This window comes from Pseudomonas sp. DWP3-1-3b3 (assembly GCF_049896305.1).
GTDB classification, from domain to species: domain Bacteria; phylum Pseudomonadota; class Gammaproteobacteria; order Pseudomonadales; family Pseudomonadaceae; genus Aquipseudomonas; species Aquipseudomonas azotoformans_A.
In genome coordinates this window covers 1-56536 of the sequence record NZ_JAFCUA010000014.1, presented here as the reverse complement: position 1 = coordinate 56536, position 56536 = coordinate 1, and the positions used below count along the sequence as shown (strand labels likewise).

Here is a 56536-nt window from a genome sequence, read left to right as displayed (position 1 = left end):
CCGATTTCCCTCGGAGTGAAACCCACCTGCTGGCACGCCTGGATCAACCGATCATTGAGCACAAAGCTGCGCTGGTACATCAGGAACGGCGTATCCGCCAGTTCCTCCAGGCGCACCTGGGCGTTCTGCGCCAGCGGGTGATCCATCGGCAGCAGGGCGTCGAGCGGCTCATCGCAGAAGGCCTGCCGGGCGAAGGCTGGATCACTGGAATTCAGGCAGCCACCCACATCCAGTTCACCATTGAGAATGGCCTGTTCGATCGTGCGGCTGCCGCCTTCCAGCAGTTGGATGGTGACCTTCGGGTAGCGCCTGCGGTACTCGGCAAACAGTCCCGCAAACAACGTATCCCCCGCCAATAGCGGCAGGCCCAGGCGCAACTCGCCGCGGGCCAGTTGCTGCATGTCATCCAGCTCACTCAGCAATTCCGTCTGCAAGCGCAGCATGGCTTCAGCCCGTTGCAACACCACTTCGCCGGCAGCGGTCAGGCGGACGTGTGAACCGGTACGTTCCAGCAGCGGGGTGCCCAGGCTTTGTTCCAGTTGCGCCACCTGTTTACTGACGGCGGATTGACTGATGTGCAGGGTTTTCCCCGCTTGGGTAAAACCGCCTCGGTGGATCACTTCGACAAAGCTGCGCAGCTGTTTGAATTCCATGATCAGGATTCCCATTTGGAATAGTTGGCAGTCTAACAATTCGCTGTGGGGATGGGGTGCGCGTCTCTAAAATGGAGGCCTGCGAGGAACCAAAGCCCATGAAACGTTTCACCCGTCTGTTGATTGAATTGATCGTGCTGTTGGCCATTTACCTGCTCGGTTGCCAATTGGCCGTGTGGTTGGCGTGGCCGATCCCTGGCGGCGTGGTGGGGCTGGGCCTGCTGCTGGCAACCTTCGCCAGCGGCCTGGTCAAGCCGGCGGCCCTGCAATTGGGCGCCGGTGTGTTGATGGCTGAAATGTTGCTGTTCTTCATTCCTGCGCTGATGAGCCTGCTGGACTACGGCGGCCTGTTGCGCAATGACGGCTGGCGCATCCTGCTGGTGATTGGCTTCAGCACGCTTGCGGTGATGTTGGTGACCGCGTTCACCGTCGAACTGGTGTGCCGCTGGAGGCTGCGCCATGAAGCTTGAACTGATGCCGGTGTTCTGGCTCGCCTTGACCTTGGGAGCGTACATTTTCAGCCGCTGGATCTACCGTCGCACCGGGCGTTACCTGTTGTCGCCGCTGATCCTGGTGCCGGTACTCTTGCTGGCCGTGGCGGTGCCGATGAACACCGCCTACGCGGAATACTCCGCTGACACCCATTGGTTGATGCTGGTGCTGGGCCCTGTGACCGTGGCCTTCGCGGTGCCGATCTGGCAGCAGCGCACGTTGCTGGCGCGTTACTGGTCGGCCTTGTTGTTGGGCATGATCGCCGGCAGCGTAGCCTCCATCGCCACCTCATTCGGCTTGGCCAAAGCCCTGGCGTTGGACACCTCGGTGACGATGTCCCTGGTGCCGCGCTCCATCACCACACCGTTCGCCATGCCCGTCTCGTCCGACCTCGGTGGTGTGCCGGAACTGACGGCCGTGTTCGTGATGTTCACTGGCGTGTTCGGCGCCATGCTCGGCGGCGTGCTGCTCAAGTGGTTGCCATTGCGCACCCCCTTGGCCCGCGGTGCATTGTTTGGGGTGGGTGCCCACGGTGCGGGCGTGAGTCGGGCCCATGAAGTGGGCGGTGAAGAGGGCTCCGTCGCGGGCTTGGTGATGGTGCTGACGGGGCTGCTCAACCTGTTCGCCGCGCCTTTATTGGCGGCACTTCTCTGACGTCGCTTGGATGGATTTCAACTATTCTCAACGCTGACTCGTACGGTCATCAAGCTGGCTGCCAAGGCAACTACGGCGGCCACGACGTCTGACTAGACTGGCCCATCACTCAAAAAAACAATAAGAAAATGCGCCAAGGAGGTCGTTGCCGTGAGCCTAGCCCCCGTTCTATCGCCACAGAATGTCAAAGATCAGGTCAGCGCTGCCGAATGGCAGACCCGTGTCGACCTGGCTGCCTGCTATCGCCTGGTGGCGATGCATGGTTGGGATGACCTGATCTTCACCCACATCTCGGCCAAGGTGCCGGGCACTGATGATTTCCTGATCAACCCCTATGGGCTGATGTTCCATGAGATCACCGCGTCGAGCCTGGTCAAGGTTGATCAGGCCGGCAACAAGCTGATGGACAGCCCCTACGAGATCAATCCGGCGGGCTACACCATCCACAGCGCCATCCACGAAGTGCGCCACGACGTAACCTGCGTGCTGCACACCCACACCGCTGCCGGTGTTGCGGTGGCGGCGCAGAAGCAAGGCGTGTTGCCGATCAGCCAGCAGTCGATATTCGTGCTGTCGAGCCTGGCCTATCACGCCTACGAAGGTGTGGCACTGAATCACGAAGAGAAGGCCCGCCTGCAGGCCGATCTGGGCGACAACAATTTCCTCATGCTGCACAACCACGGCCTGCTGACCTGCGGCAGCACCATCGCCGACACCTTCCTGATGATGTTCACGTTCCAGCGCGCCTGCGACATCCAGGTGCTGGCGCAAAACGGTGGTGCAGAATTGATCAACATCGGCCCACAGATTCTCGCTGGCGCCAAGGCAATGGTGGCGGCTGTCACAAAGAGCACAAAAGGTATGGGGGGCGCGCTGGCCTGGCCGGCGTTGCTGCGCAAGCTGGACACTCAAGACCCTGGGTATAGAAGCTGATGCCACTCGCCGAGATCCCGCTGAGAGCCTGGCGCAAACGCAGCCAGACGTTCGACTTCCACGGCCGCACCATCCGTTATTGGGTGGCGGGGCAGGGCGAACCGTTGCTGCTGATCCATGGCTTTCCCACCGCCAGCTGGGACTGGCACTACCTGTGGCAGCCCCTGGCCCAGCGCAACCTGGTGATTGCCTGCGACATGCTCGGTTTTGGTGACTCGGCCAAGCCACTCGATCACGGATACTGCCTGCTGGAGCAGGCGGATTTGCAACAAGCCCTGCTGGAACATCTGCGTGTGGAGCAGCCGGTGCATGTGCTGGCCCACGACTACGGTGACAGTGTCGCCCAGGAACTGCTGGCCCGGCACTACGAGAGTCGCTTTCAGATGGCCAGCTGCGTGTTTCTCAACGGCGGCTTGTTTCCCGAAACCCATCGCCCGGCATTGGTGCAAAAACTCTTGCTAAGCCCGCTGGGCTGGATGATCGGCCGTGCCTTTGGGCGCAATGCCCTGGCGAACAGTTTCAGCCAGATCTTCGGCCCCAACACTCGTCCCAGCGAAAGCGCCCTGGATGATTTCTGGAGTTTGATCGACTGCCATGAAGGCACGCGCATCCTGCACAAACTCATTGCCTACATCCCTCAACGCAGGCGTATGCGTGAGCGTTGGGTGGCGGCGATGCAACAGGATGAAGTGCCACTGCGGGTGATCGATGGCGAGATCGACCCGATCTCCGGCGCTCATATGGTGGAGCGTTACCGCGAGTTGGTGCCCCACGCCGACACGGTGCTGCTGGCCAATATCGGCCACTACCCGCAGATCGAGGCGCCGGTTCAGGTGCTCAAGCACTACCTGGCGTTCCGTGATCGGATTGGGCAACCGGCACCCCGATTGGCCTATTCCTGAGCTGACGATTATCCCCCAGCCTTATCGAGCACCATTCAGCCCTGGCCGGCTTTATTGTGACCAAAGCCCCCGTGCCTGACACTCGACCCATTCCCATTGTCGCCTTTGGAGTTCGGTATGAGTCAGTCAGTGCAGTTCCAGGATAAGGTCGTGATCGTCACCGGTGCCGGCGGCGGGTTGGGCCGGGCGCATGCGCTGCTGTTCGCCAAACATGGCGCCAAGGTGCTGGTCAACGATCTGGGCGGTTCCACCCAGGGCGAAGGCGCCAATGCTTCGGCTGCCGACCGTGTGGTGGCGCAGATCCGCGAAGCCGGTGGTATCGCCGAAGCCAACCATGACTCTGTCACCGACGGTGACAAGATCGTGCAGAACGCCCTCGACGCCTTTGGCCGTATCGACGTGGTGGTCAACAACGCCGGCATCTTGCGCGACAAGACCTTCCATAAAATGGACGACAGCGACTGGGACCTGGTTTACCGGGTGCATGTCGAAGGCGCCTACAAAGTCACCCGCGCCGCCTGGCCCCATCTGCGCGAGCAAGGTTATGGCCGGGTGATCTTCACTGCATCCACCTCGGGCATCTACGGCAACTTCGGCCAGTCCAACTACGGCATGGCCAAGCTGGGCTTGTATGGACTGACGCGCACCCTGGCACTGGAGGGCCGCAAGAACAACATCCTGGTCAACGCCATCGCCCCAACCGGTGGCACGCGCATGACCGAAGGCTTGATCCCGCCGCAGGTGTTCGAGCGCCTCAAGCCGGAGTTGGTCAGCCCGTTGGTGGTGTACCTGGGCAGCGAGGCCTGTGAGGAAACCTCGGGGCTGTTTGAAGTGGGCGGCGGCTGGATCGGCAAGACCCGCTGGGAGCGTAGCCTGGGCGTGGGCTTTGATCCGCAAGCGGGCTTCTCGCCCGATGACGTGGCGGCGCATTGGCAGCAGATTTGCGACTTCGAAGGAGCGGCTCACCCCAAGGACAACATCGAGGCGTTGAAGGAGATGATGGCCAATTTGCAGAAATTCAGCCTGTGATCGTTGCTTGAAAAAGCTTGAATGCTACGGGGCGCTGAGGGCGCCCCGTTTTATTCCAGGCATAAAAAAGGCCGCTGCATAGGCAGCGGCCGAAGTAAGACGTTGGATCAAGGAGCGACAAATCAACGTCAGTGAACACCGGTAACAGACTGAAAACAGGCATCAATCCATTTGAATCTGGCTTTTCTTCCGGTTGTGGAAGCGGGCCGTTTGCCCTGAAAGCCCGGTAAGAATAGCCGCTTGTAACAAAATGAGTAATGCCGATTCGTGACAAGGACTGTTGCGCAATCAGCAACAGTTGCGCGGTCCTCCATACATTCCCCTGATAACCCACCATCCACCCAATGCATGCCTGTGCCCGAAGCCCAGGCCAGAGCGCCCTGTCATCCTTTCGAGCGACAACACGAATCCCTCCTTGGTGCGCTTATCGCTCCTGATGGGCGGCAGTAGGGTGGGGCCTTCTGTCACTCACCGGGGAAGACGCATGACAAGAACAACAATGCGCGCCATCTTCAGGCCACAGGCGCTGGCCGCTGCGGTTGCGTTGGGGTGCTGTGCCCAGGCACAGGCTGTTTCATTCAACATTGGCGAGATCGAAGGGCAATTCGATTCCTCGCTGTCGGTGGGCGCGAGCTGGGGCATGCGCGACGCCGATAAAAAGCTGGTGGGCACCGTCAATGGCGGCACTGGCCAGGCGTCTACCGGGGATGACGGGCGCTTGAATTTCAAGAAGGGCGAGACCTTCTCCAAGATCTTCAAAGGTATTCACGACCTGGAACTCAAGTACGGCGACAGCGGCGTGTTCGTGCGTGGCAAGTACTGGTACGACTTCGAGTTGCAGGATGAAGATCGCGAATTCAAACAGATCAGCAATCACCACCGCGATGAGGGCGCACGTTCCTCCGGCTACGAATTGCTCGATGCCTTCGTCTATCACAACTATTCGATTGGCGACCAACCGGGCAACGTGCGCCTCGGCAAGCAAGTGGTCAGCTGGGGCGAAAGTACCTTCATCGGTAACTCCATCAACAGCATCAACCCCATCGACGTCTCAGCCTTCCGCCGCCCCGGTGCGGAGATCAAGGAAGGGCTGATTCCGGTGAACATGCTGTTCGCCTCCCAGAGCTTGACCAACCAACTGACAGTGGAAGGTTTTTACCAACTGAACTGGGAAAATACCGTACTGGATAACTGCGGCACATTTTTTGGTGGGGATGTAGCGGCGCATGGCTGTAATGACAACTACACGGTGGGTAACCCGGCGATTGCGCCGTTGCAGCCGGTGGCCGCCGCGTTTGGGCAGGGCTTTCAAGTGACCCGTGAAGGTGTGATCGTGCAGCGTGCACGGGATCGTGATGCCCGTGACAGTGGTCAGTTCGGTACGGCGTTGCGTTGGTTGGGGGATGACACCGAATACGGCCTGTACTTCATGAACTACCACAGCCGCACCCCGACGGTGGGCACCATCACCAACAATACAAGCCTGGCCAGGCTCGGTGCGATCTCCGGTGCAGCCAATGGTATCGCGCCCGGCTCGGGTGCAGGGCTGGTCCAGAGCCTGATGCTCGGTCGTGGCCAGTATTACCTCGACTACCCGGAAGACATCCGCCTCTTCGGTGCGAGCTTCTCCACCACCTTGCCCACCGGCACGGCGTGGACCGGCGAGATCAGCTACCGCCCCAATGCCCCGGTGCAACTCAATACCACCGACCTGACCCTGGCCCTGATCAACCCGGTTGCAGGCCAACTGGCCTCGCCGATCCGCAGCAACTTCGGCGACGACAACAAAGGCTATCGCCGCAAGGAAATCACCCAGATCCAAAGCACCATGACCCAGTTCTTCGACCAGGTGCTGGGCGCCGAACGCCTGACGCTGGTAGGCGAGGCTGCGTACGTGCATGTCGGTGGCCTGGAAGACAAATCCAAACTGCGCTACGGCCGCGACTCGGTCTACGGTGCCTATGGTTTCCAAGGTGACACCGATGGTTTCGTCACCGCCAATTCCTGGGGTTACCGCGCGCGGGCGATCCTTGACTACAACAACGCGATTTTCGGGGTGAACCTCAAGCCCAACCTGTCCTGGTCCCATGACGTGGCCGGCTACGGGCCCAACGGCCTGTTCAACAAAGGTGCCAAGGCAATCAGCATCGGTGTGGACGCGGACTACCGCAGCACCTACACCGCCAGCCTGAGCTACACCGACTTTTTCGGCGGCGACTACAACACCCTGACCGACCGCGACTTCCTCGCCCTCAGCTTCGGCGCGAACTTCTGACCTGGCTTAAAGAAGGACAAGCATTTATGCGTAAGACAATTGCAGTGTTGGCCCTCAGCCTGTTGGCCGCCAACGTGATGGCAGCGGTGTCGCCGGAAGAGGCGGCCAAGCTCGGCACCACCCTGACCCCGGTGGGCGCCGAAAAAGCCGGCAACGCCGACGGCTCGATCCCGGCCTGGACCGGTGGCATCCCGAAAAATGCCGGCGCCGTGGACAGCAAGGGCTTCCTGGCCGACCCATTCGCCAGTGAGAAACCGCTGTTCGTGATCACCGCGGCCACCGTCGACAAATACAAGGACAAACTCTCCGACGGCCAGGTGGCGATGTTCAAACGTTACCCCGAGACCTACAAGATCCCGGTGTACCCAACCCACCGTACGGTCAACCTGCCACCGGAGATCTACGAATCGATCAAGCGCAGCGCGCTGAACGTCAAGCCGATCAACGACGGCAATGGACTGGAAGGATTCACCGGTAACCGCTACTACGCGTTCCCGATTCCGAAGAATGGCGTGGAAGTGCTGTGGAACCACATCACCCGTTACCACGGTGGCAACCTGCGCCGCATCATCACCCAGGCCACGCCGCAGACCAACGGCAGCTACACGCCGATCCGCTTCGAAGAGGAAGTGGCGGTGCCGCAATTGATCCCGGACATGGACCCGGCCAAGGCGGCCAACGTGCTGACCTTCTTCAAGCAGTCGGTGACGGCCCCGGCGCGCCTGGCGGGCAATGTGCTGCTGGTGCACGAAACCCTCGACCAGGTGAAGGAGCCGCGCCTGGCGTGGATCTACAACGCCGGCCAGCGTCGCGTGCGCCGTGCGCCGCAAGTGGCATATGACGGGCCGGGCACCGCCTCCGACGGCCTGCGCACCTCGGACAACTTCGACATGTTCTCCGGCGCCCCGGACCGCTACGACTGGAAGCTGGTGGGCAAGAAAGAGATGTACATCCCCTACAACAGCTACAAGCTCGACCAGCCGACCCTCAAGTACGACGACATCATCAAGGCCGGCCACATCAACCAGGACCTGACCCGCTATGAGCTGCACCGCGTGTGGGAAGTGGTCGGCACGGTCAAGCCGAGTGAGCGGCACATCTACGCCAAGCGCCACATGTACATCGATGAAGACAGCTGGCAGGTGGCACTGGTGGATCACTACGACGGCCGTGGCCAACTGTGGCGTGTCGCGGAAGGTCATGCGCAGTTCTATTACGACCACCAGACCCCGGCCTACACCGTGGAAACTCTCTACGACATCATTGCCGGGCGCTACATCGCGTTGGGCATGAAAAACGAGGAGAAGAGCAGCTTTGTGTTCGGTTTCGCGGCCAAGGCGGCCGATTACACCCCGGCAGCGTTGAGGGCCGAAGGGGTTCGCTGATCACCCTTTGATCTGGCCGGGACCCTTTAGGCTCCCGGCTTTTTTATGCCCGCCAATCACCCCGCTGAATACTTCTTCAACAACCGCCGACCACAGGACTAGGGTAGGCGCCACGTGGCATAACAATAAAAAAGCAGGATGCAGCAATGACCGCCATGACACGCTGCCTGGACCGTCCTGGATTCATGCCTCGGCTGTCCGCCCATCATTTGTTGCGCCCACGTTTGGCCGAGCCTTTGCTGGTGGCGCAGGTCAGGGTCAAGTTGCTGTGCGCGCCCGGCGGCAGTGGCAAGAGCGCGCTGCTCGCCGAGTGCGCGTTGCAGGCACCCAAGGAGTGCCCGGTGTACTGGTTGCCGCTCAATGGTGTTGCCCTGAGCCCCGTTGATCTTTGCCAGCGCCTGGCGCAGAACCTGGGTTTGCCGTTCACCGATGAGGCGACCCTGCTGTCGGACCTTGCGCGTTGGCAGGCTCCGGCCTGGCTGTTCCTCGATGACTTCTGCCGCTTGCCCGCGCCGGACACCGACGCCTTGCTGGATCGCCTGCTCACTGCCAGCAGCCCGGCCCTGACCTGGTGGCTGGGCGCGCGGCGTCGCCCGCTGTGCAATTGGCCGAGGTTGCTGCTGGACGATGAGCTGCTGGAGTTTGGCGCAGACTTGGCGTTCAGCCCTGCCGAGGTCCAGCAATTGCTCATTCATGCGCCGGGGCAGTCCGTCGACAGCGTGTTGCAGTTCAGTGCCGGCTGGTGTGCCGGTACGCGCATCGCCTTGCTGGGGGACGGTCATCCGGAAAAGACCTTGCTCGATTACCTGCAACACGAGCTGTTCAGCACCTTGCCAGCCGAACTGGCCGAAGCCTGGCGCGTGCTGGCTCATCTGCCGCGCTTCAACGCGGGGTTGTGCGAGCACCTGTTCGGCTTTGGCGACGGTGATCAGTACCTGCACGATCTGCAGGCCCTCGGCGCGTTTATCCAGCCTTGGGAAGACACCGAGTGGCTGCAGGTCTTTCCACCCCTCGCCGATTTGCTGCGTGACGAGCCCTGGCCAGCCAAGCGTTCATGGCACCGCCGCGCCTGCCAATGGTTCACCGCCGAACAGGACTGGCAGGCCGCGTTTGAACACGCCTTGCTCGCCGAAGAATACGAAGTGGCGGTGAGCCTGTTGCAGCACTTCAGTTTTGAAGACTTGTTCCGCCAGCAGAACGCGATGCTGCTGTTGCGCCTGCATGAACAGCAGGGCGATGAGCTGATGCTCGGCTCGGCGCAATTGGTCGGGCTGCTGACGGCGGCGTTACTGTTCGCCGGACGCTTCGAGCAAGCCGCGCAATGCATCCATCAACTGGCACGCTTCGCGCCGCAACCGACGGCGGCGCAACAGCGCTACCTGCTGGCGCGCTGGCAGGCGCAGTGGGGCTGGTTGCTGCATCTGGGCGGTGATGCCGAGCGCTCTCGCGAGCATTTTCTGGAAGCGCTGCAAGCCTTGCCCGACAGCGCCTGGACGTCGCGGTTGATGTGCCTTTCGGGCCTGACCCAGCAAGCCTTGCTGCGCGGTGAGCTGGATGTCGCCCAAGCCCTGAGTCGCGAAGCCTTGTGCCTGGCCCGTGCCCACGGCTCGTTGCTGCTCGAAGCCTTGTTGGAGCTGGATCACGCGCAACTGCTGGAGCAGCGTGGCGCCCCTTATCGGGCGCAAAGCCTGCTGGAAAATGTGCAGGCGATGTTGCTCAAACAGCGCCTCAAGGCCGGGCCCTTGGTCGGGCGCATTGCCCTGCGGCGCGGGCACCTGGCGTTGCGTCAGGGGCAGGACAGCCTGGCTGCCGAGTGTTTCGAGGCGGGCTTGAAGATGTGCCTGCACAGCCAGGACAAACGCGTGCTCTACGGATTCCTCGGCCTGGCCCTGCTGGCCGCCAACCGTGGCGATTACGCCCAGGCCTTTGTGCAACTGCGCGATGCCGAGCGGCTGATGCAGCAACGTCAGGTGCCCGACACGGTATACCGCGCGGTGTTGCTGCTGGTCAGCGGGCATTTCTGGTTGCAGCAGGGGCGTGCCGAATTGACGGTGGAAGCGGTGCGCCGTGTGCTTCGCCACTTCCGTGGGCCTCAGGCCCGGCAGGCGCCACCGGCCACGTTGGAGTTGGTGCCACGCCTGGAGTACCTGCTGGTGCTGGCGGAAGTGAATCTGGGTTGTGCCGATCAGCCGGTGGCGCGGCTCACGGCTTTGTTGGAAACCACCCATCAGCGCGGCATGCTTTGCCTGGAAACCGAACTGCACCTGGTGCTGGGGGAGGTGGCCTGGAAAATCGGTGATTCCACGCTAGCGCGCCGCTCGCTGCAAACCGGGCTGGAGCTGGCGGCACGCTGCCAGGTGCAGCAGGCGATTCGTGAACTGCGCTTGCGCTCGCCGGGGTTGTTGAGTGAGCTGGGCATGGAGCCGCAAACGCCAACGTCGGGAGTGGTAGAGAGCCCACTCAGCCAGCGCGAGTTGGAAGTCCTGCAGTTGATCGCCCTGGGCAATTCCAACCTGGAAATCGCCGACCGGCTGTTCATCTCCCTGCATACGGTCAAGACCCACGCGCGGCGTATCCATAGCAAGCTCGGCGTGGAGCGGCGCACGCAAGCAGTGGCCAAGGCCAAGACGTTGGGCTTGATGACCTAGGCGCAGAACGCCTGGCGGTATTCGCCGGGCGTGGCGCCCATGGCCTGGCGGAAGCGATGGGTGAAGTGGCTGGCGCTGGAGAAACCGCACATCAAGGCGATTTCACTCAAGGGCAGGGCGCCACTGCGCAACAGGGCCTGGGCGCGGGTCAGTCGGCGGGCCAACACGTACTGATGGGGCGGCAGGCCGAAGCTTTGTCGGAACATCCGCGCGAAGTGGTATTCCGACAGCGCACACATCCCGGCCAGTTGGCCCAGGCTGATCGGGTCTTCCAGGTGCTGGTCGATGTACTCAACCAACAGCCGTCGCTGATGCGCCGCGAGCCCGCCTTTCAACCGCAGCCCCTCGCGGGCGCCGACCTGGCTGAGCAGGGTGTGGCTGAGCATTTCGTGGGCCAGGCTGCTGGTCAGCAGGCGCTCGGCGGGTTCGTGCCAGTTCAGTGCGATCAACTGGTGAAAGCGCCGGGCCTGGCTGGCGTCTTCCAAAAAGGTGCTCTCGCGCAATTGCAGGGTGCGCGGTTCGCGGTCGAGCAGGGTGACGCAGCCGAGGGCGAATTGCTCCGGGCTGAAGTACACGTGGGCCAGGCGGATTTCGCCGTTGATCACCCAGGCCGACTGATGCTCGGCGGGCAGGATGCACAGCTTGTCGGGCCCGCCCTTGGTGCCGGGCTGGTCGCGCCGAAAGGTGCCGGTGCCGCCGCCGATGTAGCAGGACAATGTGTGATGGCTGGGCGCCTGGTAATCCTGGGCATCGTGATGGTTGCTCCACAAGGCTGCAGACAAGCCGTCACCGAGCTCGGCGCACGCTTCGAGGCGTGCATTGGGCGAGCGGTTAAGGGCTTGAAAGACTTGCAGGGATTCCAGATCAGGCATGGTTCGTACTCTCCGACGCCTTGCATCCTACTCCGCGCGGCGCGTGCTGTGCGCCCACCGCCCGACAAAAGCGCAAGATTGTGCAAGAGCGCGCCATGGATCGCGGGCCACACTGTGGCTCAATCGATGGAGCCCGCTATGAACCTTTCCCTGTATTTACTCACCGTGCTGATCTGGGGCACCACCTGGATCGCCCTCAAATGGCAACTGGGCGTGGTGGCGATTCCCGTGTCCATCGTCTATCGCTTCGGCCTGGCGGCGCTGGTGCTGTTTGCGCTGTTGTTGCTGAGCCGCAAGTTGCAGGTGATGAACCGGCGCGGGCATTTGATCTGCCTGGCCCAGGGGCTGTGCCTGTTTTGCGTGAACTTTATGTGTTTCCTGACGGCCAGCCAATGGATCCCGAGTGGGTTGGTGGCGGTGGTGTTTTCTACGGCCACGCTGTGGAATGCGCTGAACGCGCGGGTGTTTTTCGGCCAACGGGTGGCGCGCAATGTGCTGATGGGCGGCGGGCTAGGGTTGATGGGCTTGGGTCTGCTGTTCTGGCCGGAGCTGGTGGGGCATACCGCCAGTCCGCAGACCTTGCTCGGATTGGGGTTGGCGTTGCTGGGGACCATGTGTTTCTCGGCGGGCAATATGCTGTCGAGTCTGCAACAGAAGGCCGGTCTGAGACCGCTGACCACAAATGCCTGGGGCATGCTGTATGGGTCGTTGATGCTGGCGACCTATTGCATGGTGCGCGGGATTCCGTTTGAGATGGACTGGAGCGCGCGCTACATCGGCGCCCTGTGGTACCTGGTGATCCCAGGTTCGGTGATCGGCTTTACTGCCTACCTGACTTTGGTCGGACGCATGGGGCCGGAGCGCGCGGCGTATTGCACGGTGCTGTTCCCGGTGGTGGCACTAAACGTGTCGGCGTTTGCCGAGGGCTACCAATGGACCGCGCCGGCATTGGCGGGGTTGGTGCTGGTGATGCTGGGCAATGTGTTGGTGTTTCGTAAGCCCAAGCCAGCCCCTGTCCCCACCGAGAAAGCCTTACTTCAGCCCTAGGCGCTTGGCCATCCGTCCGAGGTTGGCGCGGTCCAGGCCGAGTTCGCGGGCGGCGCTGGCCCAGTTGTGCTGGTGGCGTTCCAGGCAGGCGCTGATGACCTGGCGTTGATAGTGCTCGGTGGCTTGGCGCAGGTCGCCGGTCACAACGGGCATCACCTCGGTGTGTGCTTCGATCACGGGTGCGCTGACATCGGGCAGGTCCAGGTCCTGGGCATTCAAGCTGAGAATCTTCGGACGCTCGCGACAGTTTCCCAGGGCTTTCAGTGCGCTACGTCCGATCAGATGCTCCAGCTCTCGTACATTCCCCGGCCAGTTATAGGCCAGCAGCGCCGCCTGGGCGTCGCTGGTCAGGCGCAGGCTGCCCAGGCCCATGCGTGAGCGGTTCTGTTCGAGGAAGAAACCGGCCAGCAGCAACACATCGCGCCCGCGTTCGCGCAGCGCCGGCACTTGCAGCGGATAGACGCTGAGGCGGTGATAGAAGTCGGCGCGGTAGCGGCCATTGCGTACTTCGTCAGCGAGGTCGCGGTTGGTGGCGGCGATCAGGCGCACATCCACCTGGTGTTCCTTGTCCGAGCCCAGGCGTTGCAACTGACCGCTTTGCAGCACCCGCAGCAGCTTGGCTTGCACGGTCAGTGACAGTTCGCCCACTTCATCCAGGAACAGCGTGCCGCCGTTGGCCAGTTCGAACTTGCCACGGCGTTCGTTCAAGGCGCCAGTGAAGGCGCCGCGCACATGACCGAACAACTCGCTCTCCACCAGGGTTTCCGGCAGGGCGGCGCAGTTGAGGCTGATCAGCGGTTTATCTGCGCGCGTCGAAGCGGCGTGGATGGCCTGGGCCACCAATTCCTTGCCCACCCCGGTTTCGCCGGTGATCAGCACGGTGAGGTCACTGCCGCCCACCAGCTTGATCTCTTCCACCAGGCGCTTGTGGGGTTTGCTCTGGCCGATCATTTCCTTGTGCTGCTGGCCGCTGGCCTCGCGGTAGATTTCGGCGCGCAGGGTCAGGCGTTCAATGCGTTCGGCCACGTTGACGGTAGCCGCGGCGAGGCTGGCGAAGGCTTGCAGGGCATCCAGTTCCACGCGCTCGAAGCGCTCGGTGTCGAGGGCGTCCAGGGTCAGCAGGCCCCAGGGCTGATCGTCGACGAACAGCGGGCAGCCCATGCAATCGTGGACTTCCAGGTGCCCGTGCAACCCATCCACCAATCCGTCATAGGGGTCGGGCAATTCGCTGTCACTGTCGAAACGTGTAGGGCCGGGGCTGCTCAGCAGCACGGCGAAACGTGGGTGGTCGCTGACCTTGAAGCGCCGGCCCAGGGTGTCGGCGCTCAGGCCGTCGACGGCCAGCGGCACCAGCCATTCGCCGTCCAGGCGCAACAGCGCGGCGGCGTCACAGGGCAGCAGGGCGCGCATGGCTTGTAACAGGCGGCGGTAACGCTCGCCTTCGGGCAGTTCGCGGGACAGGTCAGCGACCAGGGGCAGCAGGGTAGTGAGCAGCGATTGCGCAGTCATAATGACTCCTTGTAGTCCTTATGACTATACGTTGTAGGAAGTCATACTGACTACATATTAAATAACTCATTGAAATATATAGGTTTATTAGTTGGCACGAATACTGAGTAAGTAGAGGCAATCAGTAAAGAAGCCCAGGAGGCTCCCATGCTTAGTGCCCAAGACCGTGCCATCGTCAAATCCACCGTGCCCCTGCTGGAAAGCGGCGGCGAAGCGCTGATCACCCATTTCTACCGCATGATGCTTTCCGAGTACCCGCAAGTTCGCCCGCTGTTCAACCAGGCCCACCAGGCCAGCGGCGACCAACCCCGCGCCTTGGCCAATGGCGTGTTGATGTATGCGCGGCATATCGACCAGTTGGACCAACTGGGTGACCTGGTGGCCAAGATCATCAACAAACATGTGGCCTTGCAGATCCTGCCGGAGCATTACCCGATCGTCGGCGCCTGCCTGCTGCGCGCGATTTCCGAGGTGCTGGGTAGCGAGATTGCGACCCCTGAAGTGATGAGTGCCTGGGGCGCGGCCTACGGCCAATTGGCGGATATCCTGATCGGCGCCGAAGCGGCGATCTATGACGAGAAAGCCCAGGCGCCCGGTGGCTGGCGCGGCGCGCGGCCGTTCATCGTGGTCAAGCGCGTGGTGGAGAGTGACGAAATCATCTCCTTCTACTTTGCCCCGGTAGATAACGGCCCGATTCTCGCGGCCGCGCCAGGCCAATACATCGGCATGAAATTGGTGCTGGAGGGTGAGGAAGTACGCCGCAACTATTCGCTGTCGGCCCTGACCGATTCGGGCCTGTACCGCATCAGCGTCAAGCGCGAAGCGGGCGGGCGGGTGTCCAACTACCTGCACGACCAACTGCATGTCGGCGCGACCATCGATCTGTTCACGCCTTCGGGTGAGTTCACCCTGGCAGCCAGCGATAAACCGCTGGTGCTGATCAGTGGCGGGGTCGGCATTACGCCAACCTTGCCGATGCTCGAAGCCGCCCTGGCTACCCAGCGTCCGGTGCACTTCATCCACTGCGCGCGTAACGGTGGGGTGCATGCGTTCCGTGATTGGGTCGATGCGTTGGCAGCACAGCATCCGCAGCTCAAGCGCTTCTATTGCTACTCCGAAGATGATGGCGTGAGCCCGGCGGCGGACAAGGTGGGTTTGCTCAGCCAGGAACAGCTTGCGGCGTGGTTGCCTGAACAGCGCGATATCGACGCCTACTTCCTTGGCCCTAAAGGCTTCATGGGCGCGATCAAGCGTCACCTCAAGGCCTTGGGCGTGCCAGAGAAGCAAAGCCGCTACGAGTTCTTCGGCCCGGCTGCGGCGCTGGAATAAGGTTTGGCGTAAAACCGAGTCGGCGCCATCGCGGGCAAGCCCGGCTCCCACATTCGATCGCGGTCGATGTGGGAGCCGGGCTTGCCCGCGATGGCGTCCGTACAGTCACAACATTTCCCAAGATTAATCCCCCGTTAACCCCCCTCTGTTTAAACCACTCCCTGTGTGTAAACTTGCGGCCATTGGCACAACCAAACAAAGGGAAACGGTGATGAGTGACGAATTGCGTTTAGGCAGGGAGCGGCGCTTTCTGGTGTTGCTGGGCATCATCTGCCTGGCGCTGATCGGCGGTGCGCTGTATATGCAGGTGGTACTGGGCGAGGCACCGTGCCCGCTGTGCATCCTGCAACGCTACGCCTTGCTGTTGATCGCGATCTTCGCGTTCATCGGCGCAGCCATGCGCACCAAAGGGGCGCTCACGTTTTTCGAAGGGCTGGTGATCCTCAGCGCCCTCGGTGGTGTGGCCGCAGCCGGTCACCACGTGTACACCCAGTTCTTCCCCCAAGTCAGCTGCGGCATCGATGTGCTGCAACCGATCGTCGATGACCTGCCACTGGCCAAGGTGTTCCCCTTGGGCTTCCAGGTCGATGGCTTCTGCAGCACCCCGTATCCGCCCGTGCTGGGCCTGTCCCTGGCGCAGTGGGCGCTGGTCGCGTTCGTGCTGACGGTGATCCTGGTGCCGTTGGGCATTTACCGGAATCGCCAGCGCAAAGCCTGAGCCCATCGCTGAACGCCCCGGTCCTTCTTGAGGGAAGGCCGGGGCGTTTTTGTGTGTAGGGATTTGTGAATAGAACGTGACGTCGGACAACTTTGGGTGTGCGCAGTGTGCGACATGTTGTCACACGGAAGCTGCCGCAGGACGTTTCTGACCCGCCGAACGGCCGCTTAAATTTGCATAAAACGGCCAAGATGTGCTGTCAGTTCATGGTTCTGACGCGGCCACGGACCTAGCGCCGCACCAGCAATTAGGTGATGTCCGAATGCCTTGTTTTATGGGGGCTTGCATCGGTTTGGCATGCCCTTACAGCGCGTAAGGACTGTGGCGGCTTGCGCTATAACACGGCAATTTTTGTGGTTTTTGTTGAGAATCGAACGCGATAAGATCGCGAACCTTTGCAATATTGGTGAAGGATTATTGCTGTAATCGATAAAAATTATTTCTTTATAAGACATGGTTTATACATCGCTAGCTAACTACAATCGCCCGCACTGAATGTCCGGTGCTGTTCACTATTTGAGCACTGGAGCGGTCGAGGGGCAGATGGACGGCTCTGTGCGACCCCAAGGTTCCGACAGCCTTTCAACTATCCGCACCAAATGGAATTGGTCTGTAACAAGGCCTTTAACCACGAAATCGAATAAGAACTCACCGCAGGTCCGTGAAACGCCACAGATGGCGCGATGGGCAGGCTCTTATTCAATCGAAGAGAAATGCCAACCCTTGGCAGGGTGAAGTGTTGGCGATCAAAACCCAACTGCATTGCGCAAGCTGCTTTAGAGGTCGTGAGATGAGTAAAAACAGGTACCCCCGATTACTAGGCTTTTTGCCGCTGCTGGGCATGATGTTAATGCTGGGAGGCTGCAAGTGGACCTTGATGGACCCAAAAGGACAGATCGGTCTGGATCAACGAAACCTGATCATCACCGCCACCCTGCTGATGTTGTTGGTTGTGGTGCCTGTGATCATCATGACCTTCGCCTTCGCCTGGAAATACCGCGCGTCGAACACCAGCGCGACCTACGCGCCGAAGTGGTCGCACTCCACCAAGATTGAAATCGCAGTGTGGCTGGTGCCGATCCTCATCATCATCGCCCTGGGTTACATCACCTATAAGTCGACCCACGAGCTGGACCCGTACCGTCCGCTGGAGTCCGACGTCAAGCCGATCAACATCGAAGTGGTCGCGCTGGACTGGAAGTGGCTGTTCATCTACCCGGACCTGGGTATCGCCACGGTCAACGAAATCCAGTTCCCGGAGAACACTCCGCTGAACTTCCGGATCACCTCCGACGCCGTGATGAACTCGTTCTTCATCCCAGCCCTGGGCGGTCAGATCTACGCGATGGCAGGCATGCAGACTCGCCTGCACCTGATCGCCAACGAAAAAGCTGAAATGGAAGGCATCTCCGCAAACTACAGCGGCGCTGGCTTCACCGGCATGAAATTCAAAGCGATCTCGACGAGCCAGGAAGGTTTCAACGCCTGGGTAGCCGAAGTCAAGGCCGCACCTAAACAGCTTGATCAAGCTGAATACGACGCCCTGTCCAAACCAAGCCAGAACAACCCAGTCGCTCTGTACTCCGCGTATGAGCCGGACCTGTTTCAGAAAATCGTCGACAAGTACGAAGGTATGAAGCCAGGCAAGCCGGTCAAGCACGAGAAGAAAGAAGTGGCCGCGGTTGAAGGTTCTGACACGGGCTCGCATTCAACTGCTGGGGCAGAGGAGTAAACGATGTTTGGTAAATTAAGTTGGGATGCGGTCCCGTTCCACGAGCCGATCGTAATGGTGACTATCGCCATGATCGCGCTGGGTGGTCTGGCACTGTTTGCAGGTATCACGTACTTCAAGAAGTGGACCTACCTGTGGACCGAGTGGCTGACTTCGGTCGACCACAAGAAAATCGGCGTCATGTACGTCATCGTTGCCATGGTCATGCTGCTGCGTGGTTTTGCCGACGCCATCATGATGCGTACCCAGTTGGCCATGGCCACCGAGGGTTCGCCTGGCTACCTGCCACCTGAACACTATGACCAGATCTTCACCGCTCACGGTGTGATCATGATCATCTTCATGGCGATGCCATTCTTCACCGGCCTGATGAACCTGGCCTTGCCGCTGCAGATTGGCGCCCGTGACGTTGCCTACCCGTTCCTGAACTCCCTGAGCTTCTGGCTGCTGGTTTCCGGCGTAGTGCTGATCAACGTGTCCCTGGGCGTCGGCGAATTCGCCAAGACCGGTTGGGTTGCGTATCCGCCATTGTCGGGCCTGCAATACAGCCCTGGCGTAGGTGTGGACTACTACATCTGGGCGCTACAGTTATCAGGACTCGGGACGACATTGACGGGGGTCAACTTCCTGGCCACCGTCCTGAAAATGCGCGCCCCTGGCATGAAACTGATGGACATGCCGATCTTCACCTGGACCTGCACCTGGGCCAACGTCCTGATCGTGGCTTCGTTCCCGATCCTGGCCGCTACCATGGCGCTGCTGTCGCTTGACCGTTACCTGGATTTCCACATTTTCACCAATGAACTTGGTGGCAATCCAATGATGTACGTGAACCTGTTCTGGGCATGGGGTCACCCTGAGGTGTACATCCTGATCCTGCCAGCGTTCGGTATCTTCTCCGAAGTGATCTCGACCTTTACCGGCAAGCGCCTGTTCGGTCACCACTCGATGGTTTACGCATCGGGCGCAATCTCTGTACTGGGCTTCATGGTGTGGCTGCACCACTTCTTCACCATGGGTTCGGGGGCCAGCGTCAACGCCTTCTTCGGCCTGGCGACGATGCTGATTTCCATCCCGACGGGGGTGAAGCTATTCAACTGGCTGTTCACCATCTACCACGGTCGTCTGCGCATGACCAGCCAGGTCCTGTGGACCCTGGGCTTCATGGTGACCTTCGCCATCGGCGGCATGACCGGCGTACTGCTGGCCATCCCGGGTGCTGACTTCGTCCTGCACAACAGCCTGTTCGTGATCGCTCACTTCCACAACGTGATCATCGGTGGTGCGGTATTCGGTTACATCGCTGGTTTCAGCTTCTACTTCCCGAAAGCGTTCGGCTTCAAGCTGCACGAAGGTTGGGGCAAGGCTGCATTCTGGTTCTGGATCTCGGGCTTCTTCGTCGCGTTCATGCCGCTCTATGCACTGGGCTTCATGGGCATGACCCGTCGTCTGAACGCCACCACCAACCCTGAGTGGGTGCCGTACCTGTACGTTGCCATGTTCGGTGCAATCATGATCGCTGTAGGTATCGCCTGCCAGTTGATCCAACTGTACGTGAGCATCCGTGACCGTAAGCAGAACGCTTGCGACTCCGGTGACCCATGGAATGGCCACACCCTGGAATGGTCGACTTCGTCGCCACCACCGTTCTACAACTTCGCCGTGATCCCGACTGCGAACACCATTGATGCGTTCACCGAAGCCAAGGAAGACGGTACTGCGTACCAGCGTCCTAAGCACTACGAGCCGATCCACATGCCAAACAACACCGCCACTGGCGTGGTGATGGGTGCCCTGTTGACCGTGTTCGGTTTCGCGATGATCTGGCACATCTGGTGGCTGGCAATCGTGGGCCTGGTTGGCACTATCGGTTACTTCATCGTTCACGCCGCGCGTGACGATCAAGGCTACATGGTGCCGGTCGAGACGATCGAACGCATCGAAGCCGAGCAACACGCTCGCCTGGTTGCCGAGAAGAAGATCCCGGCCAACCGTGTAGAAACCTCGTTGGAACAGGCTTAAACCATGTCGAACTTAGTGACCAATGCTGGACACGCCCATGTCGATGACCATGGGCACGATGACCATCACCACGACTCGGGGCCGATGACCGTTTTCGGTTTCTGGCTCTACCTGATGACCGACTGCATCTTGTTTGCGTCGATCTTCGCGGTGTACGCGGTACTGGTAAACAACGTAGCGGGTGGCCCGTCGGGCCACGACATCTTCGAACTGCCTTACGTGCTCGGCGAAACCGCCTTGCTGTTGTTCAGTTCGATCACCTACGGCTTCGCCATGTTGGCCTTCTACAAGGGCAACAAGAAAGGCGTACTGAGCTGGTTGGCACTGACCTTCCTGTTCGGCCTGGGCTTCATCGGCATGGAGATCAACGAGTTCCACCTGCTGATCTCCGAAGGCTACGGCCCGCACCGTTCCGGCTTCCTGTCCGCGTTCTTCACGCTGGTAGGTACCCACGGTCTGCACGTAACGGCTGGCCTGCTGTGGATGGCGGTGATGATGTATCAGGTCAATAAACACGGCCTGACCAACACCAACAAGACTCGCCTGAGCTGCCTGAGCCTGTTCTGGCACTTCCTGGACGTGGTCTGGATCTGCGTCTTCACCGTTGTTTACCTGATGGGGACTCTGTAATGGCTAATGCACACTCCCATGACCATGACAGCCATGATGCAAGCCACGGCAGCGTCAAGTCGTACGCCATCGGCTTCATCCTGTCGGTAATCCTGACGCTCATCCCGTTCGGTCTGGTGATGTACCCGACCCTGCCTAAGTCGATCACCTTGATGATCGTGCTGGCATTCGCGGTGATCCAGGTTCTGGTTCACCTGGTGTACTTCCTGCACCTGGACCGTTCCAAAGAGCAACGCGATAACGTGATTGCGTTCGTGTTCGCAGGGTTGGTAATCCTGCTGCTGGTTGGCCTGTCGATATGGATCATGTTCAGCATCCATACGTTCATGATGGCGAAGTGAGGTAAGACCCGATGTCGCTTAAGCACTTTATCCAAATCACCAAACCGGGGATCATTTTCGGTAACGTGCTTTCTGTGGCGGGCGGTTTCTTCCTGGCCTCCAAGGGACATGTCGATCTGGCCATCTTCCTGGCTGCAATGATCGGCACTTCCCTGGTGGTAGCTTCCGGATGCGTGTTCAACAACTGCATCGACCGTGACATCGATATCAAGATGGAGCGCACCAAGAATCGTGTGCTGGTGCAGGGCCTTATCTCCCTGAAGCTGGCACTGATCTACGCGACCGTCCTGGGTGTTGCCGGTGTGGCGTTGTTGTACAAGGTGGCCAATCCGCTGGCGGCGCTGTTTGCCGTGATCGGTTTTGTCATCTACGTCGGCCTCTACAGCCTGTACCTCAAGCGCAAGTCGGTTCACGGCACGCTGGTGGGCAGTCTGTCGGGGGCGATGCCGCCGGTGATTGGTTATGTGGCTGTAACCAATAGCTTCGACATGGCCGCGCTGACGCTACTGGTGATGTTCAGCCTGTGGCAGATGCCGCATTCCTACGCCATCGCGATTTTCCGCTTCAATGACTACCTGGCTGCGTCGATTCCGGTTCTTCCGGTTAAACGTGGCATCCAGGTCGCCAAGAAACACATCCTGCTGTACATCCTGGCCTTCCTCGTGGCGACCTTGATGTTGACCTTCAGTGGCTACGCCGGCATGAGCTACCTTGCCGTCGCCGCCGCCATGGGCATGTACTGGTTGTACATGGCCTGGACCGGCTACAAGGCGGTGGATGACACCGTCTGGGCACGCAAGCTGTTCGTGTTCTCGATCTTCACCATCACCGCGCTCAGCGTGATGATGTCCCTGGATTTCCAAGTGCCGAAAGAGCTTTTGCTGACCTACGCTCACTGAGTGGTCCCGCAGTGAAAAAGCCCCGCCTTCGAGAGAAACGCGGGGCTTTTTCTTGGGCGATGGTTTAAATCCCTGGGTATTTTTATCGTCATACCCTTCAATGCGTGCTGTGCGAATCCATCATCCGCCTACAAGGAGTAGTCATATGGTCAGCGTGAGTCGTCGGTCCCTTCTCGCTGTAAGTGCTGCCCTGCCATTGCTGGGGCGGCTGGATTGGGCGATGGCAGCGCCGCCGCCAGCAAAGTCTGACAAGGTACGCCTCAACTACAACGAAAGCCCCTACGGCCCCTCAGGCGCTGCGCGTGAAGCGATGCAGCGAGGCATCGCCACCTCCGGACGCTACCCTTACGGGCATATGTACAGGTTGGCCGGGCTGTTTGCCCAGCAGCAGGGTATTGCCGAAGAACAGGTGGCAGTGTTTGCAGGCTCCATGGCCGCGTTGCGTTATGCCGTACTCGCCTTCACCACCGAAACCCGCGGCCTGGTGATGGCCACACCGTCTTATGAAGTGCCGCGCCAGGCTGCCGAGTCGAACAAGGCGCCGGTGAAGGAAGTCAGCCTGGATGCCGAGCATGCCCACGACATCCCGGGCATGCTCGCCGCCGATGCGCAGGCTGGCATGCTCTACCTGTGCAACCCCAACAACCCCACTGGCACCATTACACCGACCGAGGCCATTCGCCACGCGTTGGCGAACAAGCCCAAAGGCAGCGTGCTGGTGGTGGACGAGGCTTACATCGACTTCGCCGACGTACCCAGTGTTGTCAGTTGGACCAAGGACCACGACGACCTGCTGGTGCTGCGCACCTTCTCGAAAATCTACGGCATGGCCGGCGCCCGCCTGGGCTTGGCCATCGGGCATCCAGCGTTGCTGGAGCGACTGGCCGTGTTTGGCGGCGACAACGTACCGGCCGGCACCACCCTGCTCGGTGGCCTGGCCAGCCTGGAGGACGTGAAGCTGTTGCCACAACGCAAGGCGCTCAACAATCAACTGCGTGATGAAACCGTAGCCTGGTTGAAGGGGCGTGGATTCACCTGCACCGCCTCCCAGGCCAATTGCTTCATGATCGACGTGAAGCAACCGGCGGAGCAGGTGATCGAGAAGCTGGCGGCGCAGGGCGTGCTGATCGGACGAGTGTTTAAAGGCTGGCCGCAGTGGGTGCGCGTGACGGTGGGTAACCAGCAGGAAATGCAGCGTTTTCGCGAGGTGTTCGCGCAGCAGATCGTGAGCATTTAAGCCCCTGAGGCCTGTTTCATTCTCGTCCTTTACAGCGTATTTTTTACGCGATGAGTCGACGTTGTCTCAAGCGCTTCGGGATAGAAGCCTTCAGCTCAGGTCGCCGGGCTCATTCCGTAGTCAACGATCAAGGACGATACCTATGCGACGCGATGCCCAACCCAACGATGCGCCCGAATCCGTGCGGCAATTACTCGACGTTGAACTGAGCCGGCGCGGGCTGGGACATTTCGAGGTCTACCAGTGCGGGCCGACGCTGGATGAAGCAGAGATCATTTCCAACTACCCCGAAGCCTTGGAGCAGTCCGACACCGCCGATGATTTTTATCGGCGCGACCGGCTGGTCTCCCTCACCCGCAAACGCATCAAGCCGTTTTTCTGGAGTGACGAAAACCTGCTCAAACCTGCCGCCGACGCGGTGCCTGTGCCGGGCCCGTGCAAGCCGGTGGGCGAAGGCGCCAGTTTTATCGTGCATGGCAATCAGGGGTTCTACTCGGTGCTTAACCTTTGCAGCTTTGGTGAAGGCCAGCAGTTTCGCGAGACAGTGCTGGCGAACCAGAGTGAGCTGCAGATGTTGTTGGTGTCGGTCTATGACGAGGCCCTGGAACACCGCCTGCCCGTCGAGCGGCCTAACGTGCTGACTCCCCGGGAGACTGAAGTGTTGTCCTGGTCGAGCCTGGGCAAGACCTACAACGAGGTGGCGCTCCTGACCAGCATGACGTCCCATACGGTCAAATTCCACATGACCAACATCTTCGCCAAGTTGGACGTCACCAACGGCAAGTCAGCGGTTCGCAGGGCCTTGGAACTGGGTTACATACGTTCGCCGTCATAAGCCCCGAACGGATCTGGGGCCGCTGTCTACCTGTCCATATGGGCAGCTTGTTGGCCGGCCAGAGGTGCATTACGTTTCCCCCGCTATTGAGTCCGATGCCGGATGAGCCGGCATCGTCATGGCGAGGGAGCGGTTCAATGAAACGTTGCGAAACCGATTGCAGGGTGTCCCGATGATGGGCACTTACCGAGCCTTGCGCAGCCTGAATGCTCGGTTGCAGTCACTGTTCATGATCACCCTGGTGTTCCGTATGGGGACCCTCGCGTTTCCCTTCTATGCGGCGTACCTGATCCAGCAACACGCCGTATCGTCGGGCACTGCGGGGCTGTTGGTGGGGTTGTACGGTGCCGGAGCGTTGTGCACCGACCTGGTCATCGGCGCGGTCATCAAGCGTTTCTCGGCGCATCAAGTGATCCTGGCTTCACTGCTGTTCAATGCGTTGCTGCTGCTGATCATCCCTTCGGTGGACAACACACTTGCACTCTTGCTGCTGTCTTTTCTCTGGGGCGCCTGCTACGAAGCGTTCACGCCCGCGACTTACTCCGAGACGGTTGCTCACAGTTCGCTGGATGCTCGCAAAGTGGCGTTTTCCTGTAACCGCCTGGCAATCAATATCGGGATGGCCATCGGGCCCTTGCTGGGAAGCCTGGTGTTCCTGCGCAATGCGGATGCGGTGTTCTACATCAACGCGGCCCTGTCGCTGTTGGCCTTCGGTGCGTGCCTGGTGTTCGGACGACCAGCACCCACGACGTCGGGCTTGCCTGTCGCCGGCAAAGGTGAGGGGTTGCCCGAAGTGGCGGCCCATGAACGCTCGCGCCTGCTGGTGATATTGCTGGCGGCACTGCCGGTGCACGTGGCTTACGCCTTGCCCCCCACGTTTCTGTCGGCCTTCATCATCCATTACACCTCGCTGCCTACCTATTACGTGGGCGTCATTTTCTTCATCAATGCGCTGTTAGTGATTGTGTTCGAAGTGCCGATCAACCTGCGTATGGCACACGTGTCCAGTAGCCGCTCGCTGGTCGCAGGGTTCCTGCTGGCGGGCGTTGGTTTCTTTTTGATGGGATTCGGACAGGTGGCGGTAGTGTTGATGGTGGCCACGGTGTTGTGGAGCCTTGGCGAGATGATCGTGTTCCCCGGCATTACTCACTACATCAGCAGCATCTCCAGCCGTGGCACGGTGGACCGCAACCTTGGCTACTACTCGGCAGGCGTCAATATCGGCGTCATGATCGCGCCGTCGCTGGCGTTCATGCTGGTCTCCCGGCCGTCCCTGCCGTCGCCATGGTTGTTGGCAGGTTTTACCTTGTTGCTGTTCGCCGTCGCCGTTGGAGTGATGAAAATCTCGACGGTGCTTTGGAACAAGCAGGCCTGAGGGGGACGAGGCGCACCGCATTGCGCGGACGCCTCGTTGCACTACGTCATGACTGGGCGCTGATGGCGTAGCCGTCGAAGGCGCTTTGTTGCTGCAAGGCGGTCACGATGCTCTTGCGGGTGACCGGTTGCTCGGTGCCACTGTTGTCGACGAAGGTTTCACTTTCCAGCTCCGCTTCGCTGCCTTCACCCACGAATGCAAAGCCCAGGAACTCGAACGCTTCACGGTCGACGTTCGGCTTGGAGCGCGGCGTGCGCAGCGGCAAGGTGACGCTGATGCCATCCTTGCTGATCACAAACACTTCGGCTTCTTTCTTGGGCCGTGAGGCTTTGCTCTTGCCCGCGCTCGGGTTGCTGATGGCCTGGTGGCTCTGGTTCAGCACTTTCAACGCCAGGCCGTAGACCAGCTCCTGGAACTCGGGATCGTCCTTGAAGCTGGACAGGATGCGGCTGATCGAGAATTGGCTGCTCAGGTCTTCCAGGGCGGCGTTGTCAGCGGCCTCGGCGTCCTTGAGTTGTTTGAGCTGGCCCATCAGGTCGTAGGCCTTGTCGTCGTCGAAGGCGTCGTGGGCCTGACGGATGGCCACGCGCAGTTCGCGAATCTGGTCGCTTTCCTTGGACGTGTGGAACGCGTCCAGCACCATCTCGCTGATGATCTTGGCCGCTGGCAGATGCTGTGAAAGATTGATGGCGTTTTCGTATTCAGCTTTGGCGTGCAAGGCGACTACGGATTCTTCGGGGGCGGATTGTTCGGTGTAAGAATCGGACATTGAAATTTCACTACTTCAGTAAACGAGGACAAAAAAGCGTCGGGCATTTTCAGGGGGCAGGGAGGTCAGGTCAAGGCAGCACAATGCCCTTATCCCGACGCAACGCCGTCAGGGCCCGCTGCAGCCGTACGGCCCGTCCGCAAAACAGACCTACGGTAAACCCCGACACACCACCCACTGCCATCAGCATCGACGGTGTGCTCAGCAGCAGCGGATGCACGGCTTGCTGGTAACCGAAGTAGTACTTCACCGCAAAGAACAGTTGCGAGATCAGCAGGGTTTTCCAGGTGCCCGGCAACACCAGGGTCTCGCCATTGGCATCCAGCTGCGCGCCTTCAGCGTTGAATAGCACCATCCCCACCAGGCTGCCCAGCACCGCGCCGCCAATCCAGGCGCCGCTCGACAGGATTGAAGGCGCCAGTGACATCAACGACCACACCACCAGCACCACCGGCAGGATCACCAGCGAGCGGCGATTTTCGCGTCCGCCCAGGCAGGCCTTGATGCCGTAGTAGCAAATCCACAGGTAAATGGCGTAGACCCAAATGGGCGTGCCTTGGAGGATGTCGAGCATGGTGTGCGTCCGTGCAGTAGGGAGGTGGCGGATAGTCGTTGAGTACTGATGCCTTTGTCCAGCGATCTGCCCCTGACCCACATCAACACTCCCCGCCCCCAAAACCGTTACAACACAAAGGCCTGATGAACCCATAAAAACGACCACTGACCTGCGCCAAGGGGACCGCCCCACGCCAGGTTATTAAAGGACTAATGCGATGGCGCTTTCCCTTTCCCGCCTGGCCTTGCTGGGGGCGACGCTCTGCTTGTCTCTTCCCCTGCACGCCAACGTTCCCGACGCTTCGCTGATCGAACAGGGCAAATACGTTGCGCAACTGGGCGACTGCATCGCCTGCCACACCGCGAAGCAAGGCAAGTTGATGGCCGGCGGCCTGGAGCTGAGCACGCCGATGGGCACGATCTTTTCGAGCAACATCACGCCGAACCGCGAGACCGGCATTGGCGCCTACACCTTCGAGCAGTTCGACCGCGTCATGCGCGAAGGCGTGACGCCGACGGGGATGAACCTGTACCCGGCGATGCCGTATCCGTCCTACGCCAAGATGAGCGAACCCGACATGCGCGCCCTGTTTGTGTACCTGATGCAAGGCGTCGAACCGGTGCAGCAGGCCAATCTTGAGGCGGACATGGGCTTCCCGTTCAACCAGCGCTGGGGCCTGGCCCTGTGGAATTTCGCCTTCCTCGATAAACAACCCTTCACGCCGGATCCGGCACGCGACGAACCACTCAACCGTGGCGCCTACCTGGTCCAGGGCCTGGGCCACTGTGGCTCCTGCCACACGCCACGGGGCATCGCGTTCCAGGAAAAAGCCCTGAGCGACGAGGGTTCCAGCGGCCAGCACTACCTGGCCGGTGAAACCGTCGAGCATTGGCGCGCCCTGAGCCTGCGCAACCTGTGGACGGTGGAAGACACCGTGCAACTGCTCAAGACCGGGCAAAACCGCTTTGCCACGGTCGCCGGCAACATGGCTGATGTGATTCACCACAGCACCCAACACTTCAGCGATGATGACCTGACCGCCATCGCCCGCTACCTGAAGTCGCTGCCGCCCGGCAAGGACGACCTGCCCATGCCGTCCGTGGCCCTGGCGCCTGCGACGCCACCGGCAGATCTGTTCACCAGCCGTGGCGGCCTCGGGTACATGCAGTTCTGCAGCGACTGCCACCGCAGCGATGGTGCGGGCGTGAAAGGTCTGTTCCCACCCCTGGCCGGCAACCCGAGCATTGCGTCCAGCAACCCGACGTCACTGTTGCACATCACTCTGACGGGCTGGGAAACCGCACAAACGGCAACGCACCCGCGGGTCTACACCATGCCGGGTTTCGCCCGCTTGAAGGATCAGGAAATCGCCGAGATCCTCAGTTTCGTGCGCACCCGCTGGGGTAACGAAGGCACGCCTATCAGCGCTGCCCAGGTGAAGAAACTGCGCGACCAACTCAACCCGGCCACCACCGATTCGTCGGCCTTCGAAACCCCACGCCTTGCCGAGTTGCTCGCGGCGCCCAACGCCGACCAGGTGGTTCGTGGTATGCGCCTGCACCTGCAAACCAAGGATTTGCTGCCTAACAACGTCGGTAACTCGCTCAATTGCACCAGTTGCCATCTCAATGCCGGCACGGTGGCGGATGGCTCGCCGTTTGTGGGCGTCTCGGCGTTTTTCCCCAGCTATGCGCCGCGCGCGGGCAAGGTGGTGTCCCTGGAAGAGCGCATCAATGGCTGCTTCCGTCGCTCGATGAATGGCAAACCCCTGCCGCCGCAATCGGCGGACATGCAAGCGATGGTCGCCTACTTCGACTGGATGAAAAACAACACCCGCCCCGAAGACAAGGTGGCGGGGCGCGGTGTGGGCAAGGTCGATCCGGCGATCAAGCCGGACCTGGCCAATGGCAAACAGGTCTACGCCAAGCAATGCGCGGTGTGCCATGGCGACAACGGCCAGGGCCTGGCACGGGCCGATGGCGAACTGATCTACCCGCCGCTGTGGGGCGATCAATCGTTCAACATCGGTGCCGGCATGGCGCGCACCTACACGGCCGCGGCGTTCGTCAAACGCAACATGCCGATTGGCTTCCACGAAAAATTCCCGTTGGGGCAGGGCGGCTTGTCGGACCAGGAAGCGGTGGATGTGGCGGCGTATTTCTCCGGCCAACCGCGCCCGGACTTCCCGGACAAGGTCAAGGATTGGCCGAACGGCGGTAAACCTGTCGATGCGCGTTACTAGTCCAACTGTTTGAGGCAGGCCTCGAGAATGTCCAGGCCTTCCTCCAGCACCGCAGGCTCGATGGTCAGCGGTGCCAGCAGGCGGATGATGTGCCGCGACTTGCCGCTGGGCATCAGCAACAAACCGGCGTCCCGCGCCAGGCCGAGTAGTTGGGCCAGCTGTTTCGGCGCGGGTGTGCCGTCGGTGTTGGCCAGTTCGATGCCGCGCATGGAACCAACGCCGGTCAGGCGGCCGAGGTAGGGTGTGAGGCCTTGTGCACGCCAGGTCTCATAACGGCTGACGATGGCTTCTTCCTGCTGTGAGCCCCAGGTTTTCAGGTGTTCATCGGTCATTGCATCCAGCGTTGCCAGCGCTGCTGCACAGGCGATCGGATTGCCGGAGTACGTGCCGCCCAGGCCACCTTTGGGCAGATTGTCCATCAACGCCTTGTGCCCTACGACGGCGCCCAGCGGTACACCGCCGGCGATGCTTTTACCCAGCAGGATCAAGTCTGGCTCGATCCCCAGGCGCGAGAAAGCAAAACGCTCTCCGGTGCGGCCAAAGCCCGATTGGATTTCATCGGCAATCAGCAGAATGTTGTTTTCGTCGCAAAAGCGCCGCAGCGCCTGGGCGAATTCGATGTGCAGCGCCAGGAACCCGCCTTCGCCCTGCACCGGCTCGATGATGAAACAGGCTACGTCGTTGACGTCGATTTCCACGCTGAACAGGCGGTCCATGGCCTTCAGCGCTTCGGCGCAGGTCACGCCGTTATCGGCACTGGGGTAGGGCAGGTGATACACAGGGCCGGGCAGTACTCCGACCTTTTGCTTGTAGGGCGCGACTTTGCCATTCAGGTTGAGCGTGGCCAGGGTGCGACCGTGAAAGGCGCCATCAAACGCGATCACTGCCGTGCGGCCGGTGGCGCCGCGCACGATCTTCAGCGCGTTTTCCGCCGCCTCCGCGCCACTGTTGGTGAGCATGCCGCTGACGTGGTAGTCCACCGGGATAAACGCAGTAAGACGGTTCATCAGCTCGATGTAGGGCGCGTGAGGTGCTGCGTTGAACGCGTAGTGGGTCAGCTTAGTCGCCTGGTCACGAATGGCTTCGACCACGCCGGGGTGGCAATGACCGAGGTTGAGCACACCAATGCCGCCGACAAAATCGATATAGCGTTTGCCCGAGGTGTCCCAGACCTCGGCGTTTTTGCCGTGGCTGAGGCTGATGGGGTGAACGATGGAAATCGATTGGCTGATGGTTTCGTGGCTCATGAATCGGGGACTCGGCAGTGACGGGCTTGTTTTTATCTAAGCCGGCCGGCCGCCTTTGCCGCAAACGAAATAAAGTCGCCGGGTCATGACTGAAAGTCGGGATGTGCGCCGACGTACTCCACCATCCAGTTGAGGAAGGCTTTCACCTTGGGAATCTCGCCGGCATGTTCGGCATGGGCGATGAAGTGCGCGCCGCTGCTGGGCATCGCATAGTTCCAGGGAATCATCAGGCTGCCCTGGGCCAATTCATCCGCCACCAGATACTGCGGCACCAGCGCCACGCCATAGCCTGATTGTGCCGCGCGGATGCACATGTAGAACGTGTCGAAACGCGGCCCGTGGTAGCTGTTTTGCGAATGCAGGCCCTGTTCCAGGAACCATTCGTGCCAGGCTTCCGGGCGCGAGGTGCATTGCAACAAGGTATGGCGCGACGAGGCATCGCTGCCTTCGGCGACAAAGCCTGGTGCACACACCGGCACCACCGCCTCACGAAACAGCTCGAGGCAGGTCGCCCCCGGCCAGGAGCCCTGACCGAAGAAAAATGCGATATCGGCCTTGGCCTGCAACACGTCGAAAGGCTCCAGCTCGTTGCGCACGTCCAAGTGGATATTCGGATGTTTCGCCGCAAAGTCCTTGAGCTTGGGCACCAGCCAGCGGTCACCGAAGGTGGGTTGGGTGGCGATGCGCAGCACTTCAGTTTCGCCGCCGTAGGTGAGGATGTAGCGGCTGGAGATGTCCACCTGGGTGAGGATCTTGTGCACTTCGGCCAGGTACAACGAGCCCGCTGGCGACAGGTACAAACGCTGGCGCACCCGTTCGAAAAGATTATGGCAAAGCATCTCTTCCAGCTGCGCCACCTGCTTGCTCACCGCACTCTGGGTCAGGTGCAGCTCTTCGGCGGCGCGAGTGAAACTCAAATGGCGGGCGGCGGCCTCGAAGCATTGCAGGGCCGTCATCGAGGGGGTCAAACGTTTTGAAATCATGCACTTCATTCCAAATCGGAAGGAGCCTTTGCCTAAAGGTCGTTTGTGGCAGTGGCGCAAAGCCGTTGATACTGCCCGGCAGCACTATAAACCGGCGCGGGCTGTGGAGCGCCGAATAATAAGGAATGACAGGGAGCGCCTTGCATGAACCCATTCAAAACTACTTTGGCCGCCATCGGTGCCACCGCCGTGCTGGGCTTGGCGAGTACCGCCCAGGCGGGCACGACCCTGGACGCTATCCAGAAAAAAGGTTTTATCCAGTGTGGCGTCAGTGACGGGCTGCCGGGCTTCGGGGTACCGGACAGCAAGGGCAAGATGACCGGTATCGATGTGGACGTGTGTCACGCGGTAGCGGCGGCTGTTTTCGGCGATGCGTCGAAAGTGAAATTTACCCAGTTGACCGCCAAGGAACGCTTCACCGCGCTGCAATCCGGTGAAATCGACCTGATCTCACGCAACACCACCTGGACCAGTTCCCGTGATTCGGGCATGGGCCTGGTGTTCACCGGCGTGACCTACTACGACGGCATCGGTTTCCTGGTGAACAACAAGCTGGGCGTCACCGCAGCCAAGCAACTGGACGGCGCCACCGTGTGCATCCAGGCCGGTACCACCACCGAACTCAACGTGTCCGATTACTTCCGCACCCACGGCATGAAATACACGCCGATCACCTTCGACACCGCCGACGAAAGCGCCAAGGGCCTGGAAGCCGGGCGTTGCGACGTGCTCACCACCGACCAGTCAGGCCTGTACGCCCAGCGCATCAAGATGGCCCACCCGGATGAGTTCGTGGTGTTGCCGGAAGTGATTTCCAAGGAACCGCTGGGGCCGTTGGTGCGCAAGGGGGATGACGAGTGGTTCAGCATCGTCAAATGGACCCTTTTTGCGATGCTCAATGCCGAGGAAATGGGCATCACCTCGCAGAACGTCGAAGAACAGGTCAAGACCACCAAGAACCCGGATATCGCGCGGTTGCTGGGGGCGGACGGCGAATACGGCAAGGACCTGAAACTGCGCAAGGATTGGGTGGTGCAGATCGTCAAGCAAGTGGGTAACTACGGCGAAGTGTTTGAACGCAATATTGGCCAGGGCAGCGTGTTGAAGATCAAGCGCGGGCTCAACGCGCTGTGGAACAACGGCGGCATCCAGTACGCGCCGCCGGTTCGCTGACACACTGGGGTGTCATTCGGACACCCCATCCTTCCCTGCTGCCTTGGCGCGATACAACGCCTGATCGGCGCGCGCGATCAAGGCGGCGGGGGACTCATCCGTTTGACGCTCGGCCACGCCCAGGCTCAAGGTGACCTTGAAGTCGTCCCGGTGCGGACTGTTCTTCAACTTCAAACGGATACTCGCCGCCATTGTCTTGGCGATCTCCAGCGAGGTTTTGGGCAAGACCAACACAAACTCATCGCCGCCCCATCGGGCCAGCAGGTCACCTGGGCGGATACAGCTTTGCAGGCATTCAACCACCTGCACCAGCGTCTGATCGCCCACACCGTGGCCGTATCGGTCATTGATCGACTTGAAGTCGTCGATATCCATCGCAATCAGCACCAGTGGCAGGCGAAAGCGCTGGGCGCGGTCGCACTCTTCCAGCAACACTTTTTCTAGGCGGTAGCGATTGGCGACCAGGGTCAAGGCATCCCTTTCGGCGAGGGAGCGGTTTTCATCCAACTGTAGCTGCAACTGCTGATTGACCCGCGACAGCTCGCGCGTGCGTTCGGCCACCAGGGCTTCAAGGGACTGATTACGCTGCTCCAACTGTTCAACAGAGCATTTTCTGAGATGAATATCGCGGTGGGCACCTACCATGCGCGCCACCGAGCCATCCACATTGCGCGCAATGACATACCCCCGATCTTCGATCCACAGGTAGCTGCCATCTTTTTTTCGGCAACGATACTCGGCTCGGTAGTGGGGCGCGCGGCGGTGGATGTAGTCGTCGAATACCTTCATTACGTGGGGATAGTCATCCGAGTGGATCACGCTCTCCCAGGTGAACACGCTGTTCTCCAGCGCATGGCGGTGATAGCCCAGCATCGCGTACCAGCCTGGGTTGCGGTAGACGAACCCGGTATTGGCGTTCCAGTCCCAGATCCCGTCGCTGACCAGTTCCAGGACGGTGTGCAGCATGTCGGCATTGAAGTGAGAGAAATCCTGCTTCAACGGGTTATTGTCGGAGGCATCGTCCATCTGCGCATTCCCTTGCGTAGCCGGGCACCTGAGGCCCGCCATTGTTGTCGCCGATACTCCGTGGCTGGGGCTACTGTACAACGGGGGCTGGAGGCTTTGAATAGGGCAGATGTACGGCTTATGATTGATGGCGATAGGCTATTATTTTGGGGCCGTCATCCTCGTCGGCACCTTTCCGTCCGCATTGTGCTGGTAAATCGCTTCAGGCTGACCTCTTTCATTGAAAAACACCTGGCCGATACCTGCCGAATTCCATAACCGTTCGCCCGCTTCGGCATGCTCAGGAATATGTGGCACCACCTGCATGGTGCGGCGGCGCGTGAACCAGTTGAGGGGCGAGCGGGGTGAGTAGAGCCAGCGGTTGAGGCGGTCGAACCACTCCAGTAATCGTGGTGGGAATTCGTTCTTGATACCGCTGCTGGTGATCTGCCAGATCCTGGGGCCGGCGTTGCGATGGCGGATCATCACTTCGTAGACGAACGAGTAGTGCACGTCACCGGAGAGGATCACGTAGTTACCCGGCGTGCGCGAGTGGCGGAAGATATTGAGGATCACCTGTGCAGCGCCGCGATGGGCCATCCAGTTTTCCGCATCCACCAGCAAGGGGTGGCCGCACCAGCTAAAGACTTTCTGCACCGTCTCGATCAGCTTGACGCCAAAGATCGGTGCGGGTGAGACGATGATGGCCGAGGGATGATCCAGCAGTTCCTGTTGCAGTTCGCTCAGGGCTTCCCAGTCCAGCAGGCCGGAAGGTTGCTTGAGGGTGAACTCGCTGCGCCAGCGGCGGGTGCGGGTGTCGAGTACCACCAGGGCAGGGGTGGTAGGCAGTACGTAGTGCCAGCGTTGAAATTTCAGCAGTGTTTCGAGCAGTTCATCCTGCGCCGTGGCGTCGAGATGGTTGGCTTGGGGCTGAGCAGTGAGCGCTTGGGTTTGGTTGATCAGTTCGCCAAACGCATCCGGCTGGTTGCCCCAGCCTTGGCACAGCAGGTAAGCCAGCAGGGCGTTGCCGATGATGCGTTTGGAAAAGGGATGGCCATAGGCGGTCTCTTCCCATTGGGCGCTGAGGTTCCAGTCATCGGTGATGTCGTGATCATCAAAGATCATCAAGGTGGACAGGTGGGCGAAGACCCGCGCGACGCCTGGCAGGCCGTCGCGGAATCGATCTATTTGTATTTGTTCGCGGGCGTAACGCTGCTGTCGTTCTGCATTCAGATGCGGCGGTTGAGGCGTGATCAGCGCCCAGGGCGTTGGAGACCACACCAGCAAGTACATCGCGATGACTTCGGCAAACGTCACCAGGTGGTTGTCGGCGGTGCTGCTGGTGAAGATTGGTTTTTTTACGCCGCCAAAAAAGCGTTCGCGCAGGGTTTCGTTGCTGTCCAGTGCCGGCAGCAAGTCGGCGCGATGGTAGTAGCTGGCGTGATGCCCGTAGAGGCTGGCGCTGTCATCGATTACGGCACCTTCCAGGTATTCGTCGAACAGGCCCAGGCGTGCGATCAATGCGTGAATCGCCCGCAACATTGGCCCGGCGACATCATCGGCGTAGACCTGGTCGCCACTCATCATCAGCAGGGCCGGGCGGTCGCTCGGGCTTTGGGCGTCGGCCAACAGTCGGTCGACACACAGCAGCCCCTCGCCGGCTGTGTGATGGGGTTTGCGGCAGGAGCCATGGACCAATTGATGGATGCGGCTGTGCAAAACGAAACTTGGGAATTGGGTATTGGCGTACAGTAGGTGCGGTGCCCAGTCGGCGATGCCGGTGTTGTCAAACCGCAGGTCGTAGCTGATCGCCACGTCCAGGGGCAGCGCTTCGTCCAACGGCACATCAATCAGGTGGATAAAGGCATGGCGCCCCACGGGTACGACCTGGCAGTTGTCCAAGGGGACCTCCAGGATTCGGGCAGGCAGATGCAGCTTCAGCGTCAATTCGAGTGCTCGGCTCCCCACCAGCCACAACACCAGGCGCCGAGGTTCGAGGCGTCGCAACAGTGGGCCAGCCAGTACGGCGGGCAGTGTGTCGGTGAGCGGCATGCAGGCAAGGTTTCCAGGCGGGATTGGACCGCAAAGATTAATCCAGTGAATGTCATGGTTTTGTTAAGGGAGAGTACGAAGGGCCGTGCACTGCCCTTCGCATGAGGCGGTTACAGCACTCGGCCTCGACCCAGGCTGTCCATCCCACCGCCGTTTCTGCGTCGGTCACTGCTCGTGGTGCGATCAGGGTCAGCGGCGTTCAGTTGTGTTTCGTCAATGCTGCGCTTCCTGCGCTGGGGCTCTGCATCATCCTGCCGCAGTGGGGGGTATTGAAAGTTGCCCAGTGAGTGATTGATTGCGCTAAGCATGGATGTTTCCTTCTATAGGAGTAGAGGATTACTTCGCCTTTCGCAGCGAAGTGAGGCCAAACCTATAGAGGATGAGAAAGACCGGCTATAAACGCGCTGCTGCAAGATATGACTGGCGTTGGCGCTTTTTTTCAAAAGTCGTCAGAGGCGCCATTCGCGCAACTTTCTAGACCGGGAGATGTAGCGCCTTGCTTGCCCTCCCGCACAAACGCCGCCCGATTTTCCGCTACCACATTACGCAACGCGCTGTAGTAATCCGGCAGCTTCTGCAGGCTGTCGGTAAGCGGCAAGAGCGATGCCCGTGTATCGACCGTTCCGCCGACCAGGCTGAGGGTGCCCAGGGTCTGCACTGTATCGCTGTCGCCCAGCGGCGAGACCAGGAAGCTCAAGACCTTGCCCGCGGCGTCCCGGCTGTTGCTGGTGCCCAACAAGGGCAATTCGACAATGGGGCCGCTGCCCATGCCCCACACGCCAAATGTCTGGCCGAAGTCTGCTGTGTGGCGCGGGATGCCCAGGCGGTCTGACACGTCGAACAACCCCACCACGCCCACCGTCGTGTTCACTGCGAAACGCCCCAGGGTATTGACCGAACGTCGCGGGTTGCCTTGCAGCAGATCATTGATAAACACCTTCGGCTCGCTGAAGTTGCTCGCGAAGTTATGCACACCCTGCTGGAAAAAATCCGGCAGGTAACGGTAGCCGCGAGCCACGGGAGCCAGGGCGTAGTCGTCCACCGCACGGTTGAAGGCAAACACCCCACGGTTGACCGGTTCGGCGGGGTCATACACCGGGTAGTTCACCTGTGCACATTGCGTGGTGGGCGTTACGGGAGGCGGGCTCGCACAGCCCGTCAGGTAAGACACAGTCAACAACAGCACGGCCTGGCGGGCCAGATGCTGGGGGTACGTCAGCGAGCGCATGGGCACAGTCTCCGCAAAAGGGAGGCCGATGCTGGCATTGCGGGCTTGCGCAAAGATGTCTGGTTTATTGCGTCGCTGACGCTTTATTGCAGGGTTGAAATATATGACGGGCCGCGCCGAATGGTTTTAGATGACACCTTGTCCCAGCCCAGTGAAGACCGTCGGTGAGCAACCTGTTGATCGTGGACGATGACCTTGAAGTCCTCGCCCTGTTGAAGAAATTTTTCCTGCAACACGGCTATACGGTCGAAACCGTGGCCAGTGGCATTGAGCTGTGGGCGGCCATGGAGCGCCAGCCCGCCGACCTGATCATCCTCGACCTGATGCTCCCCGGCGACAACGGCTTGCTGTTGTGCCAGCGCCTGCGCCAGCAATACGCCACGCCGGTGATCATGCTCACCGCCATGGGCGAACTCAGTGACCGTGTGGTGGGCCTGGAAATGGGCGCCGATGATTACCTGAGCAAGCCGTTCGACGCCCGCGAATTGCTGGCCAGGGTGCGCGCGGTATTGCGCCGGGCGGGTGAAAGCCGCCTCCCTATGGGGGAGGCCGCGCGCCCGCTGATCCGTTTTGCCGGCTGGCAACTGGACCTCACGCGCCGCGAACTGCGTTCGCCCGACCAAGTGATGATCCCATTGTCGTCCGGCGAGTTTGACCTGCTGCTGGTGTTTGTCGAACACCCGCAACGGGTGCTCAGTCGCGAACAACTGCTGAACCTGGCGCGCGGCCACAGCCATGATGCGTTCGACCGCAGCATCGACGTGCAAGTGAGCCGCCTGCGTCGCAAGCTGGAATTCGATACCAAGCGCCCGGCGATGATTCGCACGGTGCGCAACGGTGGCTACCAATTCACCGCCAGCGTGACGCGTTCATGAGGCTGCGTCCGCGCGACACCGTGGCCCGCTGGATCGCGCTGACCATCCTGATTGCGATGTTGACTGCGCTGGCGTTCAACGCTTTGTTCGTGCAACTGGCAGGGGTGTGGGCACGACCTCCGCTGACCGAAATCGGGTTGTTGGAAAGGATCGCCGTGGTGGTGCGCGTGGTCGAGGCCTGCGAACCGTCGCAACGTCCACATCTGGCCCAAGCAGTCGGTGACGAAGGGTTCACGGTGACGTGGGCCGCCCAGCGCCAGGCCTTGGGGTTGCCCGTTCTGGCCGACCCCGACTTTCACTCGGGCGAGCAGGCCTTCAAGCACCTGCTCCAGGGCCCACCTCGTCCGATGGAGGCGTATGAACCGTCTGACTGGCCCGACGGCAACGGCCGCTATGCGCTGCTGGTGCAATTGGCTGACCGCTCCTGGCTGATGTTCAGCGCGCCGTCGCGCAGTTGGGGGCTGGACGATGGTGCACGTAGCCTGATCGTGGTGCTGCTGGTGCTGATCTCGACCGCGCTGGTCACCCTGGTCGCGACCCGCCGCCTGGCCCGACCTCTGCAGTACTTCACACAGGGCGCGCGGCGCTTTGGTGCCGACTTTCGGGCGCCGCCCATCGAGCCGGTCGGCCCGCACGAAATCCGCCAGGCGATCCTCGCCTTCAACAGCATGCAAGCGCAACTACGGCATTTCATCCAGGACCGCACCCAAATGCTCGCCGCCATTTCCCACGACTTGCGTGCGCCGCTGACCCGGCTGCGTCTGCGCGGTGAGTTCATCGAGGACGCCGATCAACAGCAAAAGCTGTTTCGCGACGTGGACGAAATGCAGGCCATGATCAACACCGCTCTGGAGTTTTTCCGCGATGACGCCCGGCTGGAACAAGCCACCCAACTGGACCTGGCGGAATTACTGCAAACCCTGATCGACGACTACCGCGACCAAGCCATCGACCTGACCTTTCGCGGCCCACCGCGCCTGGTGTATTTCGGCCGACCACTGGGCCTCAAGCGCGTGATGACCAACTTGATGGACAACGCGATTCACTACGGCACCGCGCCGCAGATCGAGTTGCAGCAGAAGAATGGAGAGGTGGTGGTTCGCGTACTGGATCGCGGGCCAGGCATTCCCGTTGAGCATCGTGAGCAGGTGTTCCTGCCGTTCTATCGCCTTGAAGGGTCACGCAACAAAAGCACGGGCGGTGTTGGCTTGGGGCTCTCTACCGCCCGGGCGATTGTGCTGGAACATGGCGGCACCTTGACCCTGGCCGAGCGCCAGGGTGGAGGGTTGGAGGCGGTAGTGGTGTTGCCTGTTTAGCCCAAGGTCCGTCAGGTATGCGAGTCGTCGATCACCTTCGGCACCGTAAATCGAAACTCGCTGCCACGGCCCACCTCACTTTCGGCAACAATCTTGCCGCCATGGGCCTGGACGATGCCTTGTGTGATGTACAGCCCCAGCCCGCTGCCGGTCGGGTTGTTTTCCGCCTGGGTCCAGTAGCGGTCGAACACATGGGGCAGCTGTTCCGGCGCAATACCTTCGCCGGAATCGCGCACCGAGAACACGATTTCTTCGCCATTGCTCATGGCGCTGATACCGATATTGCCCTGGCGTGGGGTGAACTTGATGGCGTTGCCGATCAGGTTCGACAGCACCTGGAACAGGCGCTCCGGGTCGGCATTGATTTGCAGGCCCGGTTCGGCGTTGAACGACAGATCGATGCCTTTCTCCATCGCCAGGGGCGCCAGCAACGAGTAGGCCTCGTCGAAAATCTGGCTCACATCCAGGATCACCGGCCGCACCACATAGCGCCCGGCCTCGATTTTCGAGGTGTCGAGCAAGTCTTCCAGCAGCACGTTCATACGTCCGGCGGCCTGTTGCATGGTGTCGATGGCCGAGGAAATCCGCCGCGACGTGTGTGGGCCATCGGAGCTGAAGGCCTTCTGCATCATGCCGCACAGCATGGAGATGACCGTCATCGGGTTGCGCAGGTCGTGGGACACCACTGCCACCAGCTCATCGCGGGCGCGCACGGCTTGTTGCTCGCGCAGCACCTGGCGAGCCAGGTCGTTTTCCAGGGCCGAGCGGCGCAGATCGTTGGCGGCAAAATGATCGCCATGGCTCCACTTGGTGGAGATGCCGGCCATTTCCACTTTCCAGATTTCAAATGAGGTGCGTGGGCGAAGGCGCAGGCCGGCGTCGGAGTTTTCCAGGTCCAGCGGTTTTTTCGGGTCGCCGCTCCAGTTGATGTTCTCTTTCACTTCCGGGCGGAACCACAGCACGCCGTTATCCACAGGCTTGGGCAGACTCATCGCCAGCACCCCACTGGCCACCTGTTGGAACTCGGCGGCCGGCGGGTACACCGACGACAGGTTATGGCTGGAGAATACCGGCTCGCCACCTTCTTGCAGCCACTTGTGCAAGGCACGGATCTGCGCCGGCTCCGGGCAGTTACCGTAGCGGTGCAGTTGCTTGTCTTCGATGATCGCCACACCGCCGGACAGGGTCAGATCCATCAGTAATTGCGGTTGCTGGGCCAGGCCGTCGAACACGTTTTCTTCCGAGCGCTTCATCGCCTGGTCGAGCAAGGCCAGGGCCTCGACTTTCTCTTCACGCTGACGGCTCAGGTCCAGGGCTTCCATGGCGCTGATTTGCAGCGACAGCACCTGGCCGATGGTTTGGCAGGCCGTGCGCAGGTCATTGGGCACCAGCAACGGCTCGCGGTTGCCGCAGCTGATCAGGCCCCACAGTTTGTCGCCCTTCATCAGCGAGATACTCATGGACGACAACACGCCCATGTTCTGCATGTACTGGCAATGAATCGGCGACACGCTGCGCAGGGTGGCGAAGCTCAAGTCCAGGGGCTGGCCGGTATCCGGGCGTAGCTTGGGCAGCAGGGGCACAGGCTCGTAGGCCGCGTTCGGGATGATGCGTAGCCAATTGGTGCGATACAGCTCACGGGCTTGCTCCGGGATGTCGGACGCAGGGAAGAACAGCCCGTTGAACAGTTCCATGGACGGTGCCGACGCTTCGGCGATCACTTGGCCATGGCCTTCGTCTTCGAAGCGGTAGATGAGTACCCGGTCGTACCCGGTCATGGCCTGGATTTCATTCACGCTGATTTCGTACAGTGCTTGCAGGGTTTTCGCCGACTGCAAGCGCTGCAGCATTTTGCCCAGGTCACTGGTGCGACCATTCAGCGCCCGTGGGCGGAAATCCTTGAGCAGCGGTTCGAACTCCAGTACCAGCACCTGCTGATGGCGATGCAGCAGGCCTTCGAATTCCGCGCCGTTAAACGTGACGTGCAAGGGCGGCGCATCGAAAAACGTATTGTTTTGCGCCATGTCGGCAACCGCCTTGGCGCGCTCTGCACCTACCAGCGTTTGCAGTGGCTGGCCCAGCAACGCCTCGGCGGGATGGCCGAACAAAGTGGCGACGTTGGCGCTGACCTGGATGATGTTCAGGTCCGGCTCCGACAACGTCAGCAGCACACCGTGGGGCTGGATGGCGCCGGGGAAACGGATGGGCTCGTCGGCACAGTTGGCAAGCAGCTCTTCAAAATCTTCGGGTTTCATAGCAGTACCTCCTGGCTGTCGAGCCATTGCTCAAAGCAGCTGAATGTTGATCGGGCAGCGTCCACTGCGCGCTGTTTGGCTGGCGCGTCGAGTGGCTGGTTGCCCAGGTAATCAAGAAAGTCTTTCCAGCGTCGGCCGGTCTCTACCCCGTAGATATTGAGAAACGCACCGCCGTTGTCGGCATTCACGTTCAGGCGCTGGTCCATTTCCCGGCGCAGTACTTGGCCGCCCAGGGTCGCGCCTTCGAGTACATACATGGCGCCCAGGCAGGCAGCGGGGGTGTCGAACGTGGGAAGTTCAAGGCAACGGGGCAGGGTGTCGACAGCTCGGTCATCCAGGCCCAAGGCATTGAGATCACTGACCAGCGTCGGCGTTTTCACACGCAACGCACAGTCGTAGCCGTCAGGAATCAAGCCACTGTCGTACAGTGCTGACTCGACTGGACCATAAAACCCGTAATACGCCTGGAGCAGGCGCCGATACCAGCCCGCATCCAGACGCTCGGTGAAAAACGGCAGGCGCTTTTCCAGCGCCACATGCAACAGGGCCGTGCCTGTGCGCAACGCTTCCAGCAATGAGGGCGCACCAACGTCATGGGCCTGTGAATGCATTCAATGAGCTCGAACTGTGGGCCTCTCGGCCATGAATGACGCGTGGAAATGGGCGACGATTCTACACACCTCAAAGCCTTATTCTGTACGCACAAGGCGAAAAGGCTGACCAGCGGATCAGAAAAGTCGCTCCTTGCTCATTAATGACCGCAGCGCTTGCCCTGAAGTTCGGTATAAATGATGTCGTGACGCTATCAATGCATGGACGACCCCTGTTGGGTCAGCGCCGTTTGCACACACTCCAGCAAAATCTCGGCACTCCACGGTTTGGGTAGAAACCGTACGGAGCCTCCCAGCTGAGCCGCCAGTTTAGTGTTGCCGGAGGTGAGCAGCACCGGCACGGTTGGCCAACGATGGGCCACCACCCGGCTCAAGTCATAACCATTGAGCAAACCCGGCATCTGGATATCACTGACAATCAAGTCCACCGGATCATCGCCCCGTTCCAGGTAAATCATCCCTTCATCCGCTGAAGGAAACGACGTCACCAGCGCGCCGAAATCCTCCAGTACATCCACCATTAACGATCGAATGATCTCGTCGTCTTCCAACACTAAAATCGATGGCTGAGCCATGATCCTTACTCCACCATCAGGGTTCATTAAGGTGGAGTCGAACACGTCTATATAGGTTCGATTGGATATCTATGGGGCGATGGATGGTCGTTTCAGAGGTGCTATCCGGTAAAGTGCAGGGCTCGCTTCTACGTGCTCAAGGATTGATATGTTTATCCGCGACCCTTTGGTTCCAGAACTGATCTAGAAATGGAGTCCCCATGAAGTACCGTGCTTTGATGACCCTCGCCCTGATCCTCACCACAAGCCCTGCCTTCGCCGCCGGCGACGTCGAGGCGGGCGGCAAGCTCTTCACCAAGACCTGCGGCGGTTGCCACAGCATCGGCGAAGGTGCGCGAGGTGGGTTCGGGCCGGAGCTCAACGGCATCATCGGAAGGCCCGCCGGGACCACCACGGACTATCAGTACTCCGACGCGATGAAAAACTCCGGCGTGGTCTGGACCCGGGACAAACTTGCCGCCTACATCGAGGCACCGAAGAAGGTGGTGAGTGGCACGCGGATGATCTTCTGGGGCATCAGTGATCAGGAGAAAATCGAAAACATCCTGGCCTATCTGGAAACCTTTCAACCCAAATGATCACTCGCGCACGTTTCTGAACAGCATCATCCGCGCACTCTCATGCAGCCCTCGGGTCAGCCCCTGCAAGCGCTGAAACTCTTCAGGGTGTTGTTCGGCCACGTCGTCTCGCGGGGTTTGCGACGCCAGGTCATGCAATGTCGGTGAACTACCGTCGTGCTGCATCTGCAACAGGAAGTCCTTTGTTACGCCGCCAATGATCGGGAAAGTCCCTTCGCGCAACACCAGCGGTACCACGCGTTCGCCCTCAGGCGCGGGCTGCTGGATGTCGCGTCCCATTGCGCCGTTGCGAAACGGTATACCGGCCATGCCCGCCACGGTGGGCAGCAGGTCGGCCAGGCCCACAGCCTCTTCAATCACCCGAGGTGCAAGGCCGGGGGCGTGGATCAGCAGCGGCACGTTGTTACTCTCCAAACCCAGTTGCTCGAACGCCGGTGCCATGTGCGGGATCTGGCTGATGCGCGTGTTGTGGTCACCAAACAACACAAAGATGCTGTTGTCATACCAGCCGCCGGCCTTGGCGATGTCCATCAGGCGACCGATGTTGTAGTCCAACAGGCGTACCGCGTTGTACTGCTCGACGCTGCGCGAACCGGCGGCCTGGACCTGTTCCAGGGGCACGTCCTTTATCTGGAAACCGTCGTTCTGCTTGGGGATGGTGAACGGGCGATGGTTGCCGGAGGTTTGCAGGTAGGCGAAGAACGGCTGGTCCTTTTGCACGGCGCGCAGCAACACGTCGCCTTCCTTGAACAGGTCCAGGTCGGAAATGCCCCACACGTCTACCCGAGGCGAACGCCAGTGGCTTTCGTCATACAACTGCACACCGTCGATGCTCTGGCGAATCAGCGCATTGATGTTCGCCCAGCCAGCGTTGCCGCCGATCATGTAGAACTTCTGGTAACCCTCGAACGCGTTGATCAGCGTGTGTTGCCGGGTGATCAGCGGGTTGCGCGTGGCGGTTTCCTGGCGCGTCACGTCCGGCACGCCGCTGATGCTGGCCCAGACGGTCTTGGCGGTACCGGTGACAGGCACGTAGAAGTGCTTGAAGAACCAGCTCTGGCTGGCGAGTTTGTCCAGGTTTGGCGTGGGGTTCAGCGGGTTGCCGTAGGCACCGACGGCGCTGGTGCCGAGGGATTCAAGCATCACGAAAACTACGTTGGGCGGGCGCTCGCTGGCCAGTCGGTAGGGTTGCACGCCTTGTTCGCGGGTGAAGTTCAGTTGCTGCGCGTCGGGCTGATCAACTCCCAGGTAGTGGGCGATTTGCGGGTAATGCTCGCGCACTTGGGTTTCATCGAATTGCGACTGGCCGACCTTGAGCGTGTCGTACAGGAACAGCACCGGGTTCAGGCCAGCGGCGGCCACCTGGCTATTGCCGGAGAAGAACGCATCGCTCCAACGCAGGGGCACCGGGTTTTCCAGGTTCAGGTTGGCGACGCGGCCGAGCAGGGCCAGCAGCACCACGACAATGCCGATCACCGAGACCGATGCCAGGGTCCATTTGCCGATGACGGTGTTGGGTCGATCCAGGGTCAGGCGCTCCAGGCACACCAGCGCCCACACCCACAGCGCCACTGCCGCCAGCCAGCAAGCGGTAATCCACAGCACCGGGTAGGTTTCCCACACCATCTGTTGAGATATCTGCGCGTCTTGCAGGTAACGCAGCACCGTCGCGTTGATGCGTACGCCGAGGTAGGCGTAATGGCCGAAGTCGATGATGTAGACGAGGCCCACCAGGGCCAGTGCGACCACCAGATACCCGCGAGCCAGCCAGCGCAGAGCGGGCTGGGTGATGAGGTTCCACCGTGGCAGCCAGGCCAGGAGCGCCAGCGGCAGCAGGATCAGCACCGCCAGGCGCAGGTCGAAGCGCAGGCCGATGCCTAGGGTTTCAAAGAGTTGCGGGGTGTTGAATGCCAGGCCGGAAAAACCCACTAAAAACACCAGGCGCAAGGCCGCCAGCAACACAAACACCAACCCGATCGCGCCCACGCCGTAGCGCAAGCGGCGTGATTGCAACGCACTCATCGTTGACCTCTCTGCCATTTCAAAAAGACCGCGCTGGTCAGCAACCCCACGGTGGCGATCAGGCAGTAAACCGTCAGCAGCGGATCCACCAGATAGTCCCAATAGTTTTCCGACGCCTTGAGCCGCAGCGCGAACGCCAGCGTGCCCAGCGCCAACATCCATACCGCCAGCGCATTACGCAGCCACAGCATCACCAGCGCCGCAACCGCCACCAGCACAATCATCGGACGAGGGTTGAACCCCCAGCGATACGGATCGAAGTACGTCAGCCCCAACGTGGCCGGGTACAGCGCCAGGCTCAGCAGCCCGAACACCACCAGCATCTGCACCTGATGGCGGCGATTGAGTGCCTGCACCAAGCCCAGTCGGCACAACCCCACCCACGCCAAAAACACCAAGGTGCTGATCGCCAGGTCATCGGTAAAGCTGCGCACATACGCTGCCAGCGGCAGTTGGTTGATCGGGATGAAACTCACGGCCACCAGCACCGGCAGCAACCACGGCCGCCACGGAGCGGTAAAGCGCAGCGCGCACAACGCCACAAACCCCAGCAATACAAAACTCAAATGGGCCTGCCACACCGAAACCATCACAGACGCTCCGCCAGCCAGGCTTCGTTGAAGCTGACATGCTTGATAAAGGTGTTATTCCACGAATAAACCAAGTGGTAGGTGCCATCCGGGCTACGGCTGAAATACGGGTATTCGTATTCGAAATCGCAGCCGACGGGCTTGCACACGCGGTAGTCCAGGCTGCTGAGAAAGCGTTGTTCCAGGGGCAGGCGTTTCGTGCCGCTGGAGGCGCGGAAACCTTCACCGATGATTGCCTTGTAGGCCTCGGGGGAGAAGGGCTGGCCCAGCGGGTCCGGCGATTGGTCCAACTGCACCACGGTGCGCCACTGGCTGAGCTGGGCGTCTGTGCCGTAAAGACTGAGTTTGAAGCGGCCGTCTTGCAGGTCGTTGAGTGCCACCAGCAATCCGTCATCTTGCGTGCGCACGGCGGCCAACGACGAATTGGGGTTGGCCGGCTCCAGTGGGTACGGTTCGCTCCAGGTTTTGCCGGCATCAACGGTGCGGCTGGCCAATACGCGGTGATGGGTGTCGCCCGCGTAACGCAACATCGCCACGGCGCGTTGGCCGTCCAGCGGCACGATGGAAGGTTGCAGGGAATGCTTGCCGCGGCTGATGCGGAATTTATCGATCACCGCCCCGTCGGCGCTCAAGTACAGGTACTCGGCAAACTTGCCCATGAATTCGTGATACACCGGCAGGCCGATGGAGCCGTCGGCATGAAACACCGGCGCGGCGCGTACCAGGGTGCTGATATTGAAGAACGGCGAGGTCACCAATTGCCTCGGTGCTGACCAGGTGGCGCCAAGGTCATCCGACACCATCACATTGATCGCACTGGCCGCCCAGCCACCGACGGACACCGACACGTAAAACATCCACAGGCGTTTATCTGGCGCCAGCGCAATCACCGGGTTGCCGAGCTTGCGGATATAACGTTGGGTGCCGTCGCGAGTGCTTTCCCGCGTCGCCAGTACGTGCTCGGCGCCCCATTCGCCGCTGCTGGCATCGAAGCGTGCGGTGCGCACCTGCACATCGGCGGCGCCTTCGCGCGAACCGGCAAACCACACCGCCATCAAGTCGCCGCCGGGCAGGGCGGTGACGGACGAAGAGTGCACAAAATCCGTGAGTTGGGTGGACACAAACCGGCTGGTGTAGTGCGGGGCCGCCGCCACTTTCGCGGTATTCGGGTTCGCCTGGGCAAATGGCGCCAACACATGGGGCGGATGGCTTTGCCAGGCGGCAAAAAACACGGCCAACAGGCTGCAAATCAATAAGGCGGAGCGCATAGGGGACCTGTGGATAAAAGGATTACGGCACACGTTCATCCGGCAGGCGCTTCCTGCGACCGGTGAGCATGGATAACGGCAGGTTGTCGCGCACCTGGACACTTTCAAACAGCGCGGCCAGCACGTGGAGGCACACCAGGCCCATCAGCGTATTGGCGGCGGTTTCATGGATTTGCAGCGGCCAGTCGGCGCCCCACAGGGCATCGACTTCCTGCATCAGGAAGCCGCTGAATCCGATGGTGAGCAGCGCCAGTAACATCAACAGCATCACCAGCGCGCCAATCGGCGAATGGCCCAGCCGATGCTGCAGCCGGCCATTGAGCAGTGAGCGCACGTGGGCATTCAGGCGTTTGGGAGTCGGCCAGAAATCCGCCCAACGCGCACTGCGTGGCCCGACAAATCCCCACACTAAACGCACCAGCAGCCAGGCCATGGCGTAATAGCCCAGCCAGACATGCCAGTCGTCGCCCGCTTCGTTAAAGAAGTAGTTGGCGACAAAGACCCCGGCGATAGACAGATGAAACAGCCTCACCAACGGGTCCCACAGGCGCAGGGATTCGCCTGGCATCAGCCTTTGATCTCAGTCTTCACGGCTTTGCCGGTGACGGGGTCGTGGTAGATCTCGACCTTGCGCTTGTCCTTGTCGAAGCCGTAGATCTCGTAGCAGTTGCCGTCGGTGACCTTGAACTTGCTGATGGTATAGCCTTCGGCCTTGAGCTTGTCCTGGAAGGCTTTTTCATCTTGCCATTGCGAGCGCTCGGCGGTGGTGCACTGCGGGCCGGCAATGGCCAGTGGGCTGGCGAGGATCAGGGACAACAGGAGAATTTTGCGCATGGAAAAGCTCTCAGCAGATGTGGGAGGTTTCACAGTGCAAAACCAACCTTAGTGCAACCTTAGTTGGCAACGAGCCGTAACATCTTTGTAGGAATTTTCCTGGCTATAACCCGGCATGATGCCGCCGTTTCCCACAGAGATTTCGTGATGCGCCTACTCCTTGTCGAAGATGACCGCGCCCTCGGCCAAGGGATTCGCGTGGCCTTGGCGGCCGAAGGCTATACCCTCGATTGGCTGCAAGATGGGGTCGCTGCCTTGCATGCGTTGCGTACGGAAGCCTTCGATTTGCTGCTGCTTGATCTCGGTCTGCCGCGTCTTGATGGTCTCGACCTGTTGCAGCAACTGCGCGCCGAGCAGCATGACCTGCCGGTGCTGATCCTCACCGCCCGCGACGGCACCGCGGAACGCATCGCTGGCCTGGACGCGGGTGCTGACGACTATCTGGTCAAACCTTTCGACGTCGAGGAACTCAAGGCTCGCGTGCGTGCCCTGTTGCGCCGCAGCCAGGGCCGCGCGCAACCGATGCTGGAGCACGCCGGCATCAGCCTCGACCCAGCGACCCAACAAGTGCGTTATCAGGATGGGGAAATCATCGTGACGCCGATGGAGTACCAACTGTTGCATCAACTGATGGTGCGCCCTGGCAAAGTCGTGACCCGCGAGCGCTTGTCCCGTGCGCTGTACGGCTGGCAGGACCGGGTTGAGAGCAACACATTGGAAGTGTTGATCCACAACCTGCGCAAAAAGTTATCCACCGAGCTGATCCGCACCGTGCGTGGTGTTGGCTATGTGCTGGTGCTCACGCCATGAACTCGGTGCGTGGGCGCATCCTCATTCCAGTGCTGGTGCTGATTCTGCTGGGCGATGCCCTGATCAGTTGGCTGGTATTACGCGACAGTCACCACGAAATCGAAGAAGTCTACGACGCCCAACTCGCCCAAAGCGCCCGCCTGCTGCAAGGTGTACTGCGCCAACGCGACCCCGGCGACGCCGATTGGGACCGGTTGCATGAGGCGTTTGACCAGGCCATGAGTCGTGTGGGCGAGGAGGGCGTTGCCCATCCCTATGAAACACGCCTGACGTTCCAGATATGGCGCACGGACGGCCAACTGTTGGTGCGCTCCGCTGAAGCGCCAATCCTCAGTGTGCCGCCTGCGCCGCTCGGCTCCCATGACCTGATGGACAATGGCCACGACTGGTGCGCTTTCCTCCTCGCCGACCCGCAGCAAGGCGTGCTGATTTGGGTGGGCGAGCGCGATGACATTCGCCAGGACGTGATCCAGCGCATCATGCGTCACACCCTCTGGCCCACGTTGATTGGCGTGCCGCTGCTGACGCTGTTGATCTGGCTGGTCATCGGCTGGGGCCTCAAGCCCTTGCGCGCCATGGCCCTGTCGATTCGCGGGCGTAACACCGACACTCTGCAGCCGCTGCACCTCAAGCCGTTGCCCAACGACCTGGAGCCGATGCAGACCGCGTTGAACCGATTGCTGGTCCAGGTAGACGATTTACTCGAACGTGAACGCCGCTTCATCGCCGATGCCGCCCATGAATTGCGCACGCCCTTGGCGATTTTGCGCATCCATGCACAGAACGCCCAAAGCGCCGAGACACCCGAGCAACGCCGCGAGGCCTTGGACTTTTTGGTCAACGGCGTCGACCGCGCCACGCGCATCGGCAGTCAGTTGCTGACCATGGCCCGTATCGAACCGCAACTGAACAACCCTAAGTGCATCCCTGTGCAACTTACCGAGCTGGTGCGCGAAGAACTGGCGGAATTGACCCCGCTGGCCATGGAAAAAGGCGTGGAACTGGTGCTGGAAGGCAATGAGGAGTGCTGGGTTGAAACCGAACCGGTGGCCTTGGCCATTGCGCTGCAAAACCTGGTGACCAATGCCCTCAACTTCTCCCCTGCCGGCAGCGAAGTGAAGGTGGTGATTGGCGCCAACGGCCTCAGTGTGGAAGACCAGGGGCCGGGCATTGACGAGGCAGAAATGGGGCGCCTGTTCGAACGCTTCTACAGTCGAGGCAATGCCAATGGCGCGGGGCTGGGCTTGGCGATTGTCGAAATGATCGTGGGTAAGATCGGCTGTCGGTTGGCGCTGCATAACCGGGAGCAAGGTGGGTTGCGCGCGCAGTTGGTGTTTAACGAATCGGCATAGTGGGAGGAACATTCTGTTTAAACGCGGGTCCAGTCATTACTCACTCTCACCCCGATAAGGACATCTCCCCGTGAAGCGAATCGCGCTGCTCTCCATCGCCCTGGCCCTGGGCGCCTGCCAATCCAACCAACGCGACTCGTCGCCCAGCCTGTTCAAGGACGGCATCCAACTGCGCCAGAAAACCGTGGACGTGGATGCGGAGCACGCCAAGGTCATCATGAAGGCCACCGGCGGCACCAACCCCGTCGAATTCGCCATCCGCCGCGAAGGCGACCCCGACCAACGCCTGGAAACCCTCGGCACTGTGATGGATACCGGCGAAGGCAAAGTCTTCAATTGGATTGCCAAGCTGAACCAGACTGTGGCGAGTGCGGGGTTCAAGCGGTTTCCACAATTGGAGATTCAGGCGGACCCTGGCAAGAAACTCACCGTGTCCAGCTCGGCGAGAAGCCAGGGCAATGGGGTTTACTACAGCTGCGGGCCGGTGATGAACACGTTCAGCCCGGAAAAGGCCAAGGTGTATTTGGTGGAGTTCCAGTTCCGGCTCAACCGTGCGGCGTGTGCGCTGCAGGTGTTTGATATTACGGATCCGGGGAATCGGGTGTTGGTTGGGGGGGCGGGGAATGAGGTGAAGGAGGGGTAAGGGGCGAGGGGGACGACCAACCCCCCATTCGCAAGCATCTGAGATGCCTGGGGACGTTGCGGAGTTTTTTATTGGTCAGTGACAGTCTGCGCATGAAGCTGAATCCTCTACGTCTGTGTCATTCGCTTGCATCTTCGTAATCAAACGCGATGAAGTAGTCACTTTCTGAAAGCTTAATTTCATGAGAAAAGTGCGTCTGTATCTGTGGCAGCCACTCACGCCGGTTGATCAGCCCAACAGATGCTTGGAAATCAACCGTGAGATTTCGACGATCGAGGTCTTCCCCGTAAACTCGAATTTCACCTTCCCCAACGACGAAAAGTAAATCTCCAACTCCGAATCCAGATCAAACGTCCCGGACGTCTCCACCGAATACGCGACGATGTTCTTGTACGGCAGCGACGTGAAATCCTTCTTGCTACCGGTAATCCCCTGCACATTCACCGCGATAATCCGCTTGGTGGTAAACACCACCCCATCACGCATGGCCTTGTACGCATACACCACTTCTTCACCGTCCAGCAGCAGGTCGGCGACGCGTTCGGCGTATTCGTTGTTTTGCTTGAGTTTGAAGAAACCTTTGTTGTTGAAGTCGATCATGGGCTTGCCTCTTGGGTGTATGCCGTTTTGCTCGCGGATCTGTATCTAACGCGGGCATTTTGAACGCCCTACCATGGCGGCCAACCTTACAACCTTGGCCAGATGTTTCAAAAAGCGGAGCCCCATCATGCCTGAACTGTCCAACTGGCTGGCCTATGCGCTGATCTCACTCGGCATGGTGCTCACGCCCGGCCCGAATATGATCTACCTCATTTCCCGCTCGATCTGCCAGGGGCGCACGGCCGGGTTGATCTCCCTGGGCGGCGTGGCGTTGGGTTTTCTGGTTTATATGCTGTGCGCGGCATTGGGGATCACCGCTTTGGTGATGGCGGTGCCGTTTGCCTACGACGCGTTGCGCTTCGGCGGGGCGATGTACCTGGCGTATATGGCTTGGCAGGCGATCCGTCCGGGTGGGCGTTCACCGTTCCAGGTGCGGGACCTGCCCAAGGACAGCCCGCGCAAGCTGTTCACCATGGGCCTGGTGACCAATCTGCTAAACCCCAAGGTGGCGGTGATGTACTTGTCGTTGCTGCCCCAATTCATCGACCCGAACGGTCATGGCAGTGTGCTGGTGCAATCGCTGGTGCTGGGTTTTACGCAGATTTTTATCAGTGTGAGCGTCAACGCGGTGATTGCCACGATGGCGGGTTCCATCGCGGTGTTTTTCGTCACCCGACCGGGGTGGCAGGTGGTGCAGCGTTGGTTGATGGGGTCGGTGTTGATGGGGTTGGCGGTGCGGATGGCCGTGGAAGGGCGGCGGTGAGTTGTGCTTTATAGGACGGCTTTCAGATAGTCCTTGAGTGCGCCGAGCGGGGTGTTGAGTTCATCCAATGTCGACGCTTGGTGTGCATCCACCGCCAGCCGTTGCAGTTCGCGGCCCATCACGGTCTCGGGGCCACCCAGGGAATCGAGCGCCTGCGTCAGGCATTCATTGAGCTTCATCTGAATCCCAACCCAATCCCCCTGCCGCACCAACAACCCAAACACCTCGCGGTCATACCCCTCCATCACCGGATCATCCCGTAAAACCGGGCTGCCGCCGTCCGTCTCGTGCACCAGCTTCAGTGCAAAGAGCGCAACCGCTTCCAGCGTCAATTCCATGGTTTCGGTTCCTCGGCGTCTTTGGGGGATAGTAGGGGAGGGCGATGATCCCTGTTCTGCGGCGGAAAAAAAAGACCTGGGGCTACTTGCCTGCTGCAGCAATGGGGTCGCTTTTGCTCGTTGTAGTGGCCAGTTTTTCTCATTACCATTGGGAACAATTCTTATTCGTAGGGCTTTGTATGCCCCCGCTTCCCGAGCCCGTCGCCGCACCCTTCAGCGTTGGCAGCCTGTATTCGGCCCATCACGGCTGGATTCAACGCTGGCTGGCCCGAAAACTCGGCAATGTCAGTGATGCCGCCGAGCTGGCTCACGATGTCTTCGTCAGGTTGTTGAGCCATCCGCGTGACTTCGGCAGCGAAGGACATGCGCGTGCGTATCTCAGCACGTTGTCGCGCAATGTGTGTGTGGATTTTTTCCGACGCAAGCAGGTAGAGCAGGCCTGGCTTGAGGTGTTGGCGAGCCGGCCTGAAGACTGTGCGCCTTCGGAGGAGCATCGCGCATTGGTGCTGGAGGCCCTGGTGCATTTGCAGGCGATGCTTGATCGCTTGCCGGCCAAGGTGTCCGAGGCATTCTGCCTGGCTCAGATCGAGGGCTTGAGCTATCGCGAGATCGCGCTGCGTATTGGTTTGAGCGAGCGTACTGTCACCAAATATATTGGCCAGGCCATGTTCCAGTGCATGGTGCTGGAGGCTGAATTGGACGGTGCCTTGTCATGAGCACCAACCCCGTTGGCCTGGATCACGCCACCTTGCAGCAAGCGGCCGACTGGTTTGCCCGCCTGAGTGCCGAGCCCAATGCCCTGCCGTTGCAGGAGGCCTGGCGCCAATGGCATGCCCACAGTGAGGTCAACCGGCTGGCCTGGAGCTATGTTGCACGTGTAGGACAACGCTTTGCGTCGTTGCAGGACGATGCCGTGGGAGCCACCAAGACGCTGGAGAGTCTGCGACATTCTCAGCGTTCGCGGCGCCAGGTGTTGCGCGGGTTGTCGGTGGTCATGGGCGGCACGTTGTTGGGGTGGGCCGGTTGGCAACAGCGCTGGTTATCGGGGAGCTGGAACACGGATTTCCATACGAGCACCACGGTGTCGGGCGAGCAGCTGTTGGCCGACGGGACGCGCATCTGGCTTAACAGCGGTACGGCGTTGGATGTGAATTTCAGCGCCGGCCAGCGCGAGTTGAAACTCTACAGCGGCGAAATCCTGATCAACACCGGCAAGGACGTGCGACCGTTCGTGGTGCAAACACTCCAAGGCGGTTTGCGTCCTTTGGGGACGCGCTTCAGTGTGCGTGAACAGGACGGGCACACGTTGCTCAATGTGTTCGAGGGCAGCGTAGAGGCTGCCTGTGGGGATACCGATCAACGCCGCATCCTATCGGCGGGGCAGGGCGTTCTATTTGATCGACAACGTCTGGCCGCGACGCAACGTGCTCAACCTGGGCGTGAGGCTTGGGCAAAAGGCGTGTTGATGGCGAACGATATGCGGCTGGGGGACTTCGTTGGTGAACTCGCCAGCTACCGACATGGCCATCTGGGCGTCGACCCCCAGGTCGCCAATCTTCGGGTGATGGGCACTTATCCACTGCAAGACACCGATCAGGTACTGGCAATGCTTGAGCAGGTCTTGCCCGTGCGCATCGAGCGGCGCTTCGCCTGGTGGACCACGGTGGTTGCGCGCTGACATTTTTTTGCATCTTGTGCTTCCGGTTTTGATTGCTCATACGAATTAGAGAAGGACAACGGCTTGACGCCTCCTTCGACCGGAACTGTTTTATGTCCTTATTCCTGTGTAACTCATCCCAACCTTTAGCGCTGGCTCTCGCGTTTGCCTTGGTCATTCCCGCCAGCCTGGGCATGGCGCCACTGGCGGCAGCCGCTGAGCAGTCGAGCGTACAGACCTACGATCTGCCGGCCGGTGACTTGGCCGACCAACTCAACCAGCTCGCCGGCCAAGCCGGCATCTACCTGGCGGGCGATGCCGCGCTCACCGCCGGCAAGACCGGTGCGGCGATGCGCGGCAGTTACACGGTTGACCAGGCGCTGCAAACGCTATTGGTGGGGAGTGACCTCACGGTAGTGCAGACCGGCGAGGGGCGCTATCAACTGCAGCCGGGTGCAGGCGGCGCGTTGCAACTGGGTACGGTGTCGATCTCCGGCATGGCACCGGGTTCGACGACCGAAGGCACCGGTCTGTACACCACGTATTCGTCCAGCAGTTCGACGCGGCTGAACCTGACCCAGAAAGAAACTCCGCAATCGCTCACGGTGATCACCCGCCAGCGCCTCGACGACCAGAAACTCACCAACCTTACCGAAGTGCTGGAAGCCACGCCGGGCATCACTGTGCTGCGCGTCGGCGTGGGCGCGGAGAACGATACTTACTGGTCCCGTGGTTTCCAGATCAACAACTTCGAAATCGATGGCGTCCCCACCTCGGCGCGGTTGGACAACACCACTCAGAACACCGCGATGTACGATCGTGTTGAAGTGGTGCGCGGCGCCACCGGCCTGATCAGTGGTTCGGGTACGCCCTCAGCGACTATTAACCTGATCCGCAAGCGCCCGACCGCCGAAACCCAGGCCAGCATCAGTGGCGAGGCGGGCAGTTGGGACCGTTATGGCACCGGTTTTGATGTGTCCGGGCCCTTGAACGACAGCGGCAATCTTCGCGGGCGCCTGGTGGTGGACTATAAGAAGCAGAACTCCTGGGTCGACCGCGTCAACACGGACTCGCAACTGGTGTACGGCATTTCCGAGTTCGACCTGAGCGACGCCACCATGCTCACGGTGGGCTTCAGCTACATCAACAACCAGGTCAACGACCCGCTGCGCACCGGCTTCCAGATGTTCTACAGCAATGGCAATCGCACAAACTTCAGCCGTTCGGCCAACAGTGCACCGGACTGGGCCTACAACGACCGCAAGCAGACCAACGTCTTCTCTTCTATAGAGCACCAGTTCGATAACGGCTGGAGTGGCAAGGTGGAAGTCAGTCACACCCAGAATGAATTCGACGAACTGATCAACTATATGAATGGTGATATCGACCAGGTCACCGGGCAGGGCGCCTATCTATATCCCAACCGCTGGTCCGGCACGCCGCGCCAGAACAACCTTGATGCCTACCTTACTGGCCCTTTCAGCCTGTTTGGGCGCGAGCATGAATTGATCGCTGGCGTCACGATGTCGCGCTATAACGAAAATACCCCAAGCCATGGCGGTTGGTTTGGTTCCTGGACCGGCTACGACGGTACTGTGCCCAACATTTTCAACTGGAACGGCAGCGGCGCCAACCGCCCGGATACCACGCCTGTTGGTAAGACGCATATTGAAGAAAACCAATACGCCGCCTACCTGACCTCGCGCTTTCATGTCACCGACAATACTGCCGTCATCCTCGGCGGTCGCGTCACCGACTGGAAGCGCAACAACGAAGTCAGCGTGTACGCCGATCCGACCCAGGACACCGAAAGCAAGGAAACCCGCAACGGTGTCTTCCTGCCGTACGCCGGTATTGTCTATGACCTGAGCGACACTTGGGCGGTGTATGCCAGCTACACCAAAATCTTCAACCCGCAGGCCTATGGCGTTCACGACGAAAACAACAAAGCCCTCGACCCGCAGGAAGGCACTGGCTACGAGGTCGGGGTAAAAGGCAGTTTCAACGACGACAAACTCAATGCCAGCCTGGCGTTGTTCAAAATCGACCAGGACAACCTGCCGGTGTACGTGCGTGCGCCGGATATCTACCGCCTGGAACAGGGCACTACCACCAAAGGCGTCGAGTTGGAACTTAACGGTGAGTTGAGCGAAGGCTGGCAGGCGTCGGCGGGGTATGCGTACAGCGTGAGCACCAATCAGGACGACCAGCGCATTGTCACGACCAGTCCGCGGCATAGCCTCAAGACGTTCACCACTTACCGGCTGCCGGGAGTGTTCGACAAGGTCACCGTGGGCGGCGGCGTGAACTGGCAGAGCAAGACGGGGATGGACCTGCACACGTTCGAGCAGGGGAGTTATGCGCTGACCAATGTGATGGCGCGGTACGACATCAGCAAGAACCTGAGTGCCACGCTGAATGTGAATAACGTATTTGATCGCAGCTACTATGCGTATGCGGACAGTTGGAGTGTTTATGGCGCGCCGCGCAACTTCATGACGAGTTTCAAGTACACCTTCTGACGGTGCCGCCCGGGCGGGTGCTTCGGTTAGGAAAAGAATTTCTGCGCAGGGGTTGACCACGAATTTTAAAGCTGTATTATTCGCCTCCCGCTGACGAGAGATCTGAAGCGCAAGTGGTTGAAGTTGTTGAAGAAATCTTCGAAAGCTTCTGAAAA

The 56536-nt window shown here is 60.3% G+C and carries 51 protein-coding genes (1 of these 51 cut by a window edge); 31 read left to right on the top strand and 20 right to left on the bottom strand.

Annotation, left to right across the window (positions count from 1 at the left end):
• Nucleotides 1–653, bottom strand: partial view of a LysR family transcriptional regulator gene (locus tag ACP7BX_RS28265; RefSeq protein WP_426131050.1) — the 5' portion only. Its footprint begins 244 nt before the window's first position; the window shows 653 of its 897 coding nt (coding positions 1–653); its start codon is at nucleotides 651–653; the stop codon falls past the left edge of the window.
• A 98-nt stretch (nucleotides 654–751) separates the two neighbouring features.
• On the opposite strand from ACP7BX_RS28265, the gene ACP7BX_RS28260 reads away from it, so the two are divergent.
• From ACP7BX_RS28260 to ACP7BX_RS28225, 8 genes are all read left to right on the top strand, one after another.
• On the top strand, nucleotides 752–1123 hold the full coding sequence (locus ACP7BX_RS28260; protein ID WP_426131052.1) for a CidA/LrgA family protein: 372 nt from the start codon (nucleotides 752–754) through the stop codon (nucleotides 1121–1123).
• Nucleotides 1113–1799, top strand: coding sequence for an LrgB family protein (locus ACP7BX_RS28255; protein ID WP_038842213.1), 687 nt, complete (start codon nucleotides 1113–1115; stop codon nucleotides 1797–1799). The genes ACP7BX_RS28260 and ACP7BX_RS28255 overlap by 11 nt, the downstream gene beginning before the upstream one ends.
• A gap of 150 nt (nucleotides 1800–1949) precedes the next feature.
• Entirely contained in the window at nucleotides 1950–2732 is a 783-nt protein-coding gene (locus tag ACP7BX_RS28250) for a class II aldolase/adducin family protein (protein WP_426131055.1), read from the top strand.
• On the top strand, nucleotides 2732–3634 hold the full coding sequence (locus ACP7BX_RS28245; RefSeq protein WP_033896206.1) for an alpha/beta fold hydrolase: 903 nt from the start codon (nucleotides 2732–2734) through the stop codon (nucleotides 3632–3634). Before ACP7BX_RS28250 ends, ACP7BX_RS28245 begins: the two co-directional genes overlap by 1 nt.
• A gap of 117 nt (nucleotides 3635–3751) precedes the next feature.
• A complete protein-coding gene (locus tag ACP7BX_RS28240; protein WP_038842221.1) occupies nucleotides 3752–4663 on the top strand; it encodes an SDR family oxidoreductase in 912 nt (303 codons plus the stop codon).
• A 484-nt stretch (nucleotides 4664–5147) separates the two neighbouring features.
• The gene (locus ACP7BX_RS28235) at nucleotides 5148–6938 is read left to right on the top strand and encodes a DUF1302 domain-containing protein (protein WP_426131058.1); all 1791 of its coding nucleotides are present in this window, start codon (nucleotides 5148–5150) and stop codon (nucleotides 6936–6938) included.
• Nucleotides 6939–6964: 26 nt separating this feature from the next.
• Nucleotides 6965–8323, top strand: coding sequence for a DUF1329 domain-containing protein (locus ACP7BX_RS28230; RefSeq protein ID WP_269131989.1), 1359 nt, complete (start codon nucleotides 6965–6967; stop codon nucleotides 8321–8323).
• A gap of 146 nt (nucleotides 8324–8469) precedes the next feature.
• Nucleotides 8470–10971, top strand: a complete 2502-nt coding sequence (locus ACP7BX_RS28225) for a LuxR C-terminal-related transcriptional regulator (RefSeq protein WP_426131060.1) — start codon at nucleotides 8470–8472, stop codon at nucleotides 10969–10971.
• On the opposite strand, the gene ACP7BX_RS28220 is transcribed toward ACP7BX_RS28225, so the two are convergent.
• Nucleotides 10968–11843, bottom strand: coding sequence for a helix-turn-helix domain-containing protein (locus ACP7BX_RS28220; protein ID WP_426131062.1), 876 nt, complete (start codon nucleotides 11841–11843; stop codon nucleotides 10968–10970). The two genes, ACP7BX_RS28225 and ACP7BX_RS28220, sit on opposite strands and share 4 nt — an antisense overlap.
• Nucleotides 11844–11981: 138 nt before the next feature.
• On the opposite strand from ACP7BX_RS28220, the gene ACP7BX_RS28215 reads away from it, so the two are divergent.
• Nucleotides 11982–12890 (top strand): DMT family transporter, encoded by a 909-nt coding sequence (locus ACP7BX_RS28215; RefSeq protein WP_426131064.1) that lies wholly within the window; start codon nucleotides 11982–11984, stop codon nucleotides 12888–12890.
• On the opposite strand, the gene norR is transcribed toward ACP7BX_RS28215, so the two are convergent.
• Entirely contained in the window at nucleotides 12876–14399 is a 1524-nt protein-coding gene (gene norR / locus ACP7BX_RS28210; RefSeq protein WP_177109996.1) for a nitric oxide reductase transcriptional regulator NorR, read from the bottom strand. The genes ACP7BX_RS28215 and norR overlap by 15 nt on opposite strands.
• Before the next feature lie 147 nt (nucleotides 14400–14546).
• Between norR and hmpA the strand changes: the two genes are divergently transcribed.
• The 10 genes from hmpA to ACP7BX_RS28160 all read left to right on the top strand — a co-directional run bounded on the left by hmpA (nucleotide 14547) and on the right by ACP7BX_RS28160 (nucleotide 25517).
• Nucleotides 14547–15728, top strand: coding sequence for an NO-inducible flavohemoprotein (hmpA, locus tag ACP7BX_RS28205; RefSeq protein WP_178953997.1), 1182 nt, complete (start codon nucleotides 14547–14549; stop codon nucleotides 15726–15728).
• Between the two features lie 211 nt (nucleotides 15729–15939).
• Nucleotides 15940–16446 (top strand): disulfide bond formation protein B, encoded by a 507-nt coding sequence (locus tag ACP7BX_RS28200; RefSeq protein ID WP_010206438.1) that lies wholly within the window; start codon nucleotides 15940–15942, stop codon nucleotides 16444–16446.
• A 790-nt stretch (nucleotides 16447–17236) separates the two neighbouring features.
• Nucleotides 17237–18178 (top strand): ubiquinol oxidase subunit II, encoded by a 942-nt coding sequence (gene cyoA / locus ACP7BX_RS28195; protein WP_426131118.1) that lies wholly within the window; start codon nucleotides 17237–17239, stop codon nucleotides 18176–18178.
• A gap of 3 nt (nucleotides 18179–18181) precedes the next feature.
• The gene (cyoB, locus tag ACP7BX_RS28190; RefSeq protein WP_426131067.1) at nucleotides 18182–20200 is read left to right on the top strand and encodes a cytochrome o ubiquinol oxidase subunit I; all 2019 of its coding nucleotides are present in this window, start codon (nucleotides 18182–18184) and stop codon (nucleotides 20198–20200) included.
• Nucleotides 20201–20203: 3 nt separating this feature from the next.
• Nucleotides 20204–20830 (top strand): cytochrome o ubiquinol oxidase subunit III, encoded by a 627-nt coding sequence (locus tag ACP7BX_RS28185; RefSeq protein ID WP_010206435.1) that lies wholly within the window; start codon nucleotides 20204–20206, stop codon nucleotides 20828–20830.
• Entirely contained in the window at nucleotides 20830–21171 is a 342-nt protein-coding gene (cyoD, locus tag ACP7BX_RS28180; RefSeq protein WP_010206434.1) for a cytochrome o ubiquinol oxidase subunit IV, read from the top strand. Before ACP7BX_RS28185 ends, cyoD begins: the two co-directional genes overlap by 1 nt.
• Before the next feature lie 11 nt (nucleotides 21172–21182).
• On the top strand, nucleotides 21183–22070 hold the full coding sequence (gene cyoE / locus ACP7BX_RS28175) for a heme o synthase (protein WP_003194050.1): 888 nt from the start codon (nucleotides 21183–21185) through the stop codon (nucleotides 22068–22070).
• A 145-nt stretch (nucleotides 22071–22215) separates the two neighbouring features.
• Nucleotides 22216–23307 carry a pyridoxal phosphate-dependent aminotransferase gene (locus ACP7BX_RS28170; protein ID WP_426131069.1) on the top strand — a complete coding sequence of 364 codons (1092 nt, stop codon included), beginning with the start codon at nucleotides 22216–22218 and terminating at the stop codon, nucleotides 23305–23307.
• Between the two features lie 142 nt (nucleotides 23308–23449).
• Complete coding sequence (locus ACP7BX_RS28165; protein ID WP_314534699.1) at nucleotides 23450–24142, top strand: helix-turn-helix transcriptional regulator; 693 nt, start codon at nucleotides 23450–23452, stop codon at nucleotides 24140–24142.
• Between the two features lie 175 nt (nucleotides 24143–24317).
• A complete protein-coding gene (locus ACP7BX_RS28160; RefSeq protein ID WP_426161015.1) occupies nucleotides 24318–25517 on the top strand; it encodes an MFS transporter in 1200 nt (399 codons plus the stop codon).
• A gap of 46 nt (nucleotides 25518–25563) precedes the next feature.
• On the opposite strand, the gene ACP7BX_RS28155 is transcribed toward ACP7BX_RS28160, so the two are convergent.
• Nucleotides 25564–26286: a hypothetical protein gene (locus ACP7BX_RS28155; protein WP_038846720.1), complete on the bottom strand. Its 723-nt coding sequence runs from the start codon at nucleotides 26284–26286 to the stop codon at nucleotides 25564–25566.
• Nucleotides 26287–26356: 70 nt separating this feature from the next.
• Nucleotides 26357–26995 (bottom strand): DUF6622 family protein, encoded by a 639-nt coding sequence (locus tag ACP7BX_RS28150; protein ID WP_426131073.1) that lies wholly within the window; start codon nucleotides 26993–26995, stop codon nucleotides 26357–26359.
• 64 nt (nucleotides 26996–27059) lie between these two features.
• Here ACP7BX_RS28150 and ACP7BX_RS28145 point away from each other — a divergent pair, with 64 nt between their 5' ends.
• Complete coding sequence (locus tag ACP7BX_RS28145; protein WP_426131075.1) at nucleotides 27060–29084, top strand: c-type cytochrome; 2025 nt, start codon at nucleotides 27060–27062, stop codon at nucleotides 29082–29084.
• Here ACP7BX_RS28145 and ACP7BX_RS28140 read toward each other — a convergent pair.
• Nucleotides 29081–30331 (bottom strand): 2-aminoadipate transaminase, encoded by a 1251-nt coding sequence (locus tag ACP7BX_RS28140; RefSeq protein WP_426131077.1) that lies wholly within the window; start codon nucleotides 30329–30331, stop codon nucleotides 29081–29083. The two genes, ACP7BX_RS28145 and ACP7BX_RS28140, sit on opposite strands and share 4 nt — an antisense overlap.
• Before the next feature lie 83 nt (nucleotides 30332–30414).
• Nucleotides 30415–31314 (bottom strand): LysR substrate-binding domain-containing protein, encoded by a 900-nt coding sequence (locus tag ACP7BX_RS28135; protein ID WP_177110005.1) that lies wholly within the window; start codon nucleotides 31312–31314, stop codon nucleotides 30415–30417.
• A gap of 144 nt (nucleotides 31315–31458) precedes the next feature.
• Between ACP7BX_RS28135 and ACP7BX_RS28130 the strand changes: the two genes are divergently transcribed.
• Nucleotides 31459–32487: an amino acid ABC transporter substrate-binding protein gene (locus ACP7BX_RS28130; RefSeq protein ID WP_426131079.1), complete on the top strand. Its 1029-nt coding sequence runs from the start codon at nucleotides 31459–31461 to the stop codon at nucleotides 32485–32487.
• Nucleotides 32488–32499: 12 nt separating this feature from the next.
• On the opposite strand, the gene ACP7BX_RS28125 is transcribed toward ACP7BX_RS28130, so the two are convergent.
• The 3 genes from ACP7BX_RS28125 to ACP7BX_RS28115 form a co-directional block, all read right to left on the bottom strand.
• On the bottom strand, nucleotides 32500–33513 hold the full coding sequence (locus ACP7BX_RS28125; RefSeq protein ID WP_426131081.1) for a sensor domain-containing diguanylate cyclase: 1014 nt from the start codon (nucleotides 33511–33513) through the stop codon (nucleotides 32500–32502).
• A gap of 141 nt (nucleotides 33514–33654) precedes the next feature.
• Entirely contained in the window at nucleotides 33655–35544 is a 1890-nt protein-coding gene (locus ACP7BX_RS28120) for an alkaline phosphatase D family protein (RefSeq protein WP_426131083.1), read from the bottom strand.
• 439 nt (nucleotides 35545–35983) lie between these two features.
• Entirely contained in the window at nucleotides 35984–36772 is a 789-nt protein-coding gene (locus ACP7BX_RS28115; RefSeq protein ID WP_426131085.1) for an MlaA family lipoprotein, read from the bottom strand.
• Between the two features lie 164 nt (nucleotides 36773–36936).
• Between ACP7BX_RS28115 and ACP7BX_RS28110 the strand changes: the two genes are divergently transcribed.
• Both ACP7BX_RS28110 and ACP7BX_RS28105 read left to right on the top strand, forming a co-directional pair.
• Nucleotides 36937–37647, top strand: a complete 711-nt coding sequence (locus tag ACP7BX_RS28110) for a response regulator (protein ID WP_426131087.1) — start codon at nucleotides 36937–36939, stop codon at nucleotides 37645–37647.
• A complete protein-coding gene (locus ACP7BX_RS28105; protein ID WP_426131089.1) occupies nucleotides 37644–38963 on the top strand; it encodes a sensor histidine kinase in 1320 nt (439 codons plus the stop codon). Before ACP7BX_RS28110 ends, ACP7BX_RS28105 begins: the two co-directional genes overlap by 4 nt.
• Nucleotides 38964–38974: 11 nt before the next feature.
• Here the strand turns inward: ACP7BX_RS28105 and ACP7BX_RS28100 are convergent, their stop codons facing one another.
• From ACP7BX_RS28100 to ACP7BX_RS28090, 3 genes are all read right to left on the bottom strand, one after another.
• Nucleotides 38975–41218 carry an ATP-binding protein gene (locus tag ACP7BX_RS28100; protein WP_426131091.1) on the bottom strand — a complete coding sequence of 748 codons (2244 nt, stop codon included), beginning with the start codon at nucleotides 41216–41218 and terminating at the stop codon, nucleotides 38975–38977.
• The gene (locus ACP7BX_RS28095) at nucleotides 41215–41829 is read right to left on the bottom strand and encodes a biliverdin-producing heme oxygenase (RefSeq protein ID WP_314534672.1); all 615 of its coding nucleotides are present in this window, start codon (nucleotides 41827–41829) and stop codon (nucleotides 41215–41217) included. Before ACP7BX_RS28095 ends, ACP7BX_RS28100 begins: the two co-directional genes overlap by 4 nt.
• 194 nt (nucleotides 41830–42023) lie before the next feature.
• On the bottom strand, nucleotides 42024–42404 hold the full coding sequence (locus tag ACP7BX_RS28090) for a response regulator (protein WP_016979625.1): 381 nt from the start codon (nucleotides 42402–42404) through the stop codon (nucleotides 42024–42026).
• 200 nt (nucleotides 42405–42604) lie between these two features.
• Between ACP7BX_RS28090 and ACP7BX_RS28085 the strand changes: the two genes are divergently transcribed.
• The gene (locus tag ACP7BX_RS28085; RefSeq protein ID WP_061434008.1) at nucleotides 42605–42982 is read left to right on the top strand and encodes a c-type cytochrome; all 378 of its coding nucleotides are present in this window, start codon (nucleotides 42605–42607) and stop codon (nucleotides 42980–42982) included.
• Here ACP7BX_RS28085 and ACP7BX_RS28080 read toward each other — a convergent pair whose 3' ends face one another.
• The 5 genes from ACP7BX_RS28080 to ACP7BX_RS28060 are packed head-to-tail and all read right to left on the bottom strand — an operon-like array spanning nucleotide 42983 to nucleotide 47696.
• Nucleotides 42983–45004 (bottom strand): LTA synthase family protein, encoded by a 2022-nt coding sequence (locus ACP7BX_RS28080; protein ID WP_426131094.1) that lies wholly within the window; start codon nucleotides 45002–45004, stop codon nucleotides 42983–42985. It lies immediately after the preceding gene.
• Nucleotides 45001–45594, bottom strand: a complete 594-nt coding sequence (locus ACP7BX_RS28075; RefSeq protein ID WP_426131096.1) for a hypothetical protein — start codon at nucleotides 45592–45594, stop codon at nucleotides 45001–45003. Before ACP7BX_RS28075 ends, ACP7BX_RS28080 begins: the two co-directional genes overlap by 4 nt.
• Complete coding sequence (locus tag ACP7BX_RS28070; RefSeq protein WP_426131098.1) at nucleotides 45594–46862, bottom strand: sialidase family protein; 1269 nt, start codon at nucleotides 46860–46862, stop codon at nucleotides 45594–45596. The genes ACP7BX_RS28075 and ACP7BX_RS28070 overlap by 1 nt, the downstream gene beginning before the upstream one ends.
• Nucleotides 46863–46884: 22 nt before the next feature.
• Entirely contained in the window at nucleotides 46885–47430 is a 546-nt protein-coding gene (locus ACP7BX_RS28065) for a cytochrome b/b6 domain-containing protein (RefSeq protein WP_426131100.1), read from the bottom strand.
• Complete coding sequence (locus ACP7BX_RS28060; protein WP_033896240.1) at nucleotides 47430–47696, bottom strand: PepSY domain-containing protein; 267 nt, start codon at nucleotides 47694–47696, stop codon at nucleotides 47430–47432. Before ACP7BX_RS28060 ends, ACP7BX_RS28065 begins: the two co-directional genes overlap by 1 nt.
• Before the next feature lie 147 nt (nucleotides 47697–47843).
• On the opposite strand from ACP7BX_RS28060, the gene ACP7BX_RS28055 reads away from it, so the two are divergent.
• From ACP7BX_RS28055 to ACP7BX_RS28045, 3 genes are all read left to right on the top strand, one after another.
• On the top strand, nucleotides 47844–48506 hold the full coding sequence (locus ACP7BX_RS28055) for a response regulator (RefSeq protein WP_426131102.1): 663 nt from the start codon (nucleotides 47844–47846) through the stop codon (nucleotides 48504–48506).
• Complete coding sequence (locus ACP7BX_RS28050; protein WP_426131104.1) at nucleotides 48503–49858, top strand: ATP-binding protein; 1356 nt, start codon at nucleotides 48503–48505, stop codon at nucleotides 49856–49858. The genes ACP7BX_RS28055 and ACP7BX_RS28050 overlap by 4 nt, the downstream gene beginning before the upstream one ends.
• Before the next feature lie 70 nt (nucleotides 49859–49928).
• Nucleotides 49929–50501: a hypothetical protein gene (locus tag ACP7BX_RS28045; RefSeq protein ID WP_426131106.1), complete on the top strand. Its 573-nt coding sequence runs from the start codon at nucleotides 49929–49931 to the stop codon at nucleotides 50499–50501.
• A 228-nt stretch (nucleotides 50502–50729) separates the two neighbouring features.
• Here the strand turns inward: ACP7BX_RS28045 and ACP7BX_RS28040 are convergent, their stop codons facing one another.
• The gene (locus ACP7BX_RS28040) at nucleotides 50730–51101 is read right to left on the bottom strand and encodes a PH domain-containing protein (protein WP_426131108.1); all 372 of its coding nucleotides are present in this window, start codon (nucleotides 51099–51101) and stop codon (nucleotides 50730–50732) included.
• A 127-nt stretch (nucleotides 51102–51228) separates the two neighbouring features.
• Here ACP7BX_RS28040 and ACP7BX_RS28035 point away from each other — a divergent pair, with 127 nt between their 5' ends.
• Nucleotides 51229–51864 (top strand): LysE family translocator, encoded by a 636-nt coding sequence (locus ACP7BX_RS28035; RefSeq protein WP_177115208.1) that lies wholly within the window; start codon nucleotides 51229–51231, stop codon nucleotides 51862–51864.
• An 8-nt stretch (nucleotides 51865–51872) separates the two neighbouring features.
• Here the strand turns inward: ACP7BX_RS28035 and ACP7BX_RS28030 are convergent, their stop codons facing one another.
• A complete protein-coding gene (locus ACP7BX_RS28030; RefSeq protein WP_178952380.1) occupies nucleotides 51873–52202 on the bottom strand; it encodes a hypothetical protein in 330 nt (109 codons plus the stop codon).
• A 179-nt stretch (nucleotides 52203–52381) separates the two neighbouring features.
• Between ACP7BX_RS28030 and ACP7BX_RS28025 the strand changes: the two genes are divergently transcribed.
• From ACP7BX_RS28025 to ACP7BX_RS28015, 3 genes are all read left to right on the top strand, one after another.
• A complete protein-coding gene (locus ACP7BX_RS28025) occupies nucleotides 52382–52918 on the top strand; it encodes a sigma-70 family RNA polymerase sigma factor (RefSeq protein WP_426131111.1) in 537 nt (178 codons plus the stop codon).
• Nucleotides 52915–53880, top strand: a complete 966-nt coding sequence (locus ACP7BX_RS28020; protein ID WP_426131113.1) for a FecR domain-containing protein — start codon at nucleotides 52915–52917, stop codon at nucleotides 53878–53880. Before ACP7BX_RS28025 ends, ACP7BX_RS28020 begins: the two co-directional genes overlap by 4 nt.
• A gap of 92 nt (nucleotides 53881–53972) precedes the next feature.
• On the top strand, nucleotides 53973–56381 hold the full coding sequence (locus ACP7BX_RS28015; RefSeq protein ID WP_426131115.1) for a TonB-dependent siderophore receptor: 2409 nt from the start codon (nucleotides 53973–53975) through the stop codon (nucleotides 56379–56381).
• Nucleotides 56382–56536 lie beyond the last annotated feature (155 nt).

Bases quoted from the DNA above. Each gene is read 5' to 3' on its own strand.
- ACP7BX_RS28260 (WP_426131052.1), top strand. From the start codon at position 752: ATGAAACGTTTCACCCGTCTGTTGATTGAATTGATCGTGCTGTTGGCC.
- ACP7BX_RS28040 (WP_426131108.1), bottom strand. From the start codon at position 51,101: ATGATCGACTTCAACAACAAAGGTTTCTTCAAACTCAAGCAAAACAAC.
- ACP7BX_RS28060 (WP_033896240.1), bottom strand. From the start codon at position 47,696: ATGCGCAAAATTCTCCTGTTGTCCCTGATCCTCGCCAGCCCACTGGCC.
- ACP7BX_RS28220 (WP_426131062.1), bottom strand. From the start codon at position 11,843: ATGCCTGATCTGGAATCCCTGCAAGTCTTTCAAGCCCTTAACCGCTCG.
- ACP7BX_RS28225 (WP_426131060.1), top strand. From the start codon at position 8,470: ATGACCGCCATGACACGCTGCCTGGACCGTCCTGGATTCATGCCTCGG.
- ACP7BX_RS28035 (WP_177115208.1), top strand. From the start codon at position 51,229: ATGCCTGAACTGTCCAACTGGCTGGCCTATGCGCTGATCTCACTCGGC.
- ACP7BX_RS28200 (WP_010206438.1), top strand. From the start codon at position 15,940: ATGAGTGACGAATTGCGTTTAGGCAGGGAGCGGCGCTTTCTGGTGTTG.
- ACP7BX_RS28140 (WP_426131077.1), bottom strand. From the start codon at position 30,331: ATGAGCCACGAAACCATCAGCCAATCGATTTCCATCGTTCACCCCATC.
- ACP7BX_RS28165 (WP_314534699.1), top strand. From the start codon at position 23,450: ATGCGACGCGATGCCCAACCCAACGATGCGCCCGAATCCGTGCGGCAA.
- ACP7BX_RS28170 (WP_426131069.1), top strand. From the start codon at position 22,216: ATGGTCAGCGTGAGTCGTCGGTCCCTTCTCGCTGTAAGTGCTGCCCTG.
- ACP7BX_RS28025 (WP_426131111.1), top strand. From the start codon at position 52,382: ATGCCCCCGCTTCCCGAGCCCGTCGCCGCACCCTTCAGCGTTGGCAGC.
- ACP7BX_RS28240 (WP_038842221.1), top strand. From the start codon at position 3,752: ATGAGTCAGTCAGTGCAGTTCCAGGATAAGGTCGTGATCGTCACCGGT.
- ACP7BX_RS28055 (WP_426131102.1), top strand. From the start codon at position 47,844: ATGCGCCTACTCCTTGTCGAAGATGACCGCGCCCTCGGCCAAGGGATT.
- ACP7BX_RS28030 (WP_178952380.1), bottom strand. From the start codon at position 52,202: ATGGAATTGACGCTGGAAGCGGTTGCGCTCTTTGCACTGAAGCTGGTG.
- ACP7BX_RS28050 (WP_426131104.1), top strand. From the start codon at position 48,503: ATGAACTCGGTGCGTGGGCGCATCCTCATTCCAGTGCTGGTGCTGATT.
- ACP7BX_RS28150 (WP_426131073.1), bottom strand. From the start codon at position 26,995: ATGGGTTCATCAGGCCTTTGTGTTGTAACGGTTTTGGGGGCGGGGAGT.
- ACP7BX_RS28160 (WP_426161015.1), top strand. From the start codon at position 24,318: ATGGGCACTTACCGAGCCTTGCGCAGCCTGAATGCTCGGTTGCAGTCA.
- cyoA (WP_426131118.1), top strand. From the start codon at position 17,237: ATGAGTAAAAACAGGTACCCCCGATTACTAGGCTTTTTGCCGCTGCTG.
- ACP7BX_RS28075 (WP_426131096.1), bottom strand. From the start codon at position 45,594: ATGGTTTCGGTGTGGCAGGCCCATTTGAGTTTTGTATTGCTGGGGTTT.
- ACP7BX_RS28080 (WP_426131094.1), bottom strand. From the start codon at position 45,004: ATGAGTGCGTTGCAATCACGCCGCTTGCGCTACGGCGTGGGCGCGATC.
- ACP7BX_RS28215 (WP_426131064.1), top strand. From the start codon at position 11,982: ATGAACCTTTCCCTGTATTTACTCACCGTGCTGATCTGGGGCACCACC.
- cyoE (WP_003194050.1), top strand. From the start codon at position 21,183: ATGTCGCTTAAGCACTTTATCCAAATCACCAAACCGGGGATCATTTTC.
- ACP7BX_RS28245 (WP_033896206.1), top strand. From the start codon at position 2,732: ATGCCACTCGCCGAGATCCCGCTGAGAGCCTGGCGCAAACGCAGCCAG.
- ACP7BX_RS28020 (WP_426131113.1), top strand. From the start codon at position 52,915: ATGAGCACCAACCCCGTTGGCCTGGATCACGCCACCTTGCAGCAAGCG.
- ACP7BX_RS28155 (WP_038846720.1), bottom strand. From the start codon at position 26,286: ATGTCCGATTCTTACACCGAACAATCCGCCCCCGAAGAATCCGTAGTC.
- norR (WP_177109996.1), bottom strand. From the start codon at position 14,399: ATGACTGCGCAATCGCTGCTCACTACCCTGCTGCCCCTGGTCGCTGAC.
- ACP7BX_RS28015 (WP_426131115.1), top strand. From the start codon at position 53,973: ATGTCCTTATTCCTGTGTAACTCATCCCAACCTTTAGCGCTGGCTCTC.
- ACP7BX_RS28255 (WP_038842213.1), top strand. From the start codon at position 1,113: ATGAAGCTTGAACTGATGCCGGTGTTCTGGCTCGCCTTGACCTTGGGA.
- ACP7BX_RS28185 (WP_010206435.1), top strand. From the start codon at position 20,204: ATGTCGAACTTAGTGACCAATGCTGGACACGCCCATGTCGATGACCAT.
- cyoB (WP_426131067.1), top strand. From the start codon at position 18,182: ATGTTTGGTAAATTAAGTTGGGATGCGGTCCCGTTCCACGAGCCGATC.
- ACP7BX_RS28100 (WP_426131091.1), bottom strand. From the start codon at position 41,218: ATGAAACCCGAAGATTTTGAAGAGCTGCTTGCCAACTGTGCCGACGAG.
- cyoD (WP_010206434.1), top strand. From the start codon at position 20,830: ATGGCTAATGCACACTCCCATGACCATGACAGCCATGATGCAAGCCAC.
- hmpA (WP_178953997.1), top strand. From the start codon at position 14,547: ATGCTTAGTGCCCAAGACCGTGCCATCGTCAAATCCACCGTGCCCCTG.
- ACP7BX_RS28085 (WP_061434008.1), top strand. From the start codon at position 42,605: ATGAAGTACCGTGCTTTGATGACCCTCGCCCTGATCCTCACCACAAGC.
- ACP7BX_RS28115 (WP_426131085.1), bottom strand. From the start codon at position 36,772: ATGCGCTCGCTGACGTACCCCCAGCATCTGGCCCGCCAGGCCGTGCTG.
- ACP7BX_RS28125 (WP_426131081.1), bottom strand. From the start codon at position 33,513: ATGGACGATGCCTCCGACAATAACCCGTTGAAGCAGGATTTCTCTCAC.
- ACP7BX_RS28135 (WP_177110005.1), bottom strand. From the start codon at position 31,314: ATGATTTCAAAACGTTTGACCCCCTCGATGACGGCCCTGCAATGCTTC.
- ACP7BX_RS28145 (WP_426131075.1), top strand. From the start codon at position 27,060: ATGGCGCTTTCCCTTTCCCGCCTGGCCTTGCTGGGGGCGACGCTCTGC.
- ACP7BX_RS28070 (WP_426131098.1), bottom strand. From the start codon at position 46,862: ATGCGCTCCGCCTTATTGATTTGCAGCCTGTTGGCCGTGTTTTTTGCC.
- ACP7BX_RS28065 (WP_426131100.1), bottom strand. From the start codon at position 47,430: ATGCCAGGCGAATCCCTGCGCCTGTGGGACCCGTTGGTGAGGCTGTTT.
- ACP7BX_RS28235 (WP_426131058.1), top strand. From the start codon at position 5,148: ATGACAAGAACAACAATGCGCGCCATCTTCAGGCCACAGGCGCTGGCC.
- ACP7BX_RS28120 (WP_426131083.1), bottom strand. From the start codon at position 35,544: ATGCCGCTCACCGACACACTGCCCGCCGTACTGGCTGGCCCACTGTTG.
- ACP7BX_RS28095 (WP_314534672.1), bottom strand. From the start codon at position 41,829: ATGCATTCACAGGCCCATGACGTTGGTGCGCCCTCATTGCTGGAAGCG.
- ACP7BX_RS28130 (WP_426131079.1), top strand. From the start codon at position 31,459: ATGAACCCATTCAAAACTACTTTGGCCGCCATCGGTGCCACCGCCGTG.
- ACP7BX_RS28090 (WP_016979625.1), bottom strand. From the start codon at position 42,404: ATGGCTCAGCCATCGATTTTAGTGTTGGAAGACGACGAGATCATTCGA.
- ACP7BX_RS28230 (WP_269131989.1), top strand. From the start codon at position 6,965: ATGCGTAAGACAATTGCAGTGTTGGCCCTCAGCCTGTTGGCCGCCAAC.
- ACP7BX_RS28105 (WP_426131089.1), top strand. From the start codon at position 37,644: ATGAGGCTGCGTCCGCGCGACACCGTGGCCCGCTGGATCGCGCTGACC.